At 68.2% G+C, this 55,348-nt stretch carries 53 protein-coding genes and 1 pseudogene (1 of these 54 cut by a window edge); 24 read left to right on the top strand and 30 right to left on the bottom strand.

Features of this window, described 5'->3' with window-relative positions; all coding sequences use genetic code 11:
* The 4 genes from SZ55_RS24275 to gabP all read left to right on the top strand — a co-directional run.
* On the top strand, positions 1–83 hold the 3' end of the coding sequence (locus tag SZ55_RS24275; RefSeq protein ID WP_044412965.1) for an aspartate aminotransferase family protein. The gene continues 1,264 nt to the left of window position 1, outside the view; the window shows 83 of its 1,347 coding nt (coding positions 1,265–1,347); the start codon falls outside the window, past its left edge; the stop codon is at positions 81–83.
* Complete coding sequence (locus tag SZ55_RS24270) at positions 83–370, top strand: cupin domain-containing protein (RefSeq protein ID WP_044412962.1); 288 nt, start codon at positions 83–85, stop codon at positions 368–370. Before SZ55_RS24275 ends, SZ55_RS24270 begins: the two co-directional genes overlap by 1 nt.
* Before the next feature lie 61 nt (positions 371–431).
* Positions 432–1,928, top strand: a complete 1,497-nt coding sequence (locus tag SZ55_RS24265) for a CoA-acylating methylmalonate-semialdehyde dehydrogenase (RefSeq protein WP_044412960.1) — start codon at positions 432–434, stop codon at positions 1,926–1,928.
* Between the two features lie 181 nt (positions 1,929–2,109).
* Positions 2,110–3,531 (top strand): GABA permease, encoded by a 1,422-nt coding sequence (gene gabP, locus SZ55_RS24260; RefSeq protein ID WP_044412957.1) that lies wholly within the window; start codon positions 2,110–2,112, stop codon positions 3,529–3,531.
* A 64-nt stretch (positions 3,532–3,595) separates the two neighbouring features.
* Here gabP and SZ55_RS24255 read toward each other — a convergent pair whose 3' ends face one another.
* The 5 genes from SZ55_RS24255 to SZ55_RS24235 form a co-directional block, all read right to left on the bottom strand.
* Complete coding sequence (locus tag SZ55_RS24255; protein WP_044412954.1) at positions 3,596–4,129, bottom strand: REP-associated tyrosine transposase; 534 nt, start codon at positions 4,127–4,129, stop codon at positions 3,596–3,598.
* A 422-nt stretch (positions 4,130–4,551) separates the two neighbouring features.
* Positions 4,552–5,001, bottom strand: coding sequence for a BRO-N domain-containing protein (locus SZ55_RS24250; protein ID WP_044412951.1), 450 nt, complete (start codon positions 4,999–5,001; stop codon positions 4,552–4,554).
* Positions 5,002–5,689: 688 nt separating this feature from the next.
* Positions 5,690–5,947 (bottom strand): Pathogenicity locus, encoded by a 258-nt coding sequence (locus SZ55_RS24245; protein WP_044412948.1) that lies wholly within the window; start codon positions 5,945–5,947, stop codon positions 5,690–5,692.
* 9 nt (positions 5,948–5,956) lie between these two features.
* Entirely contained in the window at positions 5,957–6,451 is a 495-nt protein-coding gene (locus tag SZ55_RS24240) for an RDD family protein (protein ID WP_044412945.1), read from the bottom strand.
* A 149-nt stretch (positions 6,452–6,600) separates the two neighbouring features.
* Entirely contained in the window at positions 6,601–7,269 is a 669-nt protein-coding gene (locus SZ55_RS24235) for a hypothetical protein (protein ID WP_044412942.1), read from the bottom strand.
* Positions 7,270–7,548: 279 nt separating this feature from the next.
* Between SZ55_RS24235 and SZ55_RS24230 the strand changes: the two genes are divergently transcribed.
* The gene (locus SZ55_RS24230) at positions 7,549–8,265 is read left to right on the top strand and encodes a helix-turn-helix transcriptional regulator (protein ID WP_044412940.1); all 717 of its coding nucleotides are present in this window, start codon (positions 7,549–7,551) and stop codon (positions 8,263–8,265) included.
* 34 nt (positions 8,266–8,299) lie between these two features.
* Positions 8,300–8,599, top strand: coding sequence for an antibiotic biosynthesis monooxygenase family protein (locus tag SZ55_RS24225; protein WP_044412937.1), 300 nt, complete (start codon positions 8,300–8,302; stop codon positions 8,597–8,599).
* On the opposite strand, the gene SZ55_RS24220 is transcribed toward SZ55_RS24225, so the two are convergent.
* Positions 8,586–9,431 carry an arylamine N-acetyltransferase family protein gene (locus tag SZ55_RS24220; RefSeq protein ID WP_044412935.1) on the bottom strand — a complete coding sequence of 282 codons (846 nt, stop codon included), beginning with the start codon at positions 9,429–9,431 and terminating at the stop codon, positions 8,586–8,588. The genes SZ55_RS24225 and SZ55_RS24220 overlap by 14 nt on opposite strands.
* Before the next feature lie 391 nt (positions 9,432–9,822).
* On the opposite strand from SZ55_RS24220, the gene SZ55_RS24215 reads away from it, so the two are divergent.
* Entirely contained in the window at positions 9,823–11,280 is a 1,458-nt protein-coding gene (locus SZ55_RS24215; RefSeq protein WP_044412932.1) for a sodium:solute symporter family protein, read from the top strand.
* A gap of 248 nt (positions 11,281–11,528) precedes the next feature.
* Here the strand turns inward: SZ55_RS24215 and SZ55_RS24210 are convergent, their stop codons facing one another.
* The 4 genes from SZ55_RS24210 to SZ55_RS24195 form a co-directional block, all read right to left on the bottom strand.
* Positions 11,529–12,344, bottom strand: a complete 816-nt coding sequence (locus SZ55_RS24210; protein WP_044412929.1) for an outer membrane protein OmpK — start codon at positions 12,342–12,344, stop codon at positions 11,529–11,531.
* 973 nt (positions 12,345–13,317) lie between these two features.
* Positions 13,318–14,769 carry an AdeC/AdeK/OprM family multidrug efflux complex outer membrane factor gene (locus SZ55_RS24205; RefSeq protein WP_044412927.1) on the bottom strand — a complete coding sequence of 484 codons (1,452 nt, stop codon included), beginning with the start codon at positions 14,767–14,769 and terminating at the stop codon, positions 13,318–13,320.
* Positions 14,766–17,900, bottom strand: coding sequence for an efflux RND transporter permease subunit (locus tag SZ55_RS24200; RefSeq protein WP_044412925.1), 3,135 nt, complete (start codon positions 17,898–17,900; stop codon positions 14,766–14,768). The genes SZ55_RS24205 and SZ55_RS24200 overlap by 4 nt, the downstream gene beginning before the upstream one ends.
* A 12-nt stretch (positions 17,901–17,912) precedes the next feature.
* On the bottom strand, positions 17,913–19,055 hold the full coding sequence (locus SZ55_RS24195; RefSeq protein WP_044412922.1) for an efflux RND transporter periplasmic adaptor subunit: 1,143 nt from the start codon (positions 19,053–19,055) through the stop codon (positions 17,913–17,915).
* Between the two features lie 207 nt (positions 19,056–19,262).
* Between SZ55_RS24195 and SZ55_RS24190 the strand changes: the two genes are divergently transcribed.
* Positions 19,263–19,895, top strand: a complete 633-nt coding sequence (locus SZ55_RS24190) for a TetR family transcriptional regulator (protein WP_044412919.1) — start codon at positions 19,263–19,265, stop codon at positions 19,893–19,895.
* 3 nt (positions 19,896–19,898) lie between these two features.
* On the opposite strand, the gene SZ55_RS24185 is transcribed toward SZ55_RS24190, so the two are convergent.
* The 5 genes from SZ55_RS24185 to SZ55_RS24165 all read right to left on the bottom strand — a co-directional run bounded on the left by SZ55_RS24185 (position 19,899) and on the right by SZ55_RS24165 (position 26,356).
* The gene (locus tag SZ55_RS24185) at positions 19,899–20,786 is read right to left on the bottom strand and encodes a LysR family transcriptional regulator (protein WP_044412916.1); all 888 of its coding nucleotides are present in this window, start codon (positions 20,784–20,786) and stop codon (positions 19,899–19,901) included.
* A gap of 72 nt (positions 20,787–20,858) precedes the next feature.
* The gene (locus SZ55_RS24180) at positions 20,859–22,628 is read right to left on the bottom strand and encodes a SulP family inorganic anion transporter (RefSeq protein WP_044412914.1); all 1,770 of its coding nucleotides are present in this window, start codon (positions 22,626–22,628) and stop codon (positions 20,859–20,861) included.
* The gene (locus SZ55_RS24175) at positions 22,625–24,361 is read right to left on the bottom strand and encodes a bifunctional protein tyrosine phosphatase family protein/NAD(P)/FAD-dependent oxidoreductase (RefSeq protein ID WP_044412911.1); all 1,737 of its coding nucleotides are present in this window, start codon (positions 24,359–24,361) and stop codon (positions 22,625–22,627) included. Before SZ55_RS24175 ends, SZ55_RS24180 begins: the two co-directional genes overlap by 4 nt.
* A 10-nt stretch (positions 24,362–24,371) precedes the next feature.
* A complete protein-coding gene (locus SZ55_RS24170) occupies positions 24,372–25,235 on the bottom strand; it encodes an MBL fold metallo-hydrolase (protein WP_044412909.1) in 864 nt (287 codons plus the stop codon).
* 119 nt (positions 25,236–25,354) lie between these two features.
* Complete coding sequence (locus SZ55_RS24165; protein WP_044412906.1) at positions 25,355–26,356, bottom strand: AraC family transcriptional regulator; 1,002 nt, start codon at positions 26,354–26,356, stop codon at positions 25,355–25,357.
* 216 nt (positions 26,357–26,572) lie between these two features.
* On the opposite strand from SZ55_RS24165, the gene SZ55_RS24160 reads away from it, so the two are divergent.
* Positions 26,573–27,328 (top strand): EAL domain-containing protein, encoded by a 756-nt coding sequence (locus SZ55_RS24160; protein ID WP_044412904.1) that lies wholly within the window; start codon positions 26,573–26,575, stop codon positions 27,326–27,328.
* Positions 27,329–27,480: 152 nt separating this feature from the next.
* Here the strand turns inward: SZ55_RS24160 and SZ55_RS24155 are convergent, their stop codons facing one another.
* Genes SZ55_RS24155 through cydP form a run of 5 tightly spaced genes read right to left on the bottom strand, consistent with a single transcriptional unit; the run spans position 27,481 to position 30,823 of the window.
* On the bottom strand, positions 27,481–27,786 hold the full coding sequence (locus SZ55_RS24155) for a cyd operon YbgE family protein (RefSeq protein WP_044412901.1): 306 nt from the start codon (positions 27,784–27,786) through the stop codon (positions 27,481–27,483).
* Positions 27,767–27,877 (bottom strand): cytochrome bd-I oxidase subunit CydX, encoded by a 111-nt coding sequence (gene cydX / locus SZ55_RS27750; RefSeq protein WP_044412898.1) that lies wholly within the window; start codon positions 27,875–27,877, stop codon positions 27,767–27,769. Before cydX ends, SZ55_RS24155 begins: the two co-directional genes overlap by 20 nt.
* 12 nt (positions 27,878–27,889) lie before the next feature.
* The gene (cydB, locus tag SZ55_RS24145; protein ID WP_044412894.1) at positions 27,890–29,032 is read right to left on the bottom strand and encodes a cytochrome d ubiquinol oxidase subunit II; all 1,143 of its coding nucleotides are present in this window, start codon (positions 29,030–29,032) and stop codon (positions 27,890–27,892) included.
* A gap of 10 nt (positions 29,033–29,042) precedes the next feature.
* Entirely contained in the window at positions 29,043–30,605 is a 1,563-nt protein-coding gene (locus SZ55_RS24140; RefSeq protein WP_044412891.1) for a cytochrome ubiquinol oxidase subunit I, read from the bottom strand.
* Positions 30,602–30,823, bottom strand: a complete 222-nt coding sequence (cydP, locus tag SZ55_RS24135; protein ID WP_052807659.1) for a cytochrome oxidase putative small subunit CydP — start codon at positions 30,821–30,823, stop codon at positions 30,602–30,604. Before cydP ends, SZ55_RS24140 begins: the two co-directional genes overlap by 4 nt.
* 257 nt (positions 30,824–31,080) lie before the next feature.
* On the opposite strand from cydP, the gene SZ55_RS24125 reads away from it, so the two are divergent.
* The 10 genes from SZ55_RS24125 to argE all read left to right on the top strand — a co-directional run bounded on the left by SZ55_RS24125 (position 31,081) and on the right by argE (position 38,332).
* Positions 31,081–31,377: a YceK/YidQ family lipoprotein gene (locus tag SZ55_RS24125; protein WP_044412885.1), complete on the top strand. Its 297-nt coding sequence runs from the start codon at positions 31,081–31,083 to the stop codon at positions 31,375–31,377.
* 123 nt (positions 31,378–31,500) lie between these two features.
* The gene (locus tag SZ55_RS24120) at positions 31,501–32,325 is read left to right on the top strand and encodes a class I SAM-dependent methyltransferase (RefSeq protein WP_044412882.1); all 825 of its coding nucleotides are present in this window, start codon (positions 31,501–31,503) and stop codon (positions 32,323–32,325) included.
* Between the two features lie 160 nt (positions 32,326–32,485).
* Positions 32,486–32,920 carry a YeeE/YedE family protein gene (locus SZ55_RS24115; RefSeq protein ID WP_044412879.1) on the top strand — a complete coding sequence of 145 codons (435 nt, stop codon included), beginning with the start codon at positions 32,486–32,488 and terminating at the stop codon, positions 32,918–32,920.
* Position 32,921: 1 nt separating this feature from the next.
* Positions 32,922–33,341 (top strand): YeeE/YedE family protein, encoded by a 420-nt coding sequence (locus SZ55_RS24110; protein WP_044412878.1) that lies wholly within the window; start codon positions 32,922–32,924, stop codon positions 33,339–33,341.
* 12 nt (positions 33,342–33,353) lie between these two features.
* Complete coding sequence (locus tag SZ55_RS24105; RefSeq protein ID WP_044412876.1) at positions 33,354–33,542, top strand: YgaP family membrane protein; 189 nt, start codon at positions 33,354–33,356, stop codon at positions 33,540–33,542.
* A 64-nt stretch (positions 33,543–33,606) separates the two neighbouring features.
* Entirely contained in the window at positions 33,607–34,161 is a 555-nt protein-coding gene (locus SZ55_RS24100) for a Tll0287-like domain-containing protein (RefSeq protein WP_044412874.1), read from the top strand.
* A gap of 601 nt (positions 34,162–34,762) precedes the next feature.
* Positions 34,763–36,037: a flavin-containing monooxygenase gene (locus tag SZ55_RS24095; RefSeq protein WP_044412872.1), complete on the top strand. Its 1,275-nt coding sequence runs from the start codon at positions 34,763–34,765 to the stop codon at positions 36,035–36,037.
* 29 nt (positions 36,038–36,066) lie between these two features.
* Positions 36,067–36,495, top strand: coding sequence for a RidA family protein (locus SZ55_RS24090; protein WP_044412869.1), 429 nt, complete (start codon positions 36,067–36,069; stop codon positions 36,493–36,495).
* 9 nt (positions 36,496–36,504) lie between these two features.
* The gene (locus SZ55_RS24085; RefSeq protein WP_044412866.1) at positions 36,505–37,182 is read left to right on the top strand and encodes a DUF1028 domain-containing protein; all 678 of its coding nucleotides are present in this window, start codon (positions 36,505–36,507) and stop codon (positions 37,180–37,182) included.
* Entirely contained in the window at positions 37,175–38,332 is a 1,158-nt protein-coding gene (gene argE, locus SZ55_RS24080; RefSeq protein ID WP_044412863.1) for an acetylornithine deacetylase, read from the top strand. Before SZ55_RS24085 ends, argE begins: the two co-directional genes overlap by 8 nt.
* A gap of 12 nt (positions 38,333–38,344) precedes the next feature.
* On the opposite strand, the gene SZ55_RS24075 is transcribed toward argE, so the two are convergent.
* The 8 genes from SZ55_RS24075 to SZ55_RS24040 all read right to left on the bottom strand — a co-directional run bounded on the left by SZ55_RS24075 (position 38,345) and on the right by SZ55_RS24040 (position 47,453).
* On the bottom strand, positions 38,345–39,271 hold the full coding sequence (locus SZ55_RS24075; RefSeq protein WP_044412860.1) for an ABC transporter permease: 927 nt from the start codon (positions 39,269–39,271) through the stop codon (positions 38,345–38,347).
* Between the two features lie 50 nt (positions 39,272–39,321).
* Positions 39,322–40,425, bottom strand: coding sequence for an ABC transporter permease (locus SZ55_RS24070; protein WP_044412857.1), 1,104 nt, complete (start codon positions 40,423–40,425; stop codon positions 39,322–39,324).
* 13 nt (positions 40,426–40,438) lie between these two features.
* A complete protein-coding gene (locus SZ55_RS24065; RefSeq protein WP_044412854.1) occupies positions 40,439–41,971 on the bottom strand; it encodes an ABC transporter ATP-binding protein in 1,533 nt (510 codons plus the stop codon).
* 1,102 nt (positions 41,972–43,073) lie between these two features.
* Positions 43,074–43,907: a hypothetical protein gene (locus SZ55_RS24060; RefSeq protein WP_044412850.1), complete on the bottom strand. Its 834-nt coding sequence runs from the start codon at positions 43,905–43,907 to the stop codon at positions 43,074–43,076.
* Positions 43,908–44,807: 900 nt separating this feature from the next.
* Positions 44,808–45,743 (bottom strand): LysR family transcriptional regulator, encoded by a 936-nt coding sequence (locus SZ55_RS24055; RefSeq protein ID WP_044412847.1) that lies wholly within the window; start codon positions 45,741–45,743, stop codon positions 44,808–44,810.
* Positions 45,740–46,339 carry an IMPACT family protein gene (locus SZ55_RS24050; RefSeq protein WP_044412844.1) on the bottom strand — a complete coding sequence of 200 codons (600 nt, stop codon included), beginning with the start codon at positions 46,337–46,339 and terminating at the stop codon, positions 45,740–45,742. Before SZ55_RS24050 ends, SZ55_RS24055 begins: the two co-directional genes overlap by 4 nt.
* Positions 46,339–47,007 carry a TetR/AcrR family transcriptional regulator gene (locus tag SZ55_RS24045; RefSeq protein WP_044412842.1) on the bottom strand — a complete coding sequence of 223 codons (669 nt, stop codon included), beginning with the start codon at positions 47,005–47,007 and terminating at the stop codon, positions 46,339–46,341. The genes SZ55_RS24050 and SZ55_RS24045 overlap by 1 nt, the downstream gene beginning before the upstream one ends.
* Positions 47,008–47,144: 137 nt before the next feature.
* Positions 47,145–47,453 carry a hypothetical protein gene (locus SZ55_RS24040; protein WP_052807658.1) on the bottom strand — a complete coding sequence of 103 codons (309 nt, stop codon included), beginning with the start codon at positions 47,451–47,453 and terminating at the stop codon, positions 47,145–47,147.
* Positions 47,454–47,907: 454 nt separating this feature from the next.
* On the opposite strand from SZ55_RS24040, the gene SZ55_RS24035 reads away from it, so the two are divergent.
* Positions 47,908–48,174 (top strand): type B 50S ribosomal protein L31, encoded by a 267-nt coding sequence (locus SZ55_RS24035; protein WP_044412839.1) that lies wholly within the window; start codon positions 47,908–47,910, stop codon positions 48,172–48,174.
* Here SZ55_RS24035 and SZ55_RS24030 read toward each other — a convergent pair.
* Positions 48,165–49,100, bottom strand: a complete 936-nt coding sequence (locus SZ55_RS24030; RefSeq protein WP_044412836.1) for a LysR family transcriptional regulator — start codon at positions 49,098–49,100, stop codon at positions 48,165–48,167. The genes SZ55_RS24035 and SZ55_RS24030 overlap by 10 nt on opposite strands.
* Before the next feature lie 261 nt (positions 49,101–49,361).
* On the opposite strand from SZ55_RS24030, the gene SZ55_RS24025 reads away from it, so the two are divergent.
* The 4 genes from SZ55_RS24025 (at position 49,362) to SZ55_RS24010 (ending at position 54,961) form a co-directional block, all read left to right on the top strand.
* The gene (locus tag SZ55_RS24025) at positions 49,362–50,864 is read left to right on the top strand and encodes an aldehyde dehydrogenase (RefSeq protein ID WP_044412834.1); all 1,503 of its coding nucleotides are present in this window, start codon (positions 49,362–49,364) and stop codon (positions 50,862–50,864) included.
* A gap of 122 nt (positions 50,865–50,986) precedes the next feature.
* Positions 50,987–52,033 carry an ABC transporter substrate-binding protein gene (locus SZ55_RS24020; protein WP_044412832.1) on the top strand — a complete coding sequence of 349 codons (1,047 nt, stop codon included), beginning with the start codon at positions 50,987–50,989 and terminating at the stop codon, positions 52,031–52,033.
* A gap of 104 nt (positions 52,034–52,137) precedes the next feature.
* The gene (locus tag SZ55_RS24015) at positions 52,138–53,523 is read left to right on the top strand and encodes an APC family permease (RefSeq protein WP_139233724.1); all 1,386 of its coding nucleotides are present in this window, start codon (positions 52,138–52,140) and stop codon (positions 53,521–53,523) included.
* Positions 53,524–53,578: 55 nt separating this feature from the next.
* Positions 53,579–54,961 carry an aspartate aminotransferase family protein gene (locus SZ55_RS24010; RefSeq protein ID WP_044412827.1) on the top strand — a complete coding sequence of 461 codons (1,383 nt, stop codon included), beginning with the start codon at positions 53,579–53,581 and terminating at the stop codon, positions 54,959–54,961.
* A 159-nt stretch (positions 54,962–55,120) separates the two neighbouring features.
* Here the strand turns inward: SZ55_RS24010 and SZ55_RS28390 are convergent.
* Positions 55,121–55,348: pseudogene (locus tag SZ55_RS28390) on the bottom strand (IS110 family transposase); the annotation flags it as partial.

Below are 55,348 nucleotides of genomic sequence, written 5' to 3'. Positions count from 1 at the left end.
TCGGGCCCACCTTCAACGCCAAGCCGGAAGACCTCGACCGCGTGTTCGACGCCGTCGGCCAGGCCCTGCAAGGCGTCGCCTGATGAGCGGGCGCCCGCAGGCCGTGCCCACCGTGCAGGTGGACAACGCCGAGGTGATCGTCACCGAGTGGCGCTTCGCCCCGGGCGCCGAGACCGGTCGCCATCGGCATGGCTACGATTACGTGGTCGTGCCCATGACCGACGGCACCCTGCTGCTGGAAACCCCGGAGGGCGAGAAGCTCGCCCCCCTGGTGGCCGGGCAGGCCTACTTCCGCAAGGCCGGCGTCGAGCACAACGTGATCAACGCCAGCGACCACGACGTGGTCTTCGTGGAAACCGAACTCAAGTAATGCACGGTCCGCAGCGCCCGCTGCGGACCCACCGGACAAGAACCTGCAAGAGACCCCACCAATGAGCCTCATTCCGCACCTGATCAACGGCGAACGCGTCGCCGACCAAGGCCGCACCGCCGACGTGTTCAACCCGTCCACCGGCGAAGCCATCCACAAGGTCGGCCTGGCCAGCCGCGAAACCCTGCAGAAGGCCATCGACGCCGCCAAGGCCGCTTTCCCCGCCTGGCGCAACACCCCGCCGGCCAAGCGCGCCCAGGTGCTGTTCCGCTTCAAGCAATTGCTGGAGCAGAACGAGGCCGAGATTTCCCGCCTGATCAGCCAGGAGCACGGCAAGACCCTCGAAGACGCCGCCGGTGAACTCAAGCGCGGCATCGAGAACGTCGAATACGCCTGCGCCGCCCCCGAGATCCTCAAGGGCGAGTACAGCCGCAACGTCGGCCCGAACATCGACGCCTGGAGCGACTTCCAGCCGGTGGGCGTGGTCGCCGGCATCACCCCGTTCAACTTCCCGGCCATGGTGCCGCTGTGGATGTACCCGCTGGCCATCGCCTGCGGCAACACCTTCATCCTCAAGCCCTCCGAGCGCGACCCCAGCTCCACCCTGTTCATCGCCGAACTGTTCGAGCAGGCCGGCCTGCCCAAGGGCGTGCTGAACGTGGTGAACGGCGACAAGGAAGCCGTGGACGGCCTGATCGAAGCGCCGGAAGTGAAGGCCATCAGCTTCGTCGGCTCCACCCCCATCGCCGAATACATCTACAGCGAAGGCACCAAGCGCGGTAAGCGCGTCCAGGCCCTGGGCGGCGCCAAGAACCACGCCGTGCTGATGCCCGATGCCGACCTCGACAACGCCGTCAGCGCGCTGATGGGCGCCGCCTACGGCTCCTGCGGCGAGCGCTGCATGGCCATCTCCGTGGCCGTGTGCGTAGGCGACCAGATCGCCGATGCGCTGGTGGAGAAGATCGTTCCGCAGATCAAGGGCCTGAAGATCGGCGCCGGCACCACCTGTGGCCTGGACATGGGCCCGCTGGTCACCGCTGCCGCCCGCGACAAGGTGGTTGGCTACATCGACGACGGCGTCGCAGCCGGCGCCAAGCTGGTGGTGGACGGTCGTGGCTATCGCGTCGCCGGTCATGAAGACGGCTACTTCGTCGGCGGCACCCTGTTCGACAACGTCACCGCCGACATGCGCATCTACCAGGAAGAGATCTTCGGCCCGGTGCTCTGCATCGTCCGCGTCGGCAGCCTGGAAGAAGCCATGCAGCTGATCAACGACCACGAGTACGGCAACGGCACCTGCATCTTCACCCGCGACGGTGAAGCCGCCCGCCTGTTCTGCGACGAGATCGAAGTGGGCATGGTCGGCGTCAACGTGCCGCTGCCGGTCCCGGTCAGCTACCACAGCTTCGGCGGCTGGAAGCGTTCGCTGTTCGGCGACCTGCACGCCTACGGCCCGGACGGCGTGCGCTTCTACACCCGCCGCAAGGCCATCACCCAGCGCTGGCCGCAGCGCGCCAGCCACGAGGCCGCGCAATTCGCGTTCCCCAGCAACGGCTGATCCGTACAGGCAAGGGGCATGACCGGTGACGGTCATGCCCCTTTTTCTTTTACCCACGTCCAGAGGTCCCGCTCCGCTCGTCCCCGCTGTTGAACCGCACCACGTGCGCTCGACTCGAACCGACTGTCATCGCCCTTCCAGATGGCAGCGCCACCAAGAACAATCAGAGAAGGAATCGCCCATGCCCTCTTCACCGCTCCTCGCCTCGCAACTGCCCCGCGACACCTCCGCGGCCCTCGCGCCCGGTCTCAAGCAACGCCACGTGACCATGCTCTCCATCGCCGGGGTGATCGGCGCCGGCCTGTTCGTCGGCTCCGGCCACGCCATCGCCGCCGCCGGCCCCGCCGTGCTCCTGGCCTACCTGTTCGCCGGCACCCTGGTGGTGCTGGTGATGCGCATGCTCGGGGAGATGGCCGTTGCATCGCCCGACACCGGCTCCTTCTCCACCTACGCCGACCGCGCCATCGGGCGCTGGGCCGGCTTCACCATCGGCTGGCTCTACTGGTGGTTCTGGGTGCTGGTCATCCCGCTGGAAGCCATCGCCGCGGCGGCCATCCTCAACGCCTGGTTCCCCGCCATCGACACCTGGATGTTCGCCTTGCTGGTGACCCTGGCGCTGACCGTCACCAACCTGTTCAGCGTGGCGCGCTACGGCGAGTTCGAGTTCTGGTTCGCCCTGCTCAAGGTGCTGGCGATCATCGCCTTCATCGTGCTGGGCGCCGTGGCCCTCGCCGGTGGCCTGCCGGAACGCGAGGTGAGCGGCCTTGGACAGCTGATGGCGACCCACGGCGGCTTCCTGCCCAACGGCTATGGCGCCGTGGTCGGGGCCCTGCTCACCACCATGTTCAGTTTCATGGGTACCGAGATCGTCACCATCGCCGCCGCCGAGTCACAGAACCCGGCCCGGCAGATCACCCGCGCCACCCGCTCGGTGATCTGGCGCATCGGCCTGTTCTACCTGGTGTCGATCTTCCTCGTCGTCTCCATCGTGCCGTGGAACGACCCGCAGCTCGCCGAAGTGGGCTCCTACCAGCGCGCCCTGGAACTGCTGGCCATCCCCCACGCCAAGCTGATCGTCGACCTCGTCGTGCTGGTGGCCGTCGCCAGCTGCCTCAACTCGGCGATCTATACCGCCTCGCGCATGGTCTTCTCCCTGGCACGCCGGGGCGACGCGCCCGAGCGCCTGCAGCGCACCAACGCCAGCCAGGTGCCCCGTGCCGCCGTCCTGGCCAGCACCGCCGTGGGCTTCCTCACCACGGTGCTGAACTACTTCGCGCCGGAGAAGGTGTTCGCCTTCCTCCTCGCCTCCTCGGGGGCGGTGGCGCTGCTGGTCTACCTGGTCATCGCCGTGTCCCAGCTGCGCATGCGCCGCCAGTTGCAGCAGGCCGGGGACTCGCCGGAGTTCCGCATGTGGCTGTACCCCTGGCTGACCTGGGCGGTGATCCTGTTCATCAGCGCCGCCCTCATCACCATGCTGGCCATGCCCGCCCACCGGCAGGAAGTGCTGGCCACGGCCCTGCTCAGCGTCCTCATCGTCTGCCTCGGGCTGCTCAATGCCCGGCGCAAGCGGCGCATCGAGGCCGGCATCCCCGCCAGCGCCTGACGGACCCCGTGTGCAACGCAAAAGCCCCGGCATGGCCGGGGCTTTTTGCATTCAAGGGGGCGTTTCAGCGCTCCCCGGATCGGGTCTCCGCCATGTCCCCGCCGCCCGCCCAGTCCCTGGGCAACGTGCCGATCTCCACATAGCGATGGAAGGACGACCACGGCCAGTCCACCACCCGCGCCACATGACCATGCTTGCGCGGGTTGTGGTGGATGTAGTCCACGTGCCGGGCGAAGTCGGCATCGTCGCGGATACGGTGCTCCCAGAAGCGGCGTTGCCAGATGCCGCGCTCCCGGCGTTTGTGACGGCTAGGCGAGAGGGGCTCCTCCGACATCAGGGCGCGGGAGAAGTGTGCCTTGATCAAGCCCCAGCGCAGCCCGTAGCCGGCATCACCCGGCGGCAGGGTACAGAGCGCATGCAGGTGGTCGGGCAGCACGACGATGGCGTCGATCCGCCAGGGGTGGCGGCGCATCACCGCGCGGAAGCTCTCGCGCAGCAGGTCGATCTGCTCCACCAGCAGGCGGCTGCGGCGGTCGGCGAGGTTGACGGTGAAGAACCAGGTCGAGCCCGGCGTGAGGTCGCGTCGGTAGGCGGTCATGGGCAGGCATCCGTGCCGGGAGGGAACGCAGACCCTAGGGACCGTCCCCCCTGTCGACAAGGCCAGGCCAGTGAAGTCGGACCTTTCCACCGCAAAAGACGCAACGCCCGTAGGACGGGCTGAGCTGTGCGAAGCCCATCGCTGGCATGGCGCGGAGGTGAGGCTTGATGCGGTTCGCGTGGCTCACCGCATCCTACGGGGGCAGCCCATGACTGGCGGCCTGGGTGTTGTGCATGGGCTCATCGATACGTAAATCGTGCGGCCCGTAGGATGGGCTGAGCTGTGCGAAGCCCATCGCTGGCATGGCGCGGAGGTGAGGCTTGATGCGGTTCGCGTAGCTCACCGCATCCTACGGGTGCAGCCCATGGCTGGCGGCCTGGGTGTTGTGCATGGGCTCATCGATACGTGAATCGTGCAGGGGGTCAGGTGCCTATATAGCGGGGCACTTTCTCCCAAGGCATCCACAATTCGCCCTGCCACTCCAGCAACGACAGCCTCTGGTTCTGCCAGCCGATCACGACGCGGCGAGACGTATAGGTGCTGGTTGCCACTTGGTCACGCAACGTGGGGATGACTTCGCGGGTCAGCCATTCATCAAGGTGAAGGCATTCCGGATGACCGAAGCGAATGAGGGCCTTGTAGAGGCCGGCTTCGTTGAGGAGGTGAACGTCCTCTTCGTTGCCCGTGGCATAGACGAAGCGAGTGGTCCGTGTCTCGAAGGCGCGCAGGCACCGATGTAAAGCTTGAGGATGATGCAGCCCTAGCAGGCGAGCGAAATCGTAGGTGGAGAACCAGGGTTGGTTGTCGATCATCACTCCGCGCAGGGGGCGCTTGTGGCGGATGAAGGTGAAGGGAACATGTACGTCAGGCATCGTCTCTACCCGTAACCAGCAAGTGAATGCAGTGCCGTTGTCTGTTAACGGCAGTTCGTCGCGTGCGTATCAAACGCATGCGCGCATGGTTCAGGTCGTCAAGCCCGGTCGCGGGATTGACCGCGACCGGGCGAAGTTAGGGAGCGTGGCGGCGGCGAACAAGGTGGCGCGGGCGGTTTCGGACATTTCTTCCTCGGCGCGAGGCGTTTCACGTTGGCACGTGCGCTTGGCATGGTCAGTTCAGCCTTGGAGTGCCCACAGAACCTGTGGGTGGGGCTGTGGATAACGTCGGGAGAAGCGCTGGCAATGCCCGCCAAGCTTGGCCTGCTGGGCATTGTTCGCTTTTTCGCCAGCCAATCGTCGATGACAGTGGGGTGGCGGTGCGGCCCGTAGGATGGGCTGAGCTGTGCGAAGCCCATCGCTGGCGTGGCGCGGAGGTGGGGGTTGATGCGGCTCGCGTGGCTCACCGCATCCTACGGATGCGGTCCGTAGGATGGGCTGAGCTGTGCGAAGCCCATCGCTGGTGTGGCGCGGAGGTGAGCTTGATGCGGTTCGCGTGGCTCACCGCATCCTACGGATGCGGTCCGTAGGATGGGCTGAGCTGTGCGAAGCCCATCGTTGGCGTGGCGCGGAGGTGGGCTTGATGCGGTTCGCGTAGCTCACCGCATCCTACGGGGCGACGCTTTCGTCAATCCGTTGGGGATTGGGTGCGGGCGAAGTCGATGATGGCCTGGATGGCGGCGCGGGCCTGGGGGCTGTTGTGCCAGCAGGTGGAGCCCATCATGCGGGCGATCTGCAGGGTCAGGTCGGCGGCTTCGCAGCGGGCCAGTTGCGCCAGGTCGCGGAAGCCGATCTGTTCCAGGCGGCTGACCACGGTGGGGCCGACGCCTTTGAGGGCTACCAGTTGGGCGCGGGTCTCGGGGGTGAAGCCTTGGGGGGCGCTCATGGTCGGGCCTCAGCTTTCCGGTTGTGGTGGGGGCGCGTCTTCCATCTCGGCGATGCGTTGGCGAATCCTCGCGAGGTCGCTGACCGGGATGACGAAGGTGAAGGCCCACATATCGCCCATCCGCTGCGCCTGGCGGGACCAGATGAAGACGACAGCAGCTGGTAGGCCGCCCAGCAGGAAGGGGTTGGTTTCCACCAGACGGAAAGCGCTGCGAATCAGCACCTGGGTGAGGTGAGGCGGTTCGCCATTCGGAGCAATCACTCGAATACGGCAAATCCATTTCCCTGGGGTGAAGCCGCGCAGCAGCCATTCGCACAGCGGGAAGTACAGGGCCGCCGGCAGTATGGCGGCGAGCACCTGCCTGGTCGGCAGATAGAGGAGCGCGACCAGACCGGCGATCAGGGCGATGTCGAGGGTGAAGGCAATGCCGCGCAAGAGCAGCATTCGGGTGCGGGAAACTTCCATGTCAGGTAACCACAGGAGGATTGAAAGGTGCGCCAGCATAAACCAGGGCCCTCCTTCCGACTGTGATCCGAGCGTTCGGGCGGTGTACCGCTGCCCACAATTTCTGTGGGGCAAGCTGTGGATAACATTGGGGCGGATCGCTGCGGCCCCGGCCGCCCGTGGGGTTCAGACGGCTGGTGGTTTTTCCGTCAGGCGCTGTATTCGCGGCACCAGGTCTCGCCGTATTCCGCGAGCAGGGCCTGGACCAGGCCGCTGGCCTTTGCGGCGTCGGCGAAGCGGAACAGCACCCAGACCAGGCTGCGCACCTGTTCGTCGCGGGTCTTGTAGTGGGGGATGTCCTGCAGGGCGTCGGTGGCCTGCTTGAACCAGGCGAACAGCAGGCGCTGGTCGGCGTCGTCGGCCCCGAGCAGGAAGATGAACAGCACGCCGATGAAGGCGAGGCTGAAATCCAGGTTGTCGCGGTCGAAGGCCAGCCGGGCGAACGGCACCGCCTGCAGCACGCGGGTGATTTCGCTGTGCAGCCAGGCGTCCTCGCCGAATTCGGCCCTGAGCTTCGCGGCCTTGGCCAGCATGCCGGGCTGGTGGGCGAAGCGGCCAACCTGGGCGAGCAGGGCCAGGCGGCGGGCGTGGGCCTCCAGGGTCATCTCGCCGCCGAACAGCAGGACCATCTCCCAGCGCTTGAGGCGGCAGCGCGGGTAGCCGTGTTCGGCCAGCACACGGGCCGCGTCCGTCGCTGCAGCGGTGAGCAGGTCGAGGTGGCGCTGGCTCTCAACGGGCGGTGTGCCGCCGTTCAACAGCAGGTAGTAGTAGAAGGCCTGCAGGGTGGCGTCATCGAGCTCCTTCGGCGGCTTCTTCACCAGCGGGGTGATGCTCGGGTGGTGGCTGCAGTAGTAGGCGTTGGAGCTGTTGGCGGCGGCGAAGTCGGCTTCGCCGGAGGCGATGAACTACTGGATGATTTCCGTCTTGCTGGACATGGGCATTCCCCGGTTGGCGGCGCCTCGCAGCATAGAGGGCCGGGCGGGACATTTCTGCGGGGGCGGTGGCGTTCCCGGCAGGTGGTGGCCCGGCGGCGCTGGTTTTTCCCCGGACGCTGTGCGCAAATGCCCGCCGGTTTCCCTTTCACGACGACCCCTGTCATGCGCAAGGCCGATCGCCTGTTCCAGGTGGTGAACCTGATCCGTGCCCACCAGCCCATCAGCGCCCGACGCCTGGCGGAGCGCCTGGGCGTGTCGGTGCGGACCATCTACCGCTACGTGGACGATCTGTCCCTGAGCGGCATCCCGATCTACGGCGAGGCCGGTGTGGGCTATGCGCTGGACGAGCACTTCGAGTTGCCGCCGCTGGCGCTCAATGCCGATGAGCTGGATGCGTTGCTGCTGGGCGTCGAGCTGCTGTCGCGCACGGTGGGCGCGGAGATGGCCGGGGCAGCGCGCTCGTTGCTGAGCAAGATCCAGGCGGCGGTGCCGGCCCATGGGCTGGACCCGCAAGCGGCGCCGGTGCGGGCCTTCGTCAGCCCCTTCACCCAGGAGCAGATGCGCCACTGGGATGCACTGCGCCGGGCGATCCGCGACCGTGCGGCGCTGCGCATCGAGTACCTGAGCCTGGACGAGCGCGCCTCCCAGCGGGTGATCCAGCCGGTGGGGTTGTTCTACTGGGTGGGCAAGTGGACGGTGGCGGCCTGGTGCGACCTGCGTGGGGAATACCGCGACTTCCGCGTGGACCGCATCCAGGCACTGGCGCGCCTGCCCGCTGCCGCGCCCGCTGGCGAGGCGCCGAGCCTGGAGGCCTACATGTGCCAGCGCTGCGCGCCGGAGCCGGCCACTGACAGCACGCTGTCAGCAGGGGGCCTCTAGGCTGCGTCGTCCCACCCAGCGGAAGGCGATCAACATGCAAGAGTCATCGGTTCTGGAACTGGTGCTGTTCACCACCAAGCCCGGTCGCGAGGCGCGGGTGGCGGAGCTGCGCGAACAGGTGCGCGAGGCACTGCGGGATTTCGAGGGCTTCATCGGCCTGCGCGGCCTGGCCGCTGTCGAGGGCGCGCCGGTCTACGCCGACCTGGTGGAGTGGACCTCCCACGAGCAGGCCCTGGCTGCCGCGCGGGCCTTCAGCGAGCGGGACCTGCGCTTCCAGCCCTACCTGCGGGAGATCCAGGAAGTGATCTTCATGGGGCACTTCAGCCCGGCGTAGCCGCCAGCAGGCCGACCAGGCGCTGGCGCAGGGCGGCCAGATCGTCGTCACGCAGGGCCAGGCGGAATTCGTGCTGCAGCACCTCCAGCACCGCGTCCGGGTCGGTGAGGGTGCGTTGGTGTGCCTGGCCATCGGGCGTGCGGCGGGTGAACAGGCCGTTGCGCAGGGTCAGGCGCTGCCCGGGCTCGGTGCGGGCGGCCACCAGCATCTGGCAGAACAGGCTGTCCGGGTGGGTGGAGGTGTACCAGTTGCGCGGGGTGTAATCGATCCAGGGCTGGGGCTGCAGGTTGAAGTGGTAGACCGGCAGCCAGGCCTCGCCGATGCGGGTCTCCAGGTGGAAGTCGCCCTGCGTTTCGCTCGTCGGCAGCAGCCGGAAGGGCAGGTCGCCCAGGCCCTCGCGGCCTTCCAGGGGCAGGGCGCGGGTCGGGTTGGCGGAGCCGAAGCCGACATCGGCGAGGTAGGCGCCGCCGGCCAGGTCGATGCGCAGCATCAGGTGCGAGGTGAGGGTCAGCGGCGCCTCGGCGGGCAGCCCCCAGCGCACCCGTGCCACCAGCGGCGTGACGCGGAAACCCAGGCTCATCAGCAGCCGGCCGAACAGGCCGTTGAGTTCGAAGCAGTAGCCGCCCCGGCCGCGTTCCACCACCTTGGCGAAGACCCGCTCGGCGTCGATGTGGATGGGCCGTGCCAGCAGCACGTCGAGGTTCTCGAAGGCCACCCGCGCCAGGTGCGCGGCGATCAGGGCATCCAGGGCCTCCCGATCCAGGCGTTGCGGTGCGGGAAGGCCGAGGTGGGCGAGGTAGGCGTGGGTCTGGTCGGGGGTGAGCGGGTGCATGCCGGGCTCCATGGGCGTGACCCGAGGATGCTAGCAGAGCGCCGTGAACCTGCCGCTTGTTCTGGTTATGAAACGGGGCTGTGAAATATACGCAACGTCGCCCGCCAAATTGTCTGACAAATTCCTGATTTATCAATTGCTTGTGTCGCGCCTACGACTATCGTTTGTCGCTTTTTGCGATCACCGGGCGCGTATCTGTTTGACATATTTGACGGGTTTGGCAGACTGCTCGCCCGTTGCGGCAGGTGGCCACGACCCCGGCAAGGCCTGCGCCTTCAGGGGGAGCACTCGCCGGTCGTGACGCGCCACGAAAACAAAAATTCTGTCAGTCCCGGCGGCCTAGCGGGCCCAGCCCACGCCGGATGACGGGCGAGCCACTGGTATTCATCCCATGCTGATCTGGTTTGTTGCGGTCTACCTGCTGATCACCGTCGGTGTCGGCTTCTACGCATCCACTCGCGTCAAGAACTCCAAGGATTTCGCCGCCGGCGGCAGGAGCATGTCCTTCCCCCTGGTCGCGGCGATGGTGTTCGCCACCTGGTTCGGTTCCGAGGCCTTGCTGGGCATCCCCGCCACCTTCATCGAGGAAGGCTTCGCCGGCATCATCGAGGACCCGTTCGGTTCCTTCGGCTGCCTGATGCTGGTGGGCCTGATCTTCGCGCGTCCGCTGTACCGCATGAACCTGCTGACCATCGGCGACTTCTTCCGCAAGCGCTACGGCCCGCACGTCGAGATCTTCACCAGCCTGGTGATCATCGGCTCCTACCTGGGCTGGGTGGCGGCGCAGCTGACCGCCCTGGGCGTGGTGTTCAACGTGCTCTCCGACGGTTCCATCAGCACCACCCAGGGCATGCTGATCGGCACCGGTATCGTGCTGCTTTACACCCTGTTCGGCGGCATGTGGTCGGTGGCGCTGACCGACTTCATGCAGATGATCATCATCGTGGTCGGCCTGGTGTACCTGACCTGGCTGATCGGCGGCATGGCCGGCGGTGCCGACGTGGTCATCAGCCACGCCGCAGCCGAGGGCAAGTTCACCTTCATCCACGGCTTCGAGCCTCGGGACATCGTGGCCTTCATCGCGGCGGCGGTGACCCTGATGCTGGGCTCGATCCCGCAGCAGGACGTCTACGCCCGCGTCATGTCGGCCAAGACCGAGAACATCGCCGCCCGCGCCTCCATGGCCGGTGCGGTGTTCTACCTGTCGTTCTGCATGCTGCCGATCTTCCTCACCTACGCGGCCTCGCTGATCGATCCGGCGATGGTGCAGAAGTGGCTGGCCGAGGATTCGCAGATGATCCTGCCGCACCTGATCATGGAGCGGACCCCGCTGTTCGCCCAGGTGATGTTCTTCGGCGCGCTGCTGTCGGCGATCATGTCCACCGCCTCCGGCACCCTGCTGGCGCCGTCGGTGACCTTCACCGAGAACATCCTGAAGAACTTCGTGCCGGCCATGAGCGACCGTCAGTTCCTGCTGGCCATGCGCGTGAGTGTGGTGCTGATGACCATCGCCACCTCGGTGTTCGCGCTGAACTCCAACGCCAGCATCTACGAGATGGTCGGCAACGCCTACAAGGTCACCCTGGTGGCCGCCGTGGTGCCGCTGTTCGCTGGCCTGTTCTGGAAGCGGGCAACCACCCAGGGCGCGCTGTTCGCCATTGCCTTCGGCCTGCTGAGCTGGGTGTCCCTGGAGCTGACCTACCAGGAAACCGACTTCTGGCCGCCGCAACTGGCCGGCCTGCTGATGAGCCTGCTGGGCATGGTGATCGGTTCGCTGATCCCGCAGTTCAGCCGTGACCGTGGCCAGAGTGTGCAGGGCATCACCGCCTCTGCATCGGCCCGCGCCTGACCCCGGGCGCCCTCCCCGGACAGGGGAGGGCGCTTTGCCTGCCCGCCCGCGTTACCCCTTCCTCTTCGTACTGACTGACTCCGCGTGCCAGGCGGCGGCCCTGTGCTGCCCGAGGTGCGGCCGTGCCGAATCCGTGCCTTGGATGGGCCGGCGGGTGTGCGTGGGGAGTGTGGTGGGGGAGGTGAAGAGCAGAGAGGGCGGGTGCCGGGACCCGAGGCGCGCCGGCAGGACGCCGGCGCGCGGATGGATCAGAAGTGCACCTTGACCAGCAGGCTGGCGGTGTTCTGGTCGGTGCCGCCGAGGATCTTGTCGCCTAGGAAGCTGTTGTCGTCGATGCCGTACTTGTTGCTCCAGTAGTCGTACTCGACACCCACGTAGAGCTGCTTGGCGCCCAGGTCCAGGGCCTTGCCCAGGTCGTACTTGATCTGCGGGTTGAAGTGCAGGTTGGCGTGCAGGTCGTTGGGGCGGTTGGTGGTGGCGTCCTTGTTGTTCCAGACCCAGTCCATAAAGCCGTCGATGAGGATGTCGGACTTGCCCACCGGCACGGTGTAGGACCACACCGGGGTGACCTGCCACTGGCCGGACGGGTTCTTGGTGATGCCGTCGGGCTTGCGGTAGTAGAAGTTCAGTTGGAAGTAGTCGAAGCCGGGCAGGGCCAGGTCGAAGCCCGGGCCGAGCAGGTAGTTCTGGTTGCGGTTCTCGCCACGCTCGTAGGTGGCGGCCAGCAGCACGTCGGTCACGGGGCCGAAGGCGATCTTCTGGTCGAACAGCTTGCCGAAGGACAGGCGCGGGGAAATCTCGCCGTAGTAGGTGTTGTTGCCGGCGTTGGCGTCGGCCTTGCCGTTGTAGTTGATCTGGTCGACGAAGAGGAACAGGTCGCCCCAGGTCCAGCCGCTGGCGTGCTCGAAGGTGAAGGTCTGCTGGATCTCGGGGTTGACCTTGAAGTCCTGCCCGTAGAGGTAGGTGATGCTGTTGTTCTGCCACAGCAGGGGACCGTCGGCCAGGGCTTGGCCAGCGGTCAGCAGGCCGCCGGCGAGCGCGAGAGCGGAGAGGGTACGGTTCATTCGGGATGGGCTCCTGGTGCTGGTTTTATTGGCTTCCCTCTGTGTGGAAGCTGTCTGATTGGTCAGGCTTGCCTGCCAGAGCAAGAAAGGAGCCAGTTTTTCGCGACGCCTTCCCCGGGCGCGGGATTATCGGGATAGGCCCCGATGTTTCAAGGGGTTATCGGTGTTTCGAGGTCAAATTCCGACTTGTGGAGGGGCGGGGGCTGCACGGTTATGGGCGGCCGGAGCTGACCGATCGAACAGGCCTGCATCAGTTTGGGGCGACCCAACGAGCCGTCCCGCCGCCCCGTAGGGTGGGCTTCAGCCCACGCGGGCAGAGGCATCGCAGTGGACCGTGCTCCACCGATCCACCAAGCCCTGGCACCCAGGCCTTGGGGATAACCCCCAGGCTCGATGCTCACCGGATGGCGCCGAGGCGCTTCGTAGGATGGGCTGAGCTGTGCGAAGCCCATCATGGTGGGCCGGGCCTGGATTGATGCGGTTCGCCGAGCTCACCGCATCCTACGGACTCACACCGTTCCGGCGTCGAGACGGTGGATCGGTGGAGCGCGACCCACCCTACGGGGCAGCGGCGACGCAGGGGGGATGACGCTCTTTTCATCCACCAACTCCCGGCACCCAGGCCTTGGCTATAACCCCCTGGCTCGATGCTCACCGGATGGCGCCGAGGCACTCGTAGGATGGGCTGAGCTGTGCGAAGCCCATCATGGTGGGCCGGGCCTGGATTGATGCGGTTCGCCGGGCTCACCGCATCCTACGGACTCCACCGATCCACCAATGGAGTCCGGCATGGCACCGCTGGTGGATGTAAGAATCGCCATCAGGGCCGTTTCCACCACGCCACCGACGTGGTCCGTCGTGGCGCTTCCGGTGAAGGGGAAACGCGTTTTCCGCGCGCATAAAAAAGCCCCCGCCATGGGGCGGGGGCATCGCGCAGCAAGGGTGGCCGCTTCCGTCGGCCGATACACGCGAATCAGGATTTCGGTGCCGCCGGGGTGGTGCTGGCGGTGCGCTCGTTCCAGCCGCCGCCGAGGGCCTTGTACAGGTTGACCTCGCTGGTGAGCTGTTTGAGGCGGGCGCTGATCAGCTGCTGGCGCGCGCTGAACAGCTGGCGCTGGGCGTCGAGCAGGGTCAGGTAGCTGTCCACGCCGGTGCGGTAGCGGCGTTCGGCCAGGCCGTAGTACTCCTCGGAGGTGCGCACCAGGTTGCGCTGGGCGTCCAGCTCCTGTTCGTAGGTGGTGCGGGCGGCAAGGCCGTCGGCGACTTCCTGGAACGCGGTCTGGATGGCCTTCTCGTACTGCGCCACCTGGATGTTCTTCTGCACTTCGGCGTAGTCGAGGCTGGCCTTCAGCCGGCCGGCGTTGAAGATCGGCAGGCTGATCTGCGGCTGGAACAGCCAGCTGCCGGAGCCGGCGTCGAACAGCCCGGACAGCTCGGCGCTGCGGCTGCCGGCGTTGGCGGTGAGGGTGATGCGCGGGAAGAACGCCGCCCGTGCCGCGCCGATGCTGGCATTGGCGGCCTTCAGCTGGTGCTCGGCCTGGAGCAGGTCGGGGCGCCGCTGGAGAATCTCCGAGGGCAGGCCGGCGGGCACTTCGGCCAACTGGTCGTCGCTCAGCACTTCGCCCTGGGGCAGGTCGTTGGGCAGCGGGCCGCCCACCAGCAGGGTGAGGGCGTTGCGGTCCTGGGCCACCTGGCGGGTGTACTGCGCCAGGGTCACCTGGGCGCTTTCCACGGCGGTACGGGCCTGGCTGAGGGACAGCGCGTCGGCCACGCCCACGTCGAAGCTGCGCTGGGTGAGGGCGTAGCTTTCCTGGTAGGTCTTCAGGGTGTCGCGGGTCAGCCGCAACTGGGCCTGGTCGGCCTGCAGGGTGAGGTAGGCGTTGGCGACGCTGGCCAGCAGGCTGATCTGCGCGCTGCGCTGGGCTTCCTCGGTGGCCAGGTACTGTTCGAGCGTCTGCTCGGTCAGGCTGCGCACGCGGCCGAAGAAGTCCAGCTCCCAGGCGCTGACGCCCAGGGTGGCGGCGTAGGAGCCACTGGTGGTGGCGTGGCCGCTGCTGGAGAGGTCCGCCGGCATGCGCTGGCGGGTGCCGCTGCCATCGGCGCTGACGCTGGGGAACAGGTCGGCGCGCTGGATGCTGTACTGGGCGCGGTAGGCCTCGACGTTGAGGGCCGCCACGCGCAGGTCGCGGTTGTTGGCCAGGGCGCTTTCCAGCAGGCGTTGCAGGGCCGGGTCCTGGAAGAACTCGCGCCAGCCGAGATCGGCGGCGGCCACCCGGGACTGGGCGCCGCTGTCACTGGCGGTGTAGGCCTCGCCCTGGGGCCAGGCGGCATCCACCGGGGCCTCGGGGCGCTGGTAGTCGGGGATCAGGGAGCAGCCGCCGAGCAGGACGCCGGCGACCGTGAGGGACAGCAGGGACGGCCTCATTCGGCGGCCTCCTTGGTCAGTTCGTCTTTGCTGCGCTTGTCCTTGAACAGCGAGCAGACCAGTACATAGAAGAGCGGCACCCAGAAGATCGCCAGGATGGTCGCGGTGAGCATGCCGCCGATCACGCCGGTACCGATGGCGTGCTGGCTGCCCGAACCGGCGCCGCTGGAGATGGCCATGGGTACCACGCCGAGGATGAACGCCAGCGAGGTCATGATGATCGGGCGCAGGCGCATGCGGCAGGCTTCCACGGCGGCGTCGAACAGGCTCTTGCCCTGTTCGTGCAGCTCCTTGGCGAACTCCACGATGAGGATGGCGTTCTTCGCCGAGAGGCCGATGGTGGTGAGCAGGCCGACCTGGAAGAACACGTCGTTGGACAGGCCGCGCAGGCTGGTGAACAGCAGCGCACCGATCACCCCGAGCGGGACCACCAGCATCACCGAGAACGGGATCGACCAGCTCTCGTAGAGCGCCGCCAGGCAGAGGAACACCACCAGCAGCGAGAGCGCGTACAGCGCCGGGGCCTGGGAACCGGACAGGCGCTCCTCGTAGGAGAGGCCGGTCCAGGAGTAGCCGACGCCGGCCGGCAGCTGCTTGGCGATACGCTCGACCGCGGCCATGGCTTCACCGGAGCTGTGGCCCGGGGACGCCTCGCCGAGGATCTCCACCGCCGACACGCCGTTGTAGCGGGCCAGCTTGGGCGCACCGTAGGTCCACTCGCCGCTGGCGAAGGCGCTGAACGGCACCATCTGGCCCTGGTCGTTGCGCACGTACCACTTGTTCAGGTCCTCGGGGTTCATCCGCGCATCGGCTTCGCCCTGCAGGTAGACCTTCTTCACCCGGCCACGGTCGATGAAGTCGTTGACGTAGCTGGCGCCCCAGGCGATGGACACGGTGTTGTTGATGTCGGAGAGGGAGACGCCGTGGGCACGGGCCTTCTCGTCGTCGATCAGCAACTGGTACTGCGGCTCGTCGCGCAGGCCGTTGGCCCGCACGCGGGTGAGCACCGGGTCCTTCGAGGCGAGGGCGAGGAACTGGTCGCGGGCGGCGTTGAGGGTTTCATGGCCGACGCCGGCACGGTCCTGGAGGAAGAAGTTGAAGCCGGTGGCGTTGCCCAGCTCCATCACCGCCGGCGGGGCGAAGGCGAACACCATGGCGTCGCGGAAGCTGAAGAAGTGCATCTGCGCGCGGTTGGCCAGGGCGAACACGCTGTGCTCGGCGCCGGGGCGCTCGTTCCACGGCTTGAGCATGATGAAGGCCATGCCCGAACTCTGGCCGCGACCGGCGAAGTTGAAGCCGGTGACGGTGAACACCGATTTGACTGTGTCCTTCTCCTGGGTCAGCAGGTACTCGCGCATCTGGTCGACCACCACCTGGGTGCGCTCGGCGCTGGCGCCGGACGGGGTCTGCACCTGGGCGAAGAGCACGCCCTGGTCTTCCTCGGGGAGGAAGGCGGTGGGGATGCGGGTGAACAGCCAGGCCATGACGCCAAGGATCACCACGTACATCAGCAGGTACGGCAGCTTGCGGGTGAGGATGCTGCGCACGCCGCGCTCGTAGCCGCGCACGCTGCGGTCGAAGGTGCGGTTGAACCAGCCGAAGAAGCCGCGCTTCTCGTGGTGGCCGCCGTGCACCGGCTTGAGCAGGGTGGCGCACAGCGCCGGGGTGAACACCAGGGCCACCAGCACCGACAGGGCCATGGCCGAGACGATGGTGATGGAGAACTGCCGGTAGATCACGCCAGTGGAGCCGCCGAAGAAGGCCATCGGCAGGAACACCGCCGAGAGCACCAGGGCGATACCCACCAGGGCGCCCTGGATCTGGCCCATGGACTTGCGGGTGGCTTCCAGCGGCGAGAGGCCTTCCTCGGCCATCACCCGCTCGACGTTCTCCACCACGACGATGGCGTCGTCCACCAGCAGGCCAATGGCCAGGACCATGGCGAACATGGTCAGGGTGTTGATGGTGAAGCCGAACGCGGCGAGCACGCCGAAGGTGCCCAGCAGCACCACCGGCACCGCGAGGGTGGGGATGATGGTGGCGCGGAAGTTCTGCAGGAACAGGAACATCACCAGGAACACCAGGACGATGGCTTCGCCCAGGGTGTGGATCACGCCCTCGATGGAGGCGCTGACCACCGGGGTGGTGTCGTAGGGGAACACCACTTTCATGCCCGGCGGGAAGAACGGCTCCAGCTCGGAGATGGTCTGGCGGATGGCCTTGGCGGTGTCCAGCGCGTTGGCGCCGGTGGCCAGCTTGATGGCCATGCCGGAGGCGGGGTTGCCGTTGAACTGGGCGCTGATGCTGTAGTTCTCGCCGCCCAGCTCCACGGTGGCAACGTCACGCAGGCGCACCTGGGAACCGTCGCGGTTGACCTTGAGGAGGATCTCGCGGAACTGCTCGGGGGTCTGCAGGCGGGTCTTGCCGACGATGGTGGCGTTGAGCTGCTGGCCGGGGGAGGCGGGCAGGCCGCCGAGCTGGCCGGAGGAGATCTGCACGTTCTGCGCCTGGATGGCGGTCTTCACGTCCACCGGGGTCAGCTGGTAGTTGTTCAGCTTGGCCGGATCGAGCCAGATGCGCATGGCGTACTGGGCTCCGAACACCTGGAAGTCGCCCACGCCCTTGGTCCGCGAGATCGGATCCTGCATGTTGGAGACGATGTAGTTGGCCAGGTCGTTCTTGTCCATGGAGCCGTCTTCGGAGACGACGCCGATCACCAGCAGGAAGTTCTTCACCGCCTTGGTGACGCGGATGCCCTGTTGCTGGACCTCCTGGGGCAGCAGCGGGGTGGCCAACTGCAGCTTGTTCTGCACCTGCACCTGGGCGATGTCGGGGTTGGTGCCCTGCTCGAAGGTGGCGGTGATGGTCATGCTGCCGTCGGAGTTGCTCTCCGAGGCGATGTAGCGCAGGCCGTCGATGCCGTTGAGCTGTTGCTCGATGACCTGCACCACGGTGTCCTGCACCGTCTGCGCCGAGGCGCCGGGGTAGCTGACCTGGATCGCCACAGCGGGCGCGGCGATGCTCGGGTACTGGTTGATCGGCAGCTTGAGGATGGACAGGCCGCCGGCCAGCATGATCACCAGCGCGATCACCCAGGCGAAGATCGGCCGGTCGATGAAGAATTTCGACATGGAACGGGCTCCTTATGAGCGCTTGGCCGGCTCGGCTTCGGCGGGCTTGGCCTGGGCCACGTTGGTCGCCGGGGCGGTCTTGACCTCGATGCCGGGCTGGACGAACTGCAGGCCTTCGGTGATCAGGCGATCACCCGGGTTCAGGCCCTTGGTCACCAGCCAGCGGTCACCCACGGCACGGTCGGCTTCCAGCTGGCGCATCTCCACCTTGTTCTCGGCATTCACCACCATGGCCACGGCCTGGCCCTTGAGGTCGCGGGTCACGCCCTGCTGGGGCGCGAGGATGGCCTGCTGGTTGACGCCGGAGCTGAGCTGGGCGTGCACGAACATGCCCGGCAGCAGGGTGTGCTCGGGGTTGGGGAACATGGCGCGCAGGGTCACCGAGCCGGTGCCTTCGTCCACCGACACCTCGGAGAACTCCAGGGTGCCTTCGTGCTCGTAGGTGCTGCCGTCTTCCAGGGTCAGGCGCACCTTGGCGGCGTTGTCGCCGGCCTTCTGCAGCTGGCCGCTCTCCAGGTCACGGCGCAGGCGCAGCAGCTCCTTGGTGGACTGGGTGACGTCGACGTAGATCGGGTCGAGCTGCTGGATGGTGGCCATGGCGGTGGTCTGGCCGTTGTTGACCAGCGCGCCCTCGGTCACGGCGGAGCGGCCGATGCGGCCGCTGATGGGGGCCAGCACCTTGGTGTAGCGCAGGTCGATGCGGGCCTTCTCCAGTGCCGCTTCGGCGGTCAGCTGGGCGGCGCGGGCCTCGTCGTAGGACTGGCGGCTCACGGCCTGGTCGCTCACCAGGGCCTTGTAGCGGTCGGCCAGGGAACGGGCGGAGGCGAGGGTCGCCTCGGCGCTCTTCAGCGATGCCTGATAGACGGACGGGTCGATCTGGTACAGCTGCTGGCCGGCCTTCACCTCGGTGCCTTCCTGGAACAGGCGCTTCTGGATGATGCCGTCCACCTGCGGGCGTACCTCGGCGATGCGGAAGGCGCTGGTGCGGCCCGGCAGCTCGGTGGTCAGCGTGTAGGGCTCGGCCTGCAGGGTCACGATGCCCACCTGGGGCGTCTGCTGAGGCGGCGGTGCCGAGGCCTCCTGGCACCCGACGAGCGTGAGCGTAGCCAGAGCGACGGCGGAAACCATGGCGGCGAAGGCTGGCTTCTTCTGCATCTGTGTAAGACCTCGTTGTGAGAATTTGTGTGCCCGAACGGGCGAAACCCCCACAGACAGTGAGGGTAGATTCTTTAGGCTGCTAACGAATATACTTACATGCGTGAACGTTTGTAAATGATTCTTCCGGTATCTCTGTCAGAGAATGTGTCGATAGAGATGTGGGATTTCGCCGATTCGTACCTTTCATTCAAAGCACCTGTAGGCATGGCCAGACGAACCAAGGAAGAAGCCGAGGAAACCCGCATCCAGATCCTGGATGCCGCCGAGCGCGTCTTTTATGACAAGGGCGTTTCCCGCGCCTCTCTGGCGGAGATTGCCTCGGATGCGGGTGTGTCGCGGGGCGCCATCTATTGGCACTTCGAGAACAAGGTCGACCTGTTCCAGGCCCTCTGCGAGCGCCTGCGCAGCCCGCTTGAGGAGCTGGCCCGCGCCAGCGAGAGCGAGCGCGAGAGCGACCCCCTCGGGCGCATGCGCCAGCTGCTGGTGCGCCTGCTGCTGCGCCTGGTGGATGACCCGCAGAGCCGTCGCATCACCGAAATCCTCCAGCACAAGTGCGAATACACCGACGACCTGGGCGACCTGCGGCGCCGGATGCAGGCCTTCGGCATCGAGTGCGACCAGCGCATCGCCCGCACCCTGGCCAATGCCGTCGGCAAGGGCCAGTTGCCGGCCGACCTCGACTGCCCGCGCGCCGCCGTGGCGGTGCATGCCTACATCGACGGGCTGCAGGCCAACTGGCTGCTGGTGCCGGAAGGCCTCGACCTGGAGCACCAGGCCGAAGCCATGGTCGATGCCCTGCTGGACATGCTCCGCTTCAGCCCCGCCCTGCGCCGCTGAGCCTCAGCCGGCCAGGCGCGCCTGGAGGAAGTCGAGGAAGCACTGGATGCGCAGGGCCAGCTGGGTGTTGCGGTAGTACACCGCGTGGATCGGCTGGCGGTAGTCGCTCATGGCCTCCCCCAGCAGCTTCACCAGACGCCCCTCGACCAGGTCCCGATCACTCATGAAACTCGCCAGGCAGGCGATGCCCTCGCCGGCCAGGGCCAGCTGGCGCAGCGTCTCGCCGCTGGAGGCGCTGAGGCTCGGGGTGATCCGCCACTGCTCGCCCCCCGCGTGCCGCAACGGCCACAGGTTCAGGCTCTCCGGCTGGGTGAAGCCCAGCAGGCTGTGCCCGGCCAGGTCCTCCACCCGCTCGGGCCGGCCCTGGCGGGCCAGGTAGTCGGGGCTGGCCAGCAGGTGCAGGCGGCTGGCCCCCAGCGGGCGGGCGTGGAGGCTGGAATCCCCCAGCGGGCCGATGCGGATGGCCACGTCGGTGCGCTGTTCCAGCAGGTCGATGATCTGGTCGTTGGTGTTCAGCTCCAGCTGGATGTCCGGGTACAGCGCGCGGAAGGCGCCGACGTGGGGCACCACCGCATGCAGCATGAAGGGCGAGGCGGCGTTGACCCGCAGACGCCCGGCGGGGCGTTGGCGGCGCAGGGCCAGGCGCTCTTCGAGGCTGTCCATGCGCTGCAGGATGTCCCGCGCCTGGTCGAGGAAGAAGCGCCCCTCCTCGGTCAGCTCCATGCGCCGGGTGGTGCGGTTGAGCAGGGTGGTGGCGAGCTTGCCCTCCAGCCGCGCGAGGCTGCGGCTGATGGCCGAGGGCGTCAGGTGCAGCTGTTCGGCAGCGGCGCTGATGGAACCGCAGTCGACGACCGCGACGAAGTGCAGGAGCTCATCGGAAGTGGCTTTCATGGCGGCTCATTCGTGAACGGGGCGCAAATGCCGGGCAAGCATAGCGCCCCTTCGGGCACGAATGAGCGGCTGTCAGGGCGAGCGCCGGGGCAGGTGCGCCACGCACGGGTGGTGCGGCGCCGGCTCCTGCAGGCTGTCCGGGGCCAGGGCTTTCAGCGCCTGGTACTGGCTGAGGAACACCTGCCCGCCGAAGGTGCGCAGGAAGGTGCTGCGACCGAGCTGGTCCATCACCGGGCCCTTCACCTCGGACAGGTGCAACTGCACGTCGCTGGCCCGCAGGCGCTCGACGATGGCCTCCAGGGAGTCCAGCGCACTGGCGTCGATCAGGTTCACCCCCGAGCACATCAGCACCAGGTGGCGCACCTGGGGCCGCTGGGCGATCAGCTCGACGATGCGCTCCTCCAGGTAGCGGGCGTTGGGGAAGTACAGGCTCTCGTCCACCCGCAGGGACAGCACCGTCGGGCTCTCGTTGACCGCATGGCGCTCGACGTTGCGGAAGTGCTCGCTGCCCGGCACCTGGCCCACCACTGCCATGTGCGGCCGGCTGGTGCGCCAGAGGAACAGCAGCAGCGACAGGCCCACGCCCAGCAGGATGCCGCTCTCCACCCCCATCAGCAGCACGCCGGCCATGGTGGCCAGCTGCGCGGCGCCGTCCTGCCAGGCATAGCGCCAGGTGCGCAGCAGCGAGCCCAGGTCCACCAGGCTGAGCACCGCGACGATGATGGTGGCGGCCAGCACCGCCTGGGGCAGTTCGTGCAGCAGCGGCGTCAGCAGCAGGGTGCCGAGGGCGATGCCGCCGGCGGTCATCACCCCGGCCAGGGGCGTCTGCGCGCCGGCGTCGTGGTTCACCACCGAGCGGGCGAAGCCGCCGGTGACCGGGAAGCCGCCGCTGAAGGCCGCCGCCACGTTGGCCGCACCGAGGCCGAGCAGCTCGTTGTCCGGGCCGATGCGCTGGCGCCGGGTGGCGGCCAGGGTCTGCGCCACCGACACCGATTCGACGAAGCCCACCAGGCTGATCAGCAGGGCGGAAGGCAGCAGCTTGGCTGCCAGCGCCGGGTCCAGGCTGGGCAGGGTGAAGCCGGGCAACCCCGAGGGAATGTCCCCCACCACCTTCACCCCGTGGGCACCGAGGCCCAGCAGGCTGACGGCGAGGATCGCCACCACGATGGCCAGGGCCGGCGCCGCCCGTGCCAGGGCGCTGGCCAGGCCGGCGGGCAGGCCGAGGCGGAGCAGGGTGGCCTTGGCCCGGCTGCGTGCCCACCACAGCCAGAGCAGGCTGAGCCCGCCGATCAGCAGCGTGGTGGGGTTCAGCGAGGGCAGGTGCTGGACCAGCGAGGGCAGCAGCTCCGGCAGGGTGTCGCCGCCGGCCTGTACACCCAGGAGGTGCTTGAGCTGGCCGCAGGCGATCAGCAACCCGGAGGCGCTGATAAAGCCGGAGATCACCGGGTGGCTCAGGAAGTTGGCGAGAAACCCCAGGCGCAGCACCGCCATGCCCGCCAGCAGCAGGCCGCTGAGCAGGGCCAGCAGCAGGGCGGCGCTGGCGTACTCGGCCCCCCCGGCGGGGAACAGCGGCTGCAGGGTGCTGGCGGTCATCAGCGACACCACCGCCACCGGCCCCACCGCCAGGGTGCGGCTGGAGCCGAACAGCGCATAGGCCAGCAACGGCAGGATGCTGGCGTAGAGCCCGGCGATGGGGGGCAGCCCGGCGAGCATGGCGTAGGCCAGGCTCTGGGGCACCAGCATCAGGGTCACGATCACTGCGGCGAGGGCGTCCTGGCCGGCGGCGGCGCGGTCGTAGCCACGCAGCCAGTCGGTGAAGGGCAGCCAGTGCTTGAGGCTCACTTCCGTTCCCGCTCGAAGTCGCAGGCGGCCGGGGCCTCCACCGCCAGGGGTTCATGGGGCAGGTGCTTGGGCTCGGCCAGCCACTCGCGGCCTCGCAGCATCATGTCGAAGTAGATGCCGGGCATGGCCCGCACCTTCAGGTCCCAGGCCAGGCGGCGCGGCACCCGTGGGTCGAGGGGGAAGGTGGGCAGCAGCTTGCCGCCGTAGCCGAACTCGGCCAGCACCACCTTGCCGCGCTCCACGGTGAGCGGGCAGGCGCCGTAGCCGTCGTAGAGCGCCCTTGGCCCACGGCCGGCCAGTACCGCCAGGAGGTTCTCCGCCACCACCGGGGCCTGCTTGCGCACGGCGGCGGCGGTCTTGGCATTGGGCGCAGCGCAGACGTCACCCAGGCTGAAGATGTTGCCGAAGCGCGGGTGGCGAAGGGTCTCGTGGTCGGCCTCGACCCAGCCCTCGGCGTTGGCCAGCACGCTGTCGCGGATGAAGCGCGGGGCCTTCTGCGGAGGCACCACATGGAGCAGGTCGAAGGTCTTCTCCAGTTCGTGGACCTGGCCGTCCTTGTCGGTCTGGCGGAACCAGGCACGCCGCGCCTGACCGTCCACCTTCACCAGTTGCGTGGTCAGCTGCAGGTTCACGCCGTAGCGCTCGATGTAGCCCATCAGCGTCGGGACGAAGTCGGCCACGCCGAACAGCGCGGCACCGGCGCTGCAGAACTCGGGCTGGATGGCGCCCAGCCGGCCCTCGCGCTGCCACCAGTCGCAGGACAGGTAGAGCGCCTTCTGCGGTGCGCCGGCACATTTGATCGGCATCGGCGGCTGTGTGAACAGGGCGCGCCCTTCGCGCAGTTCCTGCACCAGGCGCCAGGTGTAGGGCGCCAGCTCGAAGCGGTAGTTGGAGGTGACGCCGTTGCGGCCGAGGGTTTCCTCCAGGCCGTCGATGGCGCCCCAGTCCAGGCTCAGCCCAGGGCACACCACCAGGGCTCGGTAGGCCAGGCGGGTGCCGTCTTCCAGCACTACGCACTGCTGCTCCGGCTCGAAGGCGGCCACGGCGGCGTGCACCCACTGCGCCTGGGGCGGGATGCACTGGGCCATGGGGCGTTCGGTGCGGGCGCGGTCGAACACGCCGGCGCCCACCAGGGTCCAGCCGGGCTGGTAGTGGTGCTGGTCGCGGGGCTCCACCACGGCGATGCGCAAGCCGGGCTGGCGCTTGAGCAGGCTGGCGGTCACCGCGCAGCCGGCGGCGCCGCCGCCCACCACCACCACGTCGTAGCGCTGGCCGGGGCTGGCGTGGCTGGGCTCGGCACGCGGTGCGTCCTGCCAGCGCTGTTCCAGGCGCGGGGCCAGGCCGCTGAGGTCGTAGCCCGCCTCGCGGGCGGTGGCCAGCAGGGCCAACGGGTCGAGGTGGTGGGCCTCGCTCAGGGCCCACAGGCTGCAGGAGCGGGTGCCGGTCCGGCAGTAGGCCAGCACCGGGCCACGCACCTGGGCGAGGAGGGCGTTGAAGGCCTCGACGTCGGCATCGCGGATCTGCCCGGACACCACCGGCAGGTGGTGGTAGTCCAGGCCGTTGGCCTGGGCGGCGGCCTGCATCTCGGCAGAGCTGGGCTGCTGCTCGCCCTCGTTGTCCGGACGGTTGTTGATCACGCAGCGGTAGCCCGCGGCGGCCAGGGTGCCCATGTCCGCCGGCTGCAACTGGGTGGAGACGGCGATGAAGGGGGTGAGGCGCTTGATGCTGTCCATGGTCGGCCTCTCAGAGTGCGTTCAGGGGAATCTTCAGGTAGCGGGTGCCGTTGGCCTCGGCCGGCGGCAACTGCCCGGCGCGCATGTTCACCTGCACCGAGGGCAGGATCAGGGCGGGCATGCCGAGGGTGGCGTCGCGGGCCTGGCGCATGGCGACGAACTCGTCTTCGCTGATGCCTTCGTGTACGTGCACGTTGTGGGCACGTTCCTCGCCCACGCTGGTCTGGTAGAGGAAGTGCTCGCGCCCCGGGGCCTTGTAGTCGTGGCACATGAACAGGCGGGTGGTGTCCGGCAGGGCGAACAGCCGGCGGATGGAGCGGTACAGGGTGCGCGCGTCGCCGCCGGGGAAGTCGCAGCGGGCGGTGCCGTAGTCGGGCATGAACAGGGTGTCGCCGACGAACGCGGCGTCGCCGATCAGGTAGGTCATGCAGGCCGGGGTGTGGCCGGGGGTGTGCAGCGCCTGGGCCTGGATGCCGCCGACGCTGAAGCGGTCGCCGTCCTTGAGCAGGTGGTCGAACTGGCTGCCATCGGTGGCGAAGCCGCTCTCGGCGTTGAACAGCGTGCCGAAGGTCCGCTGCACCACGGTGATGTGCTCGCCGATGGCCAGCCTGCCGCCCAGCTGGCGCTGGATGTAGGGCGCGGCGGAGAGGTGGTCGGCGTGGACGTGGGTCTCCAGGATCCACTCCAGGGTCAGCCCCTGTTCGCGCACGTAGGCGATCAGGCGGTCGGCGCTGGCGGTGCGGGTGCGCCCGGCGGCGGGGTCGTAGTCGAGCACCGAGTCGACCACGGCGCAGCGCCGAGAGGCCGGGTCGCTCACCACGTAGCTGTAGGTGAAGGTGGCGGGGTCGAAGAAGGGTTCAACGTGGGCAGTCATGGTTCAGCTCTCCTTAAATACCCCTTGGGGTATTTGTATGGAGCTGAGCATAGCTGTCATCCAGTTATATATTTATATTTTTTTGATATATGCGGCGGCGCGCTGAAACCTTCGGGTATTCAACCCAGGTCGGCGCGGTAGCGATTGGGCGACATGCCGAACCAGCGCAGGCAGGCCTTGTGGAAACTGCTCTGGTCGTTGAAGCCGAGGGTGGTGGCGATGTACTTGATGCTCCGCGTGGAGCGCCTCAGGTAGTCGTGGGCCAGGCGCAGGCGGCAATCGTCGGCGATGGCCTTGAAGTGGGTGTCCTCGCGGTCCAGCGCGTTCTGCAGGCTGCGCGGGCTGAGGCCCAGGCGCTCGGCGATGTCCGGCAGGGTAGGGCGGGCCTGGGCGGCGATCAGCTCCATCAGCAGGCGGCGCACCCGGGCCGCCACCGAACCGTTGAGGATCTCGTGGGCCATGTGCTGGGCGCGCTCGGCGTGCAGGGCGTCCAGCGCTTCGTCGGCGGTGGGCAGCGGCAGCTCGGCGATGGACGGGCAGAACACCAGGGCATTGGTGCGCGCGGAGAACACCAGGTCCGGGCCGAACAGGCGCGCCAGGCGGGCGGTGTTCTCCGGCTCGGGGTAGGTGAACTCCACGCGGATCGGCATCGGCCGGTGATAGGGCTCCAGCCAGTGGATCAATGCCAGCACCAGCGCCGCGCCAGCGTCGAGGAAGGCCCGGGGGGCGCTCAGCTGGCCCAGCTCGCGCCCGTGCAGCACCAGGTTGCCGGCGCTGTCCCGGTCGAGGAACAGCTGCGAGCCGCTGCTGATCAGCGGGTGGTACTCCACCACCCGTTCCAGCGCGTTGCCCAGGGTCGGGGCGGACATGATGCTGTAGGTGAACGGGCTCCACACCGAGGGATGGGCGTAGTGGTAGGCCAGCAGGCCCAGATCCGGGTTGCCGGTCTGCCGCAGGGCCTCGTCGAACAGGCCGTAGATCACTGCCGTCCGGATTGGCGCGCCACTGGCCAGCGCGGCTTCGATCTCCTGTGCGGGGATCGCCAGGCTGTCCGGGTCGACTCCTGACTTGACCAGGGCCTTCCACAGGACCTTCGAACAGGCGGCGGTAATCGCGTACATGAATCTATCCAGGCCGGGTCATTGAGTTCTTGGAAGTGGGGTCGCCCTGTACTTCAGGACAAGGAAAAGGTGTCCCCGGACACTTACCGCGCATTTCTTCGCAATAGGATAATTTCCGTGAAAAACTTCACAAAGTTTTATGTGCGTGCATGTTCCCGCGCATGCCGGTTCTTTGTGGATTTAAAACATTCATCGAGGTCGTCCTTGTGTGCGCGCATGTCCCAATCCAGTGATCTTGCCTGTGAGTTCTACGATGCATTGAACGACGGGAAGTTGGGCCTGGCCTTTCAACCGGTGGTCCATTCCCGGCACCCCCATCGTGTTCTCTATTACGAAGGCCTGCTGCGCAGCCTGGCCGAACCGTTTCCCTGCAATCCCATCGCCCTGCTGGAGCGCCTGGGGCGTATCCGCCTGCTGGACGCCTCGGTGGTGTCCAACGTCGTGCGCTTGCTGGACCGCAACCCAGCCCTCACCCTCGGCTGCAACATCTCGGCCCTGAGCGCCACCCTCGACCCCGGCTGGGAGGCTCTGGGCGGCCTGTTCGAGGACCGTCCGGAACTGGCCGGTCGGCTGGTCATCGAGATCACCGAGAGCGCCCGCTTCGGCAGCCACGCCGATGCCCTGGCGTTCTTCCAGCGCTTCTCCCACCTGGGTTGCAAGGTGGCGGTGGACGACCTCGGCGCCGGCTGCTTCACCCTGGATTTCGTCGCCGAGGCGCGCCCCGGCATCATCAAGATCGACCGCAGCTACCTGGTGGAAGCACGGGAGGGTGGCTCGGCACTCAGGCGTCTGGAACAGGTCGTCGAAACCTGCCGGGATATATCCCCGGTGGTGGTACTCGAAGGCATCGAAACCCCGGCCGACCATCAACTTGCCTGCGCGGTAAATGTCGAATGGCTGCAAGGCTTCTTGTTCGGCATGCCGCGTGTCGATCACCCGGATATACCGGGCAATGGATCACTGAAGTTCTGATGGGTATGCGCGAGAGTTGCGCAGCTTAACCGTCTGGTGAATGCACTGGCGTGGCGTTGATAACACTTTCGAACATGGGCGAAGTGCAATTGTAAGTTGACCAACTCGACAACTTCACAACTGCCGATACCCCCCGCCTTGCGCGGGGGCGTTCAGAAACCCTGCGCCCGGGCCAGCAGCGCGTAGCCCAGCACCAGCAACGGCCAGGCGCACCAGGGGCTGAACAGCAGGCGCCAGGGCAGGGCGCGCGGGACGAAGCCCACGCCGTGGACGAAACCGCCGCTGATGCCGAGCATGGTCAGCATCAGCAGGCCGTGGGAGTAGGCGCCCGCGTCGTCGACGAAGGCACCGGGGTGGATCAGCAACAGCAGCGCGAGCGGCGCCGCCAGCAGCAGCGAGAGCGCTCGCCCCAGCGGGGCGGCGCTCAGGGCGCGGGGCTCAGTCACTGGCGTCCTCATCCAGGTTCTGCGTGGTTTCCAGCCACAGCGCGTTGATGATCCCGAAGCTGCAGGCCAGCAGCACACCGAGTATCCAGGCGAAGTACCACATGGTCGGGCTCCTTCAGTAGAGGCGATGGGTGTTTTCGTCGATGTGCGCGGTGGTCACCCGGCCCCACATCTTCGCGTAGCCCCAGAGGGTGTAGATCAGGATCAGCGGCACGAAGAGGCAGGCCACCACGAACATGATCCCCAGGGTCTTGTGGCTGGACACCGCGTCCCACACCGTCAGGCTCGACATCGGGTCCAGCGAGGAGGGCATGACGAAGGGGAACAGCGCGAAGCCGGCGGTGCACAGGGTGCCGACGATGGCCAGGCTCGACCCGAGGAAGGCCAGCCCGCCGCGCCGCGCCGAGGCACCGGCCAGGGCCAGCAGCGCGCCGAGCACGCCGAGCACCGGCGCCAGCATGGTCCACGGGTAGGCTGCGTAGTTGCCCAGCCAGCCGGGGTTGCCGACGGCCACCTGCTTGGCCAGCGGGCTCAGCGCCTTGCCGGTCTCCAGCGGAGCGGCGATCACCTGCCCGCCGATGCCGCCCAGCCACAGCCAGGACCCCGCAGCGAGAAAGGCCGCCAGGTACACCAGCGCCGCCACCTGCGCCGCGCGCCGGCTGCGCAGGGCGACATCGCCCTCGGTGCGCATCATCAGCCAGGTGGCGCCGTGCAGCATCAGCATCGACAGGCTGGTCACCCCGGCCACCAGGCCGAAGGGGTTGAGCAGTTGCCAGAAGCTGCCGTGGTAGCTCACCCGCAGGTCCCCGTCGAACTGGAAGGGCACGCCCAGCAGCAGATTGCCGAAGGCCACGCCGAACACCAGTGAGGGCACCAGCGCCCCGGCGAACAGCCCCCAGTCCCAGGTCTGCCGCCAGCGGGTGTTGGCCAGCTTGCTGCGGTAGTCGAAGCCCACCGGGCGCACGAACAGGGCGAACAGCACCAGCAGCATCGCCCAGTAGAAGCCCGAGAAGGCGGCGGCGTAGACCAGCGGCCAGGCGGCGAACAGCGCGCCGCCCGCGGTGATCAGCCAGACCTGGTTGCCGTCCCAGTGCGGTGCGATGGTGTTGATCACCACCCGGCGTTCACTGTCGGTGCGGCCGACGATCGGCAGCAGCGCCGCCGCTCCCAGGTCGAAGCCGTCGGTCAGGGCGAAGCCGATCAGCAGCACGCCCACCAGGACCCACCAGATCAGCTTGAGGCTTTCGTAATCCAGCATGGCGGTCTCCTCAGGCAGCGGCCGGTTGTTGCTCGAAGTGGTAGCGCCCGGTGTGCAGGCTGGAGGGCCCGAGCCGCGCGAAGCGAATCATCAGGTACATCTCCACCACCAGCAGCAGGCTGTAGAAGGCGATCAGCGCGGTCAGCGAACCCCACACATCGCCGGTGCTCAGGCTCGACGTGGACAGGTGCGTCGGCAGCACCTCGCCGATGGACCAGGGCTGGCGGCCATGCTCGGCCACGTACCAGCCGGTCTGCGCAGCGAGCCACGGCAGCGGCAGGCTCCACAGCGCCCACTTCAGCAGCCAGGGTTTGCGCTCCTCGTTCTTGCGCGCCGAGGCCCAGAAGGCACAGGCGAACAGCGCCAGCATGAGGAAGCCGGCGGCCACCATGACGCGGAAGCTGAAGAACAGCGAAAGCACGTCGGGAATGGTGTCCAGGCTGGCCTGGCGCACCTGCTCGTCGGTCGCGTCCACCACCTTGTCGGTGTACTTCTTCAGCAGCAGGCCGTAGCCCAGGTCCAGCTTCACCGCGTTGAAGGCCGCCAGGGTGGCCTCGCTGCGGTCACCGCCGCGCAGTTGCTCCAGCAGCGCGTACGCCTTCATGCCATTGCGTATGCGCGCCTCGTGCTGCACCAGCAGGTCCTTGATGCCGGTGACCTCCTTGTCCAGCGAGCGGGTGGCGATCAGGCCCAGCACATAGGGGATCTTGATGGCGTAGTCGGTGCGCATGGCCTCCTGGTCGGGGATGCCGAACAGGGTGAAGCCCGCCGGCGCCGGGTGGGTGTCCCACTCGGCCTCGATGGCCGCCAGCTTGGTCTTCTGCACGTCGCCGATCTCGTAGCCGGACTCGTCGCCCAGCACGATCACCGAGAGGATCGACGCCAGGCCGAAGGCCGAGGCGATGGCGAAGGAGCGGCGGGCGAAGCCCTGGTCGCGCTTCTTCAGCAGGTACCAGCTGGAGATGGCCAGCACGAAGATCGCGCCGGTCACGTAGCCGGCCGCCACGGTGTGGACGAACTTGACCTGGGCCACCGGGTTGAACAGCAGGGCGCCGAAGTCGGTCAGCTCCATGCGCATGGTCTCGAAGTTGAACTCCGCGCCCACCGGGTTCTGCATCCAGCCGTTGGCGATCAGGATCCACAGCGCCGAGAGGTTCGAGCCCAGCGCCACCAGCCAGGTCACGGTCAGGTGCTGCACGCGGGAGAGGCGGTCCCAGCCGAAGAAGAACAGGCCGATGAAGGTGGATTCGAGGAAGAACGCCATCAGGCCCTCGATGGCCAGCGGCGCGCCGAAGATGTCCCCCACGTAGTGGCTGTAGTAGGCCCAGTTGGTGCCGAACTGGAACTCCATGGTCAGCCCGGTGGTGACGCCGAGGGCGAAGTTGATGCCGAACAGCTTGCCCCAGAACTGCGTCATGTCCTTGTACACCTGCTTGCCGGTCATCACGTACACCGACTCCATGATCGCCAGCAGGAACGACAGGCCGAGCGTCAGGGGTACGAACAGGAAGTGGTACATCGCAGTCAGGGCGAACTGCAGGCGCGATAGATCGACGACTGCTTCCGTGATCATCTCGGGCTCTCCTCAGTGGATGGTTGGGGGGATGCGGAAGGGGGCGTGGGCGCATCGAGCAGGCGGGCCGCCGTACGTGATGCGCCGTCACGGGGGACCGTGGGGGCGTCGAACCAGAGCGTCTTGATGCCCCAGAGCAGCAGGAGCTTGATCAGCAGGATGCAGGTGATTTCCCTGACCAGGGTGCGCGAGGACATGAGCGTACGACGTGTGTGCATGCCAGATACCCCTTGGGGTATGAATGGTCCCTATTCTTGATCCTGGCCATCTCCCTGCACAAGGTGTGGGTAATGCGGCTGGGTGTCGCAGTGCAAGCTTAGCCAGTTCTCGCGCATGTCAAGGTTGGCGAGGGCTGCAGCCGAGGTCGGGATGATCGCCGGCACGCCTGGCGTGTCGAGATGTCGCAGCCGTTCACGGACCGCGGAGGCGCCGATGGGGTAGGCTGCGCCCCCCTCCATCCCTGGCGTGACGGACCATGCGAACCCTCATCACCGCACTCACCTGCCTGGCCCTGAGCGGCTGCGGCACCTTGCTCGGCCGCGCCGACGACCACACCCCGAGCGGGCTGATCGGCCACGACTACTACAAGGGCGTGAAGGCCGACGTCATGCTGCTCAGCTTCGACCTGTACCCCGGTTACGGCGGCTATGCCTCGCTGTTCTGCTGGCTCAGCGTGGTCTGCCCGGTGGCCACCGTCGTCTCCATGCCGGTGGACGCCACCGTGGACACCGTGCTGCTGCCCTGGGACGCCTACTCGGCCTCGCACTTCTAGCCTTACAGCGCGCACGCCATCGGTCGGCGGCTTAATCCGACAGTGCCCGCCGTCGCCGGTATCTGGACGGAGGCGCCCCCGAGGCGCAGCATCGACGGCCTTCACGGACGACAGGAAGACCCCATGAACGGATACCTGGACCTCAATCGCGCCAACTGGGATGACCGCGCGCCCCTGCATGCCGCCTCGGCGGACTACCAGGTGGAGCGCTTCGTCAGAGACCCCGGCCACCTCTCCGACGTGGTGCGCTTCGACCAGCCGCGCCTCGGCGACATCGTCGGCCTGCGCGGCGTGCACCTGCAGTGCCACATCGGCACCGATACCCTTTCCCTGGCGCGCCTCGGCGCCCGCATGACCGGCCTCGACTTCTCCCCCGCGTCCCTCGAGCAGGCCCGCGAACTGGCGCGGCGCTGCGACGCCCCGCTGGAGTTCGTCGAGGCCGAGGTCTGTGCCGCCGACCAGGCACTGCCGCGCGCCAGCTTCGACTTCGTCTACACCGGCATCGGCGCCCTTTGCTGGCTGCCCAGCATCCGCGACTGGGCGCGTACCGTTGCGGCCCTGCTCAAGCCCGGCGGCTGGCTGTTCATCCGCGACGGGCACCCCATGTTATGGACCGTGAACGAGGAGCGTACCGACGGCCTGGTGATCGAATACCCCTACTTCGAACGCCCCGAGCCGATGATCTGGGACGACGCCAGCAGCTACGTCGAAACCGACCGCCCCCTCACCGCCACCCGTACCCACGAGTGGAACCACGGCCTCGGCGAGATCATCACCGCGCTGCTGGAGAACGGCATGACCCTCACCGGGCTGGAAGAACACCGCAGCCTGCCCTGGGAGGCCCTGCCCGGGCGCATGCACCGCGTCAGCGGCGGCGAATGGCGCCTCAGCGAAGCCCCCGACCGCCTGCCCCTCAGCTACACCCTTCAGGCCGTCAAGCGCGGCTGAGCCTGCCTCGGGAGCCCTCCGGGGCTCCGCCTTTCTCCTCGACCGTTCATCCGCTGCGGCGAAATGGCCGCTTGCCGGCACGTTTGCGCTGTAGCTAAATACCCCTATGGGTATATTGGCGGGCGGAAACGCCGCGCCCGATGGTCAACGAGGAGACCCCATGCACATCGACTGGATGGCCTTCACCCCCGGCTCCGCCTTGGCCGGCGGCGTGCTGATCGGCCTGGCGGCGGGCGCCTTCGCCGCCTTCAACGGGCGCATCGCCGGCATCAGCGGCCTGCTGGGCGCGCTGTTGCAACCGGGCAGCGAAGGGCGGGGCGAGAAGGCCCTGTTCCTCCTCGGCCTGCTGCTCGCCCCGTTGCTCTGGGGGCTGCTGGGCCACTGGCCGCAACCGCAATTCCACACCGGCGCCCTCGGCCTTGTGGCGGCCGGCCTGCTGGTGGGGCTGGGCACCCGCTATGGCGCCGGCTGCACCAGCGGCCACGGCGTCTGCGGCCTGTCGCGGCTGTCACCGCGCTCCCTGGTGGCGGTGGCCTGCTTCATGGCCAGCGGCTTTGCCAGCGTCTTCGTCATCCGCCATCTGCTCGGAGCCTGACATGAACCGACTCAGCGCATTCCTCGCCGGCCTGGTGTTCGGCCTCGGCCTGCTGCTGGCCGGCATGGCCGACCCGACCAAGGTCCTCGGCTTCCTCGACCTGGCCGGCGCCTGGGACCCGTCCCTGGCCCTGGTGATGGCCGGCGCCATCGGCGCCGCCCTGCTGCCCATGGCCTGGGCCCGGCGCCACGACCGCTCGCTGCTGGGCGAGCCCATGCGCCTGCCCGAGCGCCGCGACCTCGACCGCCGCCTGATCGGCGGCAGCCTGCTGTTCGGCATCGGCTGGGGCATCGCCGGCATCTGCCCCGGCCCGGCGGTGGCGCTGCTGCTGACCGGCCACTGGCAGGTGCTGCTGTTCGTTGTCGCCATGCTCGCCGGCATGGCGCTGTTCACCGTGCTGGATCGCCCGCGCGGCCACTGAAGGAGACCCGCCATGACTGCCAACGTTGGAACCCTCGACCGCACCCTGCGCCTCATCGTCGGCCTGCTGCTGATCGCCCTTGCGGTGTTCGGCGTGATCGGCACCTGGGGGTATATCGGCATCGTCCCGCTGCTCACCGGGCTGTTCCGTTTCTGCCCGGCCTACCCGCTGCTGGGCATCAACACCTGCACGCGTCGCTGAGCGGTTGCGTCCTTTCACCACTGCCGCGAAGGATCGCCGTTGCGACGCGGCCAAGGAGTTCGTCATGCGTTACCCCCTGCTCGCCGCCTGCCTGGGGCTGTGTGTCAGCGCCCAGGCCGAGAGCCTCGACGCCCGCATTGCCGAAGGCGCCGCGCTGATCCCGGCCTTCCAGAAGCACCTGCTGGAGACCGTCCAGGGCGCCATGCGCCAGGGCGGCCCGGCCCAGGCCGTGGCGGCCTGCCAGACCCTCGCCCCCGGCATCGCCGAGGCCCACGGGCAGGACGGCTGGCACGTCGGCCGCACCGCCCTCAAGGTGCGCAACCCTGCCAACGCCCCGGATACCTGGGAGCGCCAGGTGCTGGAGGACTTCGCCCGCCGCGCCCAGGCCGGCGAACCCCTGGCCGGCATGCAGCGCGCCGAGGTGGTCGACGGCGAAGTGCGGGTGATGAAGCCCATCGCCACCGGCGCGCCGTGCCTCGCCTGCCACGGCACCCAGGTCGAGCCGCAGCTGGCCCGCCTGATCCGCGAGCGCTACCCCGACGACCAGGCCACCGGCTTCCGCGAAGGCGAACTGCGCGGCGCCTTCACCCTGCGCCGCCCCGTCGACAACGAAGGTTGACCCGCCCGCTCCGTGCCCCGCCCTGATGGCTTCGCACAGCGCAGCCCATCCCACGACCGCTCCGTGCCCCCGTAGGATGCGGTGAACTCGGCGAACCGCATCGCCCCGCGCCGTCCCCGCCCGATGGCCTTCGCACAGCTCAGCCCATCCTACGGCCGCTCCGTGCCCCCGTAGGATGCGGTGAGCTCGGCGAACCGCATCGCCCCACGCCGACCCCCACCCCGATGGGCTTCGCACAGCTCAACCCATCCTACGGCCGCTCCGTGCCCCCGTAGGATGCGGTGAGCTACGCGAACCGCATCAAGCACGCCCCGCGCCGCCGCTCCCAACCCCGCGCCGTTGCCGAGTTTTTTCATGGGCAGCGAGCATATTTTTAATAATTTTCCTGGCCTGGAAGCTGGCGCACCATCTGCCCGACCCGAACGAAAGCCAGACCGCACAGACGGTCGAGCCGGGGTGCAGCGTGCGTGATTCCAGCCTCCAACGGCCTCGTGCCCGCCTGCCCGGTTCATCCCTCTGCGCCTTGTCCGTCGTTCTCCGCCGGCCCTGAGCGGCCTGCAATTCCAAGAGCCGAAAACCGCCCAGCAGAAGGACACCGACCATGACCGTTGGACAGACTGAAATCGATACCCTGATCGTCGGCGCGGGCCAGGCCGGCATCGCCATGAGCGAGCACCTGACCCGGCTCGGCGTGCCCCACCTGGTGCTGGAGCGCGACCGCATCGCCGAACGCTGGCGCTCCCAGCGCTGGGATTCCCTGGTGGCCAACGGCCCGGTCTGGCACGACCGCTTCCCCGGCATGGAATTCGAGGGCATGTCCCCCGACGCCTTCGCCTCCAAGGAGCAGGTGGCGGACTACTTCGAAGCCTATGTGCAACGCTTCGAAGTGCCGGTGCGCACCGGCGTCGAAGTCACCCGCGTGGTGCGCAACGTCGGCCAGCCGGGGTTCCGCGTGGAGACCTCCGACGGCGTGATCCAGGCCCGTCATGTCGTGGCCGCCACCGGCCCCTTCCAGCGCCCGGTGATCCCCGCCATCGCCCCGCGCAGCGAGACCCTGGTGCAGCTGCACTCCGCTGACTACCGCAACCCCGGCCAACTGCCCGCAGGCGCCGTGCTGGTGGTGGGTGCCGGCTCCTCCGGCGTGCAGATCGCCGATGAACTGCAACGCGCCGGCAAGCAGGTCTACCTCTCCGTCGGTGCCCACGACCGCCCGCCGCGCAGCTACCGCGGCCGCGATTTCTGCTGGTGGCTGGGGGTGCTCGGCGAGTGGGACCAGCAGGCCATGAAGCCCGGCCGCGAGCACGTCACCATCGCCGTCAGCGGCGCCCGGGGCGGTCACACCGTGGACTTCCGCGCCCTCGCCGAGCAGGGCATCACGCTGGTGGGGCTGACCCAGGCCTTCGACGGCGGCACCGTCCGCTTCGCCAACGACCTGGCCGACAACCTCGCCCGGGGCGACGAGAACTACCTGTCCCTGCTGGACGCCGCCGATGCCTACATCGAGCGCAACGGCCTGGACCTGCCGGCCGAGCCCGAAGCCCGCCGCATGCGCCCCGACCCGGCCTGCGTGCGCGAGCCGATCCTCGAACTGGACCTGGCCGCCGCCGGCATCGGCGCCATCATCTGGGCCACCGGCTTCGCCACCGACTACAGCTGGCTGCAGGTGGACGCCTTCGACGCCCAGGGCAAGCCCCGCCACCAGCGCGGCGTGTCCAGCGAACCAGGGGTCTACTTCCTCGGCCTGCCGTGGCTGTCGCGCCGGGGCTCCTCGTTCATCTGGGGCGTCTGGCACGACGCCAAGCACGTGGCCGACCAGATCGCCACCCAGCGCAAGTACCTCGCCTACCACGACGCCGCCCAGCGCCGTCAGGGCTGAGCCCCGAACCCGACGCCAAGGACACCGCCATGCCGACCCATACCCGCATCCGCATGTTCAACACCCGCGACACCTACCCCAACCAGACCCTGGACAACGACCTCTGCCAGGCCGTCCGCGCCGGCAACACCGTCTACGTGCGCGGCCAGGTGGGCACCGATTTCGACGGCAACCTGGTGGGCCTGGGCGACCCCCGGGCCCAGGCCGAGCAGGCCATGAAGAACGTCAAGCAACTGCTCGAAGAGGCCGGCAGCGACCTCTCCCACATCGTCAAGACCACCACCTACCTGATCGACCCGCGCTACCGCGAGCCGGTCTACCAGGAGGTGGGCAAGTGGCTCAAGGGCGTGTTCCCCATCTCCACCGGCCTGGTGGTCTCGGCCCTTGGCCAGCCGCAGTGGCTGATGGAGATCGACGTGATCGCCGTGATCCCCGATGACTGGCAGGCCACCCGCTAAGGAGCTCCCATGACCTTTTCCATCGTCGGCCGTTGCGCGGAAACCGGGCAGCTGGGCATCGCCATCAGTTCCTCCAGCATCGCCGTCGGCGCGCGCTGCCCCTGGGTGCGTGCCGGGGTGGGGGCGGTGGCCACGCAGAACGTCACCCTGCCGGCCCTGGGGCCGCAGATCCTCGACCTGCTGGACGTCCAGCACCTCGCGCCCCAGGCCGCCCTCGACCGGGCCCTGGGCGCCAACGGCTGGAGCCAGTACCGCCAGGTGACGGTCATCGACGGCCAGGGCCGCACCGCGCTGTTCAGCGGCAGCGAAGCCCTCGGCGTGCACAACGCCGTGGCCGGCGAGCAGTGCGTGGCCGCCGGCAACCTGCTGTCCGACCCGGCGGTGATCGATGCCATGGTGCGCGCCTTTGAAACCTCCGAAGGGCAACTGGCCGAGCGTCTGCTCAGCGCCATGCAGGCGGCCATGGCCGCCGGGGGCGAAGCCGGCCCGGTGCACTCGGCAGCGCTCAAGGTGATGGGTGACCTCACCTGGCCCATCGTCGACCTGCGGGTGGACTGGGCCGAGCACGACCCCATCGGCGTGCTCGCCGGGCTCTGGCAGGCCTATGCCCCGCAGCAGCAGGACTACATCACCCGCGCCCTGGACCCGACGGCGGCGCCCAGCTACGGAGTGCCCGGGGATGAGTGACGCCACCAGCCTCGACCTGCTGGAGCGGCTGGTGGCCTTCCCCACCGTCAGCCGTGACTCCAACCTGGCGCTGATCGGCTTCATCCGTGACTACCTCGCCGGCCACGGTGTGGCCAGCGAGCTGTTCCTCAATGCCGAGGGCACCAAGGCCAACCTCTTCGCCACCCTCGGCCCCACCGACCGGGGCGGGGTGGTGCTGTCCGGGCACACCGACGTGGTCCCGGTGGACGGCCAGGCCTGGACCCGCGACCCGTTCCGCCTCAGCGAAAGCGAGGGCCGCCTCTACGGGCGCGGCACCGCCGACATGAAGGGCTTCATCGCCTCGGTACTGGCCGCCGTGCCGGCCTTCCTCGCCCAGCCGCTGCGCCTGCCGGTGCACCTGGCGTTCTCCTACGACGAGGAAGTGGGCTGCCTGGGCGTGCGCTCCCTGCTCGACGCCCTCGCCCAGCGGCCCAACCGGCCGCGCCTGTGCCTGATCGGCGAGCCCACCGAACTGCGCCCGGTGCTCGGCCACAAGGGCAAGCTGGCCATGCGCTGCCAGGTGCACGGCGCCGCCTGCCATTCCGCCTACGCGCCACAGGGGGTCAATGCCATCGAATACGCCGCGCGGCTGATCGGCCACCTCGGCGAGATCGGCGAGGAGCTGGCCCGCCCCGAGCACCACGACCCGCGTTTCGACCCGCCGTACTCCACCGTGCAGACCGGGCTGATCGAGGGCGGCCGGGCGCTGAACATCGTCCCCGCCGAGTGCCGCTTCGACTTCGAGGTGCGCGCCCTGCCGGGCTTCGACGCCCAGCAGGTGGCGACGCGCCTGGACCGTTACGCCCAGGCCGAGCTGGTGCCGCGCATGCAGGCCGTGCAGCCGGGCACCGGCATCCGCTTCGAGCCCCTGGGCAGCTACCCGGGCCTGGCCACCGACGCCGCCAGCGAGGCGGCCGAACTGGTGGCGCTGATCAGCGGCTCGCGGGACTTCGGCACCGTGGCCTTCGGCACCGAAGGCGGGCTGTTCCACGAGGCCGGCATCCCCACCGTGGTCTGCGGCCCCGGCAGCATGGACCAGGGCCACAAGCCCGACGAGTTCGTCACCCTCGCCCAGCTGGAAGCCTGCGACGCCATGCTGCTGCGCCTGGCCGAGCACCTGCGGGCCTGAATCACCCCGCCCTCAGTGCCCGCCCTTCCAGGGCTGGCCGAGGGACACCGGGGCGAACAGGCGGGTGCGCACGGCATCGCGGGAGAGCAGCACCAGCACCAGGATGGTCGCCACGTAGGGCAGCATCGCCAGCAGGTTGGCCGGGATGGCGAGCCCCACGCCCTGGGCCACCAGGTGCAGGATGCTGGCCAGGCCGAACAGGTAGGCGCCGAGCAGCACGCGGAACACCCGCCAGCTGGCGAACACCACCAGCGCCAAGGCGATCCAGCCGCGCCCGGCGGTCATGTTCTCTGCCCACATCGGCGTGTACGCCAGGGACAGGTAGGCCCCGGCCATGCCCGCCATCGCCCCGCCGAACAGCACCGCCAGGGTGCGCACCCGCAGCACCGGCAGGCCCATGGCGCTGGCCGCGTCGGGGTTCTCGCCCACCGCCTGCAGCACCAGGCCGATGCGGCTCTTCAACAGGGCCCAGGCGATCAGCGCGAACAGCGCGAAGGACAGGTAGACCATCAGGTCCTGGCTGAACAGCACCTTGCCCAGCACCGGCAGCGCACCCAGCAGCGGGATCGCCACCGGCTCGAAGCCCGCCAGCGGCTTGCCCACCCAGGCCGCGCCGACGAAGGACGACAGGCCGATGCCGAAGATGGTCAGCGCCAGCCCGGTGGCCACCTGGTTGGCGTTGCAGCCCAGCGCCACCAGGGCGAACAGCGCCGACAGCAGCACCCCGGCGGCCATCGCCGCCAGCACCCCGAGCCAGAGGCTGCCGGTGCCGATGGCGGCGATGAAGCCCACCACCGCGCCGAACAGCATCATTCCCTCCTGGCCGAGGTTGAGCACGCCGCTCTTTTCACACACCAGCTCGCCCAGGGCCACCAGCAGCAGCGGCGTGCCGCAGCGGACCATGGCGAAGAGGATGTTGGTCAGCAGATCGAGATCCATGGGTCAGAAGCCTCGGGCGGCGAGCCGCGCGTCAGGAAGAGGGGAGAGGGTCATGCCAGGGCCCCGCGTGCGCGGGCCGTCGTGCGCAGCGTCCAGCGGGCCGCCAGGCGCGGGCGGTAGAGGATCAGCACGTCACAGGCGAGCAGGAAGAACAGCATCATTCCCTGGAACAGCTGGGTGATGGACTGCGGCAGGTTCAGGGCCATCTGCGCGTTCTCGCCGCCCAGGTAGAGCAGCGCCATCAGCAGGCCGGCGGCGAGGATGCCGAACGGGTTCAGGCGACCGAGGAAGGCCACGGTGATGGCGGCGTAGCCGTAGCCCGGCGACACCTGCGGCACCAGCTGGCCGATGGGCCCTGTGACCTCGCCGACCCCGGCCAGGCCCGCCAGGCCGCCGCTGAGCAGCAGCACCAGCCACACCAGGCGCCGCTCGCGGAAGCCGACGAAGCCGGCCGCGCGCTTGTCCAGGCCCAGCACCTTGATCTGGAAGCCGAGGAAGCTCCTGTGCAGCAGCACCCACACCGCCACCAGCGCCAGCAGGGCGAAGTACAGGCCGATGTGCAGGCGCAGGTCCTCGAACACCGGCGGCAGGCGCGTGGCGTCGCCGAACATGGCCGACTCGGGGAAGTTGAAGCCGCCCGGGTCCTTCAGCGGCCCGTGCACTGCGTACAGCAGCAGGTTCAGCGCCACGTAGTTGAGCATGATGGTGGTGAGGATCTCGTTGGCGTTGAAGCGCGTGCGCAGCCAGGCCGCCAGCGCGCCCCAGGCGGCCCCGGCGAGGGTGCCGGCGGCCAGCACCAGCACCAGCGCCCAGCGGCTCTCCCAGTCGATGACGTGGACCGCCAGCGCACTGCCGGCCAGGGCACCGACCAGCAACTGGCCCTCGGCGCCGATGTTCCACACCCGCGCCTGGTAGGCCACGGCCAGGCCCAGGGCGCAGAGCAGGATGGGCAGCGCCTTCACCAGCAGCTCGGAGACGCCGTAGAGGTCGCTCACCGGAGCAATCAGCAGGGTGTGCAGGGTTTCCAGCGGGTCCTTGCCCAGGGCCAGGAACAGCAGCGAGCCGCAGGCCAGGGTCAGCAGGCCGGCCAGCACCGGGGAGAGCACCAGCATCGCCCGCGAGGGCTGGGTGCGGGGAACGAGGGATAACAGCATGGGGGGCTCCGGGTCAGGCGGCTTGGGGCGAATCGAAGCGGCCGGCCATCCAGCGGCCGACCTCCTGGGCGGTGGTGTCCGGCACCGGCTTGAGCGCCGATAGCTCGCCGCTGCACAGCGCACCGATGCGGTCGCTGATCTGGAACAGCTCGTCCAGGTCCTCGGAAATCACCAGGATCGCCGCGCCGGCATCCCGCAGCGCGATCAGCGCGCGGTGGATGGCCGCCGCCGCGCCCACGTCCACGCCCCAGGTGGGGTGCGCGGCCACCAGCAGCCTGGGTTGCTGGAGGATCTCGCGGCCGAGGATGAACTTCTGCAGGTTGCCGCCGGAGAGGCTGCGGGCGGCGGTGTGGGCGTCTGGGGTCTTCACCGCGAAGCGGCGGATCACTTCCTCGGCGAAGGCCAGCACCCGGCCTCGGCGTACCAGGCCGTGGCGCAGCAGGCCCTGGCGCGAGGCGGTGAGCAGCGCATTGTCCGCCAGGGACAGCTCCGGCACCGCGCCGTGCCCCAGGCGCTCGGCGGGCACGAAGGCCAGGCCCCGGGCGCGCCGCGCATCCGGCGGCAACTGGCCCACCGCCTGCCCGGCGAAACGCACCGCCGCCGCCTTGGCCGGCGGCAGCCGGGCCTCACCGGAGAGCAGCGCCAGCAGCTCGTCCTGGCCGTTGCCGGCCACCCCGGCGATGCCGACGATCTCGCCGCTGCGCACCTCCAGGCCGATGGCTTTCAGCGACACGCCGAACGGGTCGGGGTTGTGCCAGTCGAGGCCCTCCAGGTGCAGGAAGGGCGCGCCGCCGCTGACCTTGGGGTACTGCGCCACCAGCCCTTCGGCATCGCCCACCATCAGCCGCGCCAGCTCCAGGTCGCTGCACGCGGCCGGGATGCACTGGCCGGAGACACGGCCGCCGCGCAGCACCGTCGCGCTGTGGCAGAGCGCCCGCACCTCGGCCAGCTTGTGGCTGATGAAGAGGATGCTGCAGCCCTCGGCCGCCAGCCGGCGCAGGGTGACGAACAGCTCCTCGGCCTCCTGCGGGGTGAGGACCGAGGTGGGTTCGTCGAGGATCAGCAGGCGGATGTCCTGCATCAGGCAGCGGACGATCTCCACCCGCTGGCGCTCGCCGATGGACAGCGCATGCACCAGCCGCCCCGGCTCCAGGGCCATGCCATAGCGCTGCGACACCTCGCGGATGCGCGCCTCCAGCTGCCTGGGCGTGCCGGCCTCGCGACCCAGCGCCAGGGCGATGTTCTCGGCCACGGTGAGCGTCTCGAACAGCGAGAAGTGCTGGAACACCATGCCGATGCCCAGGGCGCGGGCCTGGGCCGGGTCGCGCACCCGCCGCGTCTCGCCCTGCCAGCGGATCTCGCCGGCATCGGGCTGCACCACGCCGTAGATGATCTTCATCAGCGTGCTCTTGCCGGCACCGTTCTCGCCCAGCAGGGCATGGATCTCCCCGGGGGCGATGGCCAGGTCGACACGGTCGTTGGCCAGGCAGCCGGGGTAGCGCTTGGTGATGCCCAGGAGTTCCAGGCGGGGAGGGGAGGCGGTCATGGGGCTTCACTCGATCAATCAGCTGGCCCTGCCAAAGCAAAAAGCTGGCCACCAGGTCAGAAAGCGCGCGGGCCTTGGGACAGCGAGACGACCAGGTGCCAGGGGCGCGCGGAGGCTGCACGCAAATGGGGCGTGGACGGTGGGGTGGCGCACCGTTGTGGCGGTTTTTCGATCAGGGCGGCGCAGGCCTTGGCGCAGCAGGGCTGGCGCGGTTATTCCCAAGGTTATCCACAGGTCTGTCCACGGTTATTGTGGGCGAGCACGGGGCACCTCGACGGGATGCTGGCGCGGTGCCTTATTTCCCAGCGAAATTAATCCATGCCTGTCAAGCCCTTGCGTGCGCCATTTGGGCGCAGGGCAGGGTGGTCGTTATTTGATCAGCTCGCGGCAGGCACCACGGCACGCAGCCCGACGCCACCTTTGCAAAGGTTATCCACAGGCTTGTCCCCGGCTTTTGTGGGCGGTTCCGGATCACCGTAAGCGGCAGGCGGCACCCGTAGCCTGGGCTTCAGCCCAGGGATGGGCTGGCGAAGGATTCCCAGGTTGAAGCTCAGGGCCCGGTGCGCGGAATCCCCGGACTGAAGTCCGGGCTACAGTCCGGGCTACACCCCGTGCCACGACGCTGCGGAGAGCACCCGTAGCCTGGGCTTCAGCCCAGGGATGGGCTGGCGAAGGATTCTCAGGTTGAAGCTCAGGGCCTGGTGCGCGGAATCCCCGGACTGAAGTCCGGGCTACAGCCCGTGCCACGGCGTTGCGGAGAGCACCCGTAGCCTGGGCTTCAGCCCAGGGACTGGCTGGCGAAGGATTCCCAGGTTGAAGCTCAGGGTCTGGTGTGCGGAATCCCCGGACTGAAGTCCGGGCTACACCTCGTGCCACGACGTTGCGAAGGGCACCCGTAGCCTGGGCTTCAGCCCAGGGATGGGCTGGCGCAGGATTCTCTGGTTGAAGCTCAAGGCCGGGTGCGTGGAATCCCCGGACTGAAGTCCGGGCTACACCCCGCACCACGACGTTGCGGAGGGCACCCGTAGCCCGGGCTTCAGCCCGGGGCATGGCCGGCGAAGGCGCTCCGGGTTGAAGCCCGAACCACGGGGCCGGGTTGGGCTCAGAAGCTGAGTTCGAGGTTGAGGGTCGGGGTTGAGGTGCGGCTGCCGCGCCCGCCGTCCACGCCGAACTTGTTGTGCCAGTACTCGTAGCCGACGCCGAACCACAGGTTGGGCTGCACCCGGTCGCCCGGGCGGGCGGCCACCATCAGGGCGGTGCGCATGAGGGTTTCCGGGGCGGTGTCGCGGTTGTTGTAGTCCTCGCCCTTCTCCCCGATGTGGTTGACGAAGCCCTGGAACTTGGCCGCGTGGTCGCCCACCTTGAACGGCCGCAGCCAGGTCAGGTTGAGGTTGTAGGTGCCGTCGAAGGTGAGGTTCTCGTGGCGCACGCCGGGGATGCCGCTGTGGTTGCGCTCGCGGTAGTAGAGCAGGCTCAGGTCGAGCACGCCGACGGTGTTGAACTTGAGGGTCGGGCCGAACACCAGGGCGCGCTTCTTGGCCGAGGCGCGGTTGTTGTTGCGGCTGGCGTCGAAGCCGGCGGTGAAGGCGTAGTCCTTGATCAGGCCGGTGCCCAGGGGCTGGTCGAACACCCGCGAGGCGAACAGCTGGTGGCGGTAGGTGGCGTAGACCTCGCTGCCGCCCTCGTCGGAGCCCTTGCGCGGGTCGCGGTTGTCGGAGAGGAACACGTCGAGGTTGAAGAAGTTGCTGCCGTACTGGTAGCCGCTGGCGTGGGTGAAGCTGTAGATGCGCTTGGCGAACTTGTCCGGGTTGTTGGGGTTGGTGAACTGCTGGCCATAGCGGAAGCCCAGGCTGTTGTTCATCCATTCCAGTGCGCTGGCCTCCCCGGCCATGACGAAGGCCAGTGCCAACGACGCTCCCTGCAGTGCTTTTTTCATTGTTGTGGCTCCTGTGGAGTGGGGTATCGACAGTTCGGTACGGACACCGAGCGACGCAGTATCGGCACAAGCCCGGTGTGCGCCAAAGAACAGTATTTCGCTCGGGCTGATGCCGGAACGGCAGCGCTGAATTGACCTGGAAGTCAGTATTTTCGCGGCCTCCAGCCCGGCGGGCGTTCCGCGCGCTCAAGGGCGCAGGCTGGCGTGAAGGGCAGAAATCGAGCGGGTAGGCAGAGGGCATGGGCTGACGCCGAAAGCCGGCGCCGGCACCAGTGCTAGAAGCAATCTTTACGATGGAAAGCGGCCAGGGCGGTAGGCTCTAGATCACAACAAGGCTGTTGTCTTTGGAGTTGCTAAGGTACCCATGCATTAAATCCGACCGGCTTGGGACACTCTTCCTTTCCCCAAGTAGCTTGGAAAAGCGAGAACGTTACTTTTGCAGTTTTCGGTGTGATTAGAGTGGCGTCGACATAGTCCAGAATCCTGTGTGTATATTCCTCGCCTTGAGCGGTAACTATCAAAAAATTACCGCCAGATTTCCTTTCCCAGCAGCCATATGTAGATGTGCCATTGGACTTGAGTACGTAGGACTTCATCCGGTTGGCGTTTGCGAGGGGGAGTTCGCATGAACGCTCTGGAAAAAGAGTTATTGAGGGAGAATCTACAGGGAATATATCCCCAGAGCATCGATGGCCTTTTTCTGCACTCACAAGAATTTTTTCACCACTGGCGCACCCATAAAGTGAAATTGAAACCAAGCAGATAAATATCTTTTTCGAAAACATAACGACTGCTTCTCTTGCGTAGGTTGGAGCGTTTGCGAATGGCCTATTGGGCAAGCCCGAGAGCTTATCTCAGGGGCAGAAAACGCTTCGGTGAATTCGATCGCTTAGTGAAGCCTCAGAGCCGCGGCGGTTCCTCGCCCTCGCGGCGGGCGATCTCCTCGGCCATCAGCCGGGCGAAGGCGTCCACCGCCACCGGCAGGTGACGCCCGGCGCGCATGTACAGGCCGAGGTCGCTGTGCAGGCCGCCCTGGTCGGTCAGCGGCAGGTGCAGCAGCTCGCCGCTGGCGAGGTCGGCCTCCAGGCCGATGCGGGTCTGGAAGGCGATGCCCAGGCCGCGCCTGACCATCTGCCGGGCCAGCTCCAGGGAGCTGCTTTCCAGCACCGGCAGGCCCGGCTGGCGCAGGCGGCGGAACAGCGGGCCGATCTGGTGGTGCAGGGACAGCTCGCGCTTGGCGAGGATCAGCCCGTGCTCGGCGCAGGCGGCGAAGGCCACCTCCTGGCGCTGGGCCAGGGGATGGCCGGCGGGGACGATGGCCCCCAGGCGGAAGTGCCCCAGGCACAGCTGCTGCAGCTCGGCGCTGCGTTGCAGGCCGAAGGCCAGGCCCAGGTCGGCGTTGCCGCTGAGCACCGCCTCGGGGATGGCCTGGGAGCCGAGGGTGGTGACGCCCACGGTGATGCGCGGATAGCGCGTGTGCATGGCGTCGAGCACGCGGGGCAGCAGGTCGAGGGTGACGCCTTCGACGGTGGCGATCTCCACGTGGCCGGTGCTCAGGCCCTGCATGGCGTCCAGTTCCGAGCGCACCCGCTCCAGGTCTTGCAGCACCACGGTGACGTGGCGCGACAGGGTCTCGCCGGCCGGGGTCAGGCGCAGGCCGCCGGGCAGGCGCTCGAACAGCGGCGTGCCCAGTTCGTCCTCCAGCTTGAGGATCTGCCGGTTCACCGCCGACGAGGCGACGTTGAGCCGGCGCGCCGCCTCGCGGATGGAGTGGCAGCGCCGGACCATGTCGAAGTAGAGGATGGCCGGGGAGTGGATGCGCAGGCGGCCGCTCACGGCGCCACCGCCTCCACCGGTTGCAGCTGGCTGCGGCCCCGGCTGAGGTCGGCCAGCACCTGCTGCAGGGCTGCCTGGCGTTCCGCCGGCAGGGCCAGCTCCAGCCAGGCGCCCTCGGCGTCGTAGGCCTCGTCTTCCAACCGCGCCTGGTGCTCGGCCAGGCGCGCCTTGAACGGGGCCAGCTCGGCGAAGGCCACGTGCCCGCGCAGGCGCTGCAGGGCCAGCAACTCGGTGCGTTCGCCGCCCTGCAGGCACTTCGCGGCGCTGCCGCCGTAGGCCCGCGCCAGGCCGCCGGTGCCGAGCTGGATGCCGCCGTACCAGCGGATCACCAGCACCGCCACGCGGTCCATGTCCTGGCCTTCGATGGCGGCGAGCATCGGCCGCCCGGCGGTGCCACCGGGTTCGCCGTCGTCGCTGAAGCGGTACTGCGCGCCCACCTTCCAGGCCCAGCAGTTGTGGCTGGCGGCGGGGTCGCTGTGGGTGGCGATGAAGGCCTGGGCCTCTGCCGCGCTGGTGACCGGCGCGGCCAGGGCGATGAAGCGGCTCTTGCGGATTTCCTCGCGGTACTCGCAGGGCCCGGCCAGGGTGAAGGGCATCAGGCGCTGGCCGGCGGCGTCAGGCCGCAGCCCTTGAGGATGATGTGGGTGAGGGTCTGGGCGGCGACTTCGTAGTCGTCCTTGGTCAGGCGCTTGCGGCCGCTGACGCGGCAGATCTGCGAGCCGAAGTCGGCGTAGTGCTGGGTGCTGCCCCAGAGCAGGAAGATCAGGTGCATCGGGTCCACCGGGTCCAGCTTGCCGGCGGCCACCCAGGCCTCGAACACGGCGGCGCGGCCGCGGAACCAGTCGCGGTAGTCCTGGTTGAAATGCTTGTCGAGGCAGCTGCCGCCGCTGATCACTTCCATGGCGAAGATCTTCGAGGCCAGCGGGTAGCGGCGGGAGAACTCCAGCTTGGCGCGGATGTAGCGAGCCAGCGCTTCGGCCGGGTCGTCCTCGGCGGTGAGGGTGTTGAAGGTGCTGTCCCACAGCTCGAGGATGTTGCTCAGCACCGCCACGTAGAGCCCCAGCTTGTTGCTGAAGTAGTAGTGCAGGTTGGCCTTGGGCAGGTCGGCGCGCAGGGCGATGGCGTTCATGCTGGTGCCTTTGAAACCGTGCTTGGCGAACTCCTCCTCGGCGGCGGCGAGGATGATCTCTTCGTTCTTCTGGCGGATGCGGCCGGCGGGTTTGCCGGTGGCGGCGGGGCTGTGGGCGGGAACCAGGACAGTCATGGTGTTTCCAGGGAATTCAGGGGCGGGCGAATGCACTGATACCGCAAGCGCGGGCCCGCCGACAAGCCGCACGACGGGATCGGTGCCGGTTTTGTCGCCGCTGCACCGGCTCGGTGCGCAATGGTCCCGCCCGGAGGTCAGTCGCAGCCCTTCAAGCGGTTGCAGGAGAGCCGTATGCGGTCGCCGGCGGAGGTGGAGAGGCGGTTCAGCACGTTCCAGCCCATGCGCCGGCCAAAGCCGAACCACACGGTGCCGTCGCTGCTGATGCCGCTGAGCAGCAGCAGGCGGCCGAAGCGTGTGCTGGTCTGCGCCCAGCCGAGGCCGGTCTGGCCGTCGTGGCCGCGCAGGTAGAGGTCATCGCCCTGGATGGCCATGCCGTAGAAGCCGCCCTGGCCGTCGTTGCAGTGCATCAGGGTGGTCAGGAGGGCGAGACGCGGGATGTTCATGGATAGAGCGTTCCCGGGGGTTGAGTGAGCGCGGAGCCAGGTTGGTTATCGAGTTCTGTCGATGTTTTCTGTTTCGCCCCGCCGGGCGAGTCACTTTTCTCAATCGCCCAGAAAAGTAACCAAAAGGGCTCGCCCCTGCATCCGGGGCCCGCTTCGCGGGACTCCCCTCGCTCCATCGTTGCTTCGGGGGCCGGCGCGATGGGCCATCCGTGGCCTGGCGCGCCTCTCGCGGCATCCATGCCGCTCGTCCCCCTGCGCAACGACTGCGCTCGGCCTCCTGAAGGGGCGCTGCCCCGCTCCAACGCTTGAGCCAGATGTCGTTTCGGGATGCGCACTGGGGTCTTACTTCTGAGAGAAGCTGACGAGTGGGTTATGGCTAGCACAGCGAGATATTGAAAATCATTCTCGACAAGCGCAGGATGCGTAACTTTATAACATTTGCATCGGAGGCTCCATGAAACCCGGCATTCACCCCGACTACCGGCCTGTGCTGTTCCACGACACCTCGGCCAATGCGTTCTTCCTGATCGGTTCCACCGTGGAAACCGACCGCACCCACGTGCACAGCGATGGCCAGACCTACCCCTACGTGGCGCTGGATGTGTCCAGCGCGTCGCACCCGGTCTACACCGGCCAGCAGCGCCAGGTGGCGGCGGAGGGGCGCATTGCCCACTTCAACAAGCGCTTCGCTGCTTTCGGTGGGCGCGGGACTCAGGGCTGAGGCGTGGCCTCGCGGGCCTGGGCCAGTTGGCCCAGGCGTTCGCGGCAGAAGTCCACGAACAGCTGGGCCGGTTTGGTCAGCTGGGCGCGTTTGAGGCGTGCGGCCACCAGGCCGGAGGTGGCCACCGGCTCGGTGATGTCCACGCACACCACCCGCTGGCCGTCGTAGGTGCACTCGGAATGGGGGCGGGTGACCAGCAGGGAGAAGCCGAAGCCCTGGCCCACCATGCCGCGCACCATCTCGATGGAGGGCGAGCTGAAGACGATGTTGGGCGTCAGCCCCAGCTCGTGGAACAGGCTGACGAAGTAGGTGCGGCTCGGCTGCACGTCCAGCAGGATCATCGGCTCCAGGCACAGGTCGCGCAGCGACACCTGGGCCTGGCGGGCGAAGCGGTGGTGTTCCGGCAGCAGCGCATAGGGCTTCTGCGGGGCCATCAGCGGCTCGGTGGCGATGGTGCTGTCCAGCTCGTGGTCGTAGAGGAAGGCCAGGTCGAAGGTGCCGGCGGTCAGCCCCTGCACCAGTTCCTGCTGCTCGCCGTCGCGGATGCGGATGTCCACCCCCGGGTACAGCGCGCGGAACCCCGCGATCAGTTGTGGCAGGTAGAGCGGCGCCACCGTCTCGAAGCAGCCGATGTCGATCTGCCCGGCGACGATGTCGTTGTCCGCCAGGGCGTTCTGCTCGAACTCCCGCGCCACCCGCAGGAGCTCCAGGGCCTTCTCGTAGAAGCGCGTGCCGCTGGGGGTCAGCGACACGCCCTGGGCGTGGTGGCGGATGAACAGCTGCACGCCGAAGCTCTCCTCCAGCCCCTTGATGGCCGTGGAGATGGACGGCTGGGCGATGTAGAGCTTGCGGGACGCTTCGGCCACGCTGCCGGATTCCACCGTGGTCACGAAGTACCTCAGTTGCCGCAGGGTGTAGGTCGCCATGGGACTCCTCCTCGTTTCAACAGCCTGATCTCAGCAGCCCGATCTCGACGGCCTGTGCCACCTGTGCCGGCCGCGCCTCGCCCGTGGAGCGGAAGGCCAGCACCATACCCCAGGCCGCAGCGGGTGGGCCGATCGGCTGGTGAGCTTTTTCATGGCTAGCGAGCATATTTTTAATAATTTTCCTCATGCCCCCGCTGGCGCACCATCTGCCCCGACCCGAACGACAACCAGACCGCGAAGACGGTCGACAGGGGGTGCAGCGTGTACGACCTCGGCTATTGGCAGCAGCGAGCCGCCCGGCAATCCATCATCGACAAGGCCCTGATCGGCGGCCGCCTGGTGAGTGCCGCTTCCGGCGCCACCTTCGATTCCATCAACCCCGCGACCAACCAGCTGCTGGCCCGCGTCGCCGCCTGCGACACGGCGGACGTCGACCTCGCCGTGCGCAGCGCCCGCCAGGCCTTCGAGCACGGCCCCTGGGCACGCATGGCGCCGGCCGAGCGCAAGAAGAGCCTGCTGCGCCTCGCCGAGCTGATGCTGGCCCACCGCGAAGAGCTGGCCCTGCTGGACTCGCTGGACATGGGCAAGCCGGTGATGGACGCCTACACCATCGACGTGCCCGGCGCCGCCAACGTCTTCGCCTGGTACGCCGAATCCCTCGACAAGCTCTACGACCAGGTGGCGCCCGCCGCGCCCAACGCCCTGGCCACCATCACCCGCGAAGCGCTGGGCGTGGTCGCCGCCGTGGTGCCCTGGAACTTCCCCCTCGACATGGCCGCCTGGAAGCTGGCCCCGGCCCTGGCCGCCGGCAACAGCGTGGTACTCAAGCCTGCCGAACAGTCCCCGGCCTCGGCCCTGCGCCTGGGCGAGCTGGCCCTGGAGGCGGGCCTCCCCGAAGGCGTGCTGAACGTGGTGCCCGGCCTCGGCGAGCAGGCCGGCCGCGCCCTGGGCCAGCACCCGGACGTGGACTGCCTGGTGTTCACCGGCTCCACCCAGGTGGGCAAGTACTTCATGGGCTACTCGGCCCAGTCCAACCTCAAGCAGGTTTGGCTGGAGTGCGGCGGCAAGAGCCCCAACCTGGTGTTCGAGGACTGTCGCGACCTCGACCTCGCCGCCGAAAAGGCCGCCTTCGGCATCTTCTTCAACCAGGGCGAAGTGTGCTCGGCCAACTCGCGCCTCTACGTGCAGCGCAGCATCCGCGACGAGTTCATCGAACGCCTGCTGGCCAAGGCCCGCGACTGGATGCCCGGCGACCCGCTGGACCCGGCCAGCCGCGCCGGCGCCATCGTCGACAGCAGCCAGACCCGCCGCATCCTGGGCTTCATCGAGCAGGCCCAGGGCCAGGGCGCCCGGTTGCTCGCCGGTGGCCGGCAGCTGACCTTCAACGGCTCCAGCAACTTCATCGAACCGACCCTGTTCGCCGACGTCGGCCCCGATACCGTCCTCGCCCGCGAGGAAGTCTTCGGCCCGGTGCTGGCCATCAGCACCTTCGACCACGAAGACGAAGCCATCCGCCTGGCCAACGACAGCGTCTACGGCCTCGCCGCCTCGGTCTGGAGCGACGACCTGCACCGCGCCCACCGCGTGGCCCGCGCCCTCAAGGCCGGCACCGTGTCGGTGAACACCGTCGATGCCCTCGACGTCAGCGTGCCCTTTGGCGGCGGCCGCCAGTCCGGCTTCGGCCGCGACCTGTCGCTGCACGCCTTCGACAAGTACTGCCAGCTGAAGACCACCTGGTTCCAGCTGCGCCCCGGCCCCGCGTAGGCCCCGCCCGCGCGGGGACCAAGGTCGCCCCAGACGACCGGCCCCGATCCACCCCGCGTTCGCGCGGGGTCATGACTGCCTCCGTAACTGACAACAACCCAACAAGCAGTGAGGGAGTTCCCATGCGCATGTCCTTGCGTCGTACCGCTTTTGCCCTGAGCGCCCTGGCCGGCCTCAGCGGTTCCGTGCTGGCCGCCCCGGCCAGCCTCACCGTCATCTCCTTCGGCGGCGCCACCAAGGCCGCCCAGGACGCGGCCTACTTCCGCCCCTTCGAAGCCAGCGGCGCCGCGCGCGTGGTGGCCGGCGAATACAACGGCGAGCTGTCCAAGGTGAAGGCCATGGTCGACATCGGCCAGGTCACCTGGGACGTGGTCGAAGTGGAGTCCCCCGAGCTGCTGCGCGGCTGCGAGGAAGGCCTGTTCGAGCGCCTCGACCCGGCGGTGCTTGGCGACCCCGGCCAGTACATCCCCAACACCGTCAGCGAGTGCGGCGTGGCTAGCTACGTCTGGTCCATGGTGCTGGCCTACGACGCCAGCCGGCTGAGCAGCGCCCCCACCTCCTGGGCCGACTTCTGGGACCTGCAGCGCTTCCCCGGCAAGCGCGGCCTGCGCAAGGGCGCCAAGTACACCCTGGAAGCCGCGCTGCTCGCCGACGGCGTCAAGCCCGCCGACCTCTACCGCGTGCTGGAGACCCCCGAAGGCGTCGCCCGCGCCTTCCGCAAGCTCGACCAGATCAAGCCCAGCATCCAGTGGTGGGAAGCCGGCGCCCAGCCGCCGCAATGGCTGGTGGCCGGCGACGTGGTGATGTCCGCCGCTTACAACGGGCGCATCGCCGCCGCCCAGCAGGAAGGCTCGAAGCTGTCCATCGTCTGGGCCGGCAACCTCTACGACCCGGACCACTGGGCCATCGTCCGCGGCAGCCCGAACAAGGCCGCCGCCGAACGCTTCATCGCCTTTGCCAGCCAGGCGCCGAACCAGCAGGCGTTCTCCACCCGCATCCCCTACGGCCCGGTGAACAAGGCCGCCCTGGATGCCCTGCCGGAGGCCACCCGCGCCCAGTTGCCCACCGCCCCGGCCAACCTGGCCGACGCCCAACTGGTGAGCGCCGAGTTCTGGGTCAACCACGGCGAGGAACTGGAGGAGCGCTTCAACGCCTGGGCCGCGCGCTGAGATCACAAGGGCGCGGCCGGCCCGCGCCCTGCATCACCGACCCGCCGGCCGGCGGGCGCATAACAACGACAAGATCGGAGGGTGTCATGAGTGCAAGTGTGTCCATGCCCGTGCAGGGGCAGGAGGAAGTCGGCGGGTTCCGCCGGGTGCTGGGGCTCGGCGCGTTGCTCGCCGTGGCCATCGGCCTGGTGGTGTCCCAGGGCGTGATGGTGCTGATGCTGCAAGGCGCCGGCCTTTCCGGCCTGGGCTTCCTGGTGCCGCTGGGGCTGGCCTGGCTGCTGGCGCTGAGCTACGCCTTCTCGTTCTCCGAACTGGCGCTGATGATCCCCCGTGCCGGCGGCCTGTCCAGCTACACCGAAGTGGCCCTGGGGCACTTCCCGGCCATCCTCGCCACCTTCTCCGGCTACGTGGTGGTGGCGATGTTCGCCCTCTCCGCCGAGCTGCTGCTGCTCGACCTGATCATCGGCAAGGTCTACCCCGACGTGTTCCCGCCCTTCAGCGTCGCCTTCGGCGTGCTCGGCCTGTTCACCGTGCTCAACCTGCTGGGCATCGACATCTTCGCCAGGCTGCAGACCGCCCTGGCAGTGGTGATGGTCATCGTCCTGCTGGTGCTGGGCATTGCCGCCATCGCCAAGGGCGCCCCGGGCACCACCGCCAGCAGCGTGCTGCACGGTGACTGGAACCCCATGGGCGCCGGCGTGCTGACCCTTACCGCCATGGCCGTGTGGGGCTTCGTCGGCGCCGAGTTCGTCTGCCCGCTGGTGGAGGAGACCAAGCGCCCCGAACGCAACATCCCGCGCTCGATGATCATCGGCCTCACCGTCATCTTCCTCACCATCGCCCTGTACTGCCTGGGCGCGCTGTTCATGCTGCCGGCCGAGGCGCTGACCACCGACGCCCTGCCGCACTACCTGTTCGCCACCACGGTGTTCGGCGAGTCCGGCGAAGTGTTCCTGGTGATCGCCGCCGTCACCGCCACCTGCAGCACCCTCAACACCTCGCTGGCGGCCATCCCGCGCATGCTCTACGGCATGGCCCAGAACGGCCAGGCGTTCCCGCAGTTCAAGCGGCTCAGCCCGCGTGCCCGTACCCCCTGGGTGGCGGTGCTGTTCGTCGCCGCCATCACCGGCCTGCCGATTCTCGCCATGGGCCAGGACGCCGCCTCCATCAACTTGCTGCTGCTGGCCGCCGCACTGGCCTGGCTGCTGGCGTACATCATCGTCCACCTCGACGTGATCGCCCTGCGCCGCCGCTACCCGGCCATCGCGCGGCCGTTCCGCACGCCGTTCTACCCGCTGCCGCAGCTGTTCGGCATCGGCGGCATGCTCTATGCAATCGCCTACGCCTCGCCGAGCCCGGACATGACCGGGAAGATCTTCGGCATCGCCGGCGTGGTGCTGGGCCTGGTGTCGCTGATCGCCGTGGCCTGGATCAAATGGGTGATGGGCAAGCCGCTGTTCCGCCCCGAGCCCCTGCCAGCCGCCCAGTGAGCCGCATCAACACGAACCCGCAACGCCCCCGCAAGGGGAGAAAGGAGACACCGACATGAACGCCCCATTCCAGGCCCAACGTGACACCCGCGACTACCAGGCGGCTGACGCGGCCCACCACATCCACGCCTTCCTCGACCAGAAGGCGCTCAACGCCGAAGGGCCGCGCGTGATCGTCGGCGGCGACCGCCTGCACCTCTGGGACAACGACGGCAAGCGCTACCTGGATGGCATGTCCGGCCTGTGGTGCACCAACCTCGGCTACGGCCGCAAGGACCTCGCCGCCGCCGCCTCGCAGCAGCTGGAGCAGCTGCCGTACTACAACATGTTCTTCCACACCACCCACCCGGCGGTGATCGAACTCTCCGAGCTGCTCTTCAGCCTGCTGCCCGGCCACTACAGCCACGCCGTCTACACCAACTCCGGCTCCGAGGCCAACGAGGTGCTGATCCGCACCGTGCGCCGCTACTGGCAGATCCTCGGCAAGCCCGAGAAGCGCATCATGATCGGCCGCTGGAACGGCTACCACGGCTCCACCCTCGGCTCCACCGCCCTCGGCGGCATGAAGTTCATGCACGAAATGGGCGGCATGCTGCCGGACTTCGAACACATCGACGAACCCTACTGGTACGCCCAGGGCGGCGACCTCAGCCCCGAGGAATTCGGCCTGCGCGCCGCCCGCCAGCTGGAAGAGAAGATCCTCGAACTGGGCGCCGACAAGGTCGCCGCCTTCGTCGCCGAACCCTTCCAGGGCGCTGGCGGCATGATCTTCCCGCCGGAGTCCTACTGGCCTGAGATCCAGCGCATCTGCCGGAAGTACGACGTGCTGCTGTGCGCCGATGAAGTGATCGGCGGCTTCGGCCGCACCGGCGAATGGTTCGCCCACCAGCACTTCGGCTTCCAGCCGGACACCCTCTCCATCGCCAAGGGCCTCACCAGCGGCTACATCCCCATGGGCGGCCTGGTGCTGAGCAAGCGCATGGCCGAAGTCCTGGTGGAGCAGGGCGGCGTCTTCGCCCACGGCCTGACCTACTCCGGCCACCCCGTTGCCGCCGCCGTGGCCATCGCCAACCTCAAGGCCCTGCGTGACGAAGGGGTGGTCCGCCAGGTCAAGGCCGACACCGGCCCCTACCTGCAGCAGTGCCTGCGCGAAGTGTTCGGCAACCACCCGCTGGTGGGCGACATCCAGGGCACCGGCCTGGTCGCCGCCCTGCAGCTCGCCGAAGACAAGGCCACCCGCAAGCGCTTCGACAACGAGAACGACATCGCCTGGCGCTGCCGCACCCTCGGCTTCGAAGAAGGTGTGATCATCCGCTCCACCCTCGGCCGCATGATCATGGCCCCCGCCCTGGTGGCCACCCGCGCCGAACTGGACGAGCTGGTGGAGAAGACCCGCAAGGCCCTCGACCGCACCGCCCAGGAACTCGGCCGGCTCTGACACCGCCCCACCCAACGCCCCGGGGTACCACCCCGGGGCGTTTTCGTACCTCGGCGCGATGCGCTCGTAGCCCGGGCGGCTTCGTAGGATGCGGTGAGCTCGGCGAACCGCATCGGCTTCCGCGCGAGGGCATTGCCTGCGTAGATACCGTCTTGATTGCTAGTGAGCAAGGGCCAGTTTTGCGTCAAACGGCTGGCCCGATTTCAGCACGCCATAGGCGATGTTCAGTAGCTTGCGCATCGCTGCGCAGACGATCTGCTTGCCGGTCTTGCCCCGCTCCCTTAGCCGTTCGCCCATGGCTCTGATCGCTTCGTTGTAGGTCAGGGCGCTGATCGCGGGCATGTACAGGCCGGCCCTCAGGCGCGATGAGCCCATCTTGGAGATGCG

The organism is Pseudomonas sp. FeS53a, from assembly GCF_000931385.1.
GTDB classification, from domain to species: Bacteria; Pseudomonadota; Gammaproteobacteria; order Pseudomonadales; family Pseudomonadaceae; genus Metapseudomonas; species Metapseudomonas otitidis.
The sequence above is the reverse complement of the archived record's forward strand: the minus strand, read 5'-3'. Positions and strand labels throughout refer to the sequence as shown.

Bases quoted from the DNA above. Each gene is read 5' to 3' on its own strand.
- SZ55_RS24215 (WP_044412932.1), top strand. From the start codon at position 9,823: ATGCTGATCTGGTTTGTTGCGGTCTACCTGCTGATCACCGTCGGTGTC.
- argE (WP_044412863.1), top strand. From the start codon at position 37,175: ATGAGTGACGCCACCAGCCTCGACCTGCTGGAGCGGCTGGTGGCCTTC.
- SZ55_RS24110 (WP_044412878.1), top strand. From the start codon at position 32,922: ATGAACCGACTCAGCGCATTCCTCGCCGGCCTGGTGTTCGGCCTCGGC.
- SZ55_RS24270 (WP_044412962.1), top strand. From the start codon at position 83: ATGAGCGGGCGCCCGCAGGCCGTGCCCACCGTGCAGGTGGACAACGCC.
- SZ55_RS24165 (WP_044412906.1), bottom strand. From the start codon at position 26,356: ATGTACGCGATTACCGCCGCCTGTTCGAAGGTCCTGTGGAAGGCCCTG.
- SZ55_RS24120 (WP_044412882.1), top strand. From the start codon at position 31,501: ATGAACGGATACCTGGACCTCAATCGCGCCAACTGGGATGACCGCGCG.
- SZ55_RS24250 (WP_044412951.1), bottom strand. From the start codon at position 5,001: ATGCCTGACGTACATGTTCCCTTCACCTTCATCCGCCACAAGCGCCCC.
- SZ55_RS24255 (WP_044412954.1), bottom strand. From the start codon at position 4,129: ATGACCGCCTACCGACGCGACCTCACGCCGGGCTCGACCTGGTTCTTC.
- SZ55_RS24240 (WP_044412945.1), bottom strand. From the start codon at position 6,451: ATGCTGGCGCACCTTTCAATCCTCCTGTGGTTACCTGACATGGAAGTT.
- SZ55_RS24050 (WP_044412844.1), bottom strand. From the start codon at position 46,339: ATGCCCTTCACCCTGGCCGGGCCCTGCGAGTACCGCGAGGAAATCCGC.
- SZ55_RS24155 (WP_044412901.1), bottom strand. From the start codon at position 27,786: ATGAGGACGCCAGTGACTGAGCCCCGCGCCCTGAGCGCCGCCCCGCTG.
- SZ55_RS24095 (WP_044412872.1), top strand. From the start codon at position 34,763: ATGACCGTTGGACAGACTGAAATCGATACCCTGATCGTCGGCGCGGGC.
- SZ55_RS24045 (WP_044412842.1), bottom strand. From the start codon at position 47,007: ATGACTGTCCTGGTTCCCGCCCACAGCCCCGCCGCCACCGGCAAACCC.
- SZ55_RS24040 (WP_052807658.1), bottom strand. From the start codon at position 47,453: ATGAACATCCCGCGTCTCGCCCTCCTGACCACCCTGATGCACTGCAAC.
- SZ55_RS24170 (WP_044412909.1), bottom strand. From the start codon at position 25,235: ATGACTGCCCACGTTGAACCCTTCTTCGACCCCGCCACCTTCACCTAC.
- SZ55_RS24020 (WP_044412832.1), top strand. From the start codon at position 50,987: ATGCGCATGTCCTTGCGTCGTACCGCTTTTGCCCTGAGCGCCCTGGCC.
- SZ55_RS24190 (WP_044412919.1), top strand. From the start codon at position 19,263: ATGGCCAGACGAACCAAGGAAGAAGCCGAGGAAACCCGCATCCAGATC.
- SZ55_RS24210 (WP_044412929.1), bottom strand. From the start codon at position 12,344: ATGAACCGTACCCTCTCCGCTCTCGCGCTCGCCGGCGGCCTGCTGACC.
- SZ55_RS24010 (WP_044412827.1), top strand. From the start codon at position 53,579: ATGAACGCCCCATTCCAGGCCCAACGTGACACCCGCGACTACCAGGCG.
- SZ55_RS24070 (WP_044412857.1), bottom strand. From the start codon at position 40,425: ATGCTGTTATCCCTCGTTCCCCGCACCCAGCCCTCGCGGGCGATGCTG.
- SZ55_RS24200 (WP_044412925.1), bottom strand. From the start codon at position 17,900: ATGTCGAAATTCTTCATCGACCGGCCGATCTTCGCCTGGGTGATCGCG.
- SZ55_RS24265 (WP_044412960.1), top strand. From the start codon at position 432: ATGAGCCTCATTCCGCACCTGATCAACGGCGAACGCGTCGCCGACCAA.
- SZ55_RS24015 (WP_139233724.1), top strand. From the start codon at position 52,138: ATGCCCGTGCAGGGGCAGGAGGAAGTCGGCGGGTTCCGCCGGGTGCTG.
- SZ55_RS24245 (WP_044412948.1), bottom strand. From the start codon at position 5,947: ATGAGCGCCCCCCAAGGCTTCACCCCCGAGACCCGCGCCCAACTGGTA.
- gabP (WP_044412957.1), top strand. From the start codon at position 2,110: ATGCCCTCTTCACCGCTCCTCGCCTCGCAACTGCCCCGCGACACCTCC.
- SZ55_RS24060 (WP_044412850.1), bottom strand. From the start codon at position 43,907: ATGAAAAAAGCACTGCAGGGAGCGTCGTTGGCACTGGCCTTCGTCATG.
- SZ55_RS24205 (WP_044412927.1), bottom strand. From the start codon at position 14,769: ATGAGGCCGTCCCTGCTGTCCCTCACGGTCGCCGGCGTCCTGCTCGGC.
- SZ55_RS24140 (WP_044412891.1), bottom strand. From the start codon at position 30,605: ATGATCACGGAAGCAGTCGTCGATCTATCGCGCCTGCAGTTCGCCCTG.
- SZ55_RS24160 (WP_044412904.1), top strand. From the start codon at position 26,573: ATGTCCCAATCCAGTGATCTTGCCTGTGAGTTCTACGATGCATTGAAC.
- SZ55_RS24090 (WP_044412869.1), top strand. From the start codon at position 36,067: ATGCCGACCCATACCCGCATCCGCATGTTCAACACCCGCGACACCTAC.
- SZ55_RS24225 (WP_044412937.1), top strand. From the start codon at position 8,300: ATGCAAGAGTCATCGGTTCTGGAACTGGTGCTGTTCACCACCAAGCCC.
- SZ55_RS24065 (WP_044412854.1), bottom strand. From the start codon at position 41,971: ATGACCGCCTCCCCTCCCCGCCTGGAACTCCTGGGCATCACCAAGCGC.
- SZ55_RS24125 (WP_044412885.1), top strand. From the start codon at position 31,081: ATGCGAACCCTCATCACCGCACTCACCTGCCTGGCCCTGAGCGGCTGC.
- SZ55_RS24030 (WP_044412836.1), bottom strand. From the start codon at position 49,100: ATGGCGACCTACACCCTGCGGCAACTGAGGTACTTCGTGACCACGGTG.
- SZ55_RS24085 (WP_044412866.1), top strand. From the start codon at position 36,505: ATGACCTTTTCCATCGTCGGCCGTTGCGCGGAAACCGGGCAGCTGGGC.
- cydB (WP_044412894.1), bottom strand. From the start codon at position 29,032: ATGCTGGATTACGAAAGCCTCAAGCTGATCTGGTGGGTCCTGGTGGGC.
- SZ55_RS24115 (WP_044412879.1), top strand. From the start codon at position 32,486: ATGCACATCGACTGGATGGCCTTCACCCCCGGCTCCGCCTTGGCCGGC.
- SZ55_RS24175 (WP_044412911.1), bottom strand. From the start codon at position 24,361: ATGGACAGCATCAAGCGCCTCACCCCCTTCATCGCCGTCTCCACCCAG.
- SZ55_RS24105 (WP_044412876.1), top strand. From the start codon at position 33,354: ATGACTGCCAACGTTGGAACCCTCGACCGCACCCTGCGCCTCATCGTC.
- cydP (WP_052807659.1), bottom strand. From the start codon at position 30,823: ATGCACACACGTCGTACGCTCATGTCCTCGCGCACCCTGGTCAGGGAA.
- SZ55_RS24100 (WP_044412874.1), top strand. From the start codon at position 33,607: ATGCGTTACCCCCTGCTCGCCGCCTGCCTGGGGCTGTGTGTCAGCGCC.
- SZ55_RS24220 (WP_044412935.1), bottom strand. From the start codon at position 9,431: ATGCACCCGCTCACCCCCGACCAGACCCACGCCTACCTCGCCCACCTC.
- SZ55_RS24195 (WP_044412922.1), bottom strand. From the start codon at position 19,055: ATGCAGAAGAAGCCAGCCTTCGCCGCCATGGTTTCCGCCGTCGCTCTG.
- SZ55_RS24230 (WP_044412940.1), top strand. From the start codon at position 7,549: ATGCGCAAGGCCGATCGCCTGTTCCAGGTGGTGAACCTGATCCGTGCC.
- SZ55_RS24035 (WP_044412839.1), top strand. From the start codon at position 47,908: ATGAAACCCGGCATTCACCCCGACTACCGGCCTGTGCTGTTCCACGAC.
- cydX (WP_044412898.1), bottom strand. From the start codon at position 27,877: ATGTGGTACTTCGCCTGGATACTCGGTGTGCTGCTGGCCTGCAGCTTC.
- SZ55_RS24185 (WP_044412916.1), bottom strand. From the start codon at position 20,786: ATGAAAGCCACTTCCGATGAGCTCCTGCACTTCGTCGCGGTCGTCGAC.
- SZ55_RS24075 (WP_044412860.1), bottom strand. From the start codon at position 39,271: ATGGATCTCGATCTGCTGACCAACATCCTCTTCGCCATGGTCCGCTGC.